General features: G+C 68.2%; 27 protein-coding genes and 3 pseudogenes. 10 read left to right on the top strand and 20 right to left on the bottom strand.

Translation table 11 applies throughout. From position 1 onward, the window contains the following. On the bottom strand, positions 1-192 hold a 192-nt coding region (locus tag GA0070215_RS29920), incomplete at its 3' end, for a transposase family protein (protein ID WP_141708206.1). Between the two features lie 144 nt (positions 193-336). On the opposite strand from GA0070215_RS29920, the pseudogene GA0070215_RS26120 reads away from it, so the two are divergent. Further along, a pseudogene (locus GA0070215_RS26120) lies at positions 337-534 on the top strand (IS5/IS1182 family transposase); the annotation flags it as partial. A 45-nt stretch (positions 535-579) separates the two neighbouring features. Here the strand turns inward: GA0070215_RS26120 and GA0070215_RS26125 are convergent. The 3 genes and pseudogenes from GA0070215_RS26125 to GA0070215_RS26135 all read right to left on the bottom strand — a co-directional run bounded on the left by GA0070215_RS26125 (position 580) and on the right by GA0070215_RS26135 (position 6,759). After that, entirely contained in the window at positions 580-1,800 is a 1,221-nt protein-coding gene (locus tag GA0070215_RS26125) for an ISAzo13 family transposase (protein WP_244167159.1), read from the bottom strand. A 1,367-nt stretch (positions 1,801-3,167) separates the two neighbouring features. Then, a pseudogene (locus tag GA0070215_RS26130) lies at positions 3,168-4,399 on the bottom strand (IS110 family RNA-guided transposase). A 491-nt stretch (positions 4,400-4,890) separates the two neighbouring features. Beyond that, on the bottom strand, positions 4,891-6,759 hold the full coding sequence (locus GA0070215_RS26135; RefSeq protein ID WP_244167156.1) for a fatty acyl-AMP ligase: 1,869 nt from the start codon (positions 6,757-6,759) through the stop codon (positions 4,891-4,893). A gap of 21 nt (positions 6,760-6,780) precedes the next feature. Here GA0070215_RS26135 and GA0070215_RS26140 point away from each other — a divergent pair, with 21 nt between their 5' ends. Both GA0070215_RS26140 and GA0070215_RS26145 read left to right on the top strand, forming a co-directional pair. Beyond that, complete coding sequence (locus tag GA0070215_RS26140) at positions 6,781-7,083, top strand: acyl carrier protein (RefSeq protein WP_018788847.1); 303 nt, start codon at positions 6,781-6,783, stop codon at positions 7,081-7,083. 80 nt (positions 7,084-7,163) lie between these two features. Further along, positions 7,164-8,786 (top strand): acyl-CoA dehydrogenase family protein, encoded by a 1,623-nt coding sequence (locus tag GA0070215_RS26145; protein WP_167361576.1) that lies wholly within the window; start codon positions 7,164-7,166, stop codon positions 8,784-8,786. Between the two features lie 230 nt (positions 8,787-9,016). Here the strand turns inward: GA0070215_RS26145 and GA0070215_RS26150 are convergent, their stop codons facing one another. The 7 genes from GA0070215_RS26150 to sbnA form a co-directional block, all read right to left on the bottom strand. Next, the gene (locus GA0070215_RS26150; RefSeq protein WP_141708251.1) at positions 9,017-9,637 is read right to left on the bottom strand and encodes a hypothetical protein; all 621 of its coding nucleotides are present in this window, start codon (positions 9,635-9,637) and stop codon (positions 9,017-9,019) included. Between the two features lie 179 nt (positions 9,638-9,816). Next, complete coding sequence (locus GA0070215_RS26155; RefSeq protein ID WP_091051054.1) at positions 9,817-11,403, bottom strand: phosphopantetheine-binding protein; 1,587 nt, start codon at positions 11,401-11,403, stop codon at positions 9,817-9,819. After that, complete coding sequence (locus GA0070215_RS26160) at positions 11,400-12,755, bottom strand: preATP grasp domain-containing protein (protein ID WP_091051057.1); 1,356 nt, start codon at positions 12,753-12,755, stop codon at positions 11,400-11,402. Before GA0070215_RS26160 ends, GA0070215_RS26155 begins: the two co-directional genes overlap by 4 nt. Before the next feature lie 4 nt (positions 12,756-12,759). Next, positions 12,760-13,704: a 3-oxoacyl-[acyl-carrier-protein] synthase III C-terminal domain-containing protein gene (locus GA0070215_RS26165; RefSeq protein ID WP_018788852.1), complete on the bottom strand. Its 945-nt coding sequence runs from the start codon at positions 13,702-13,704 to the stop codon at positions 12,760-12,762. A gap of 4 nt (positions 13,705-13,708) precedes the next feature. Beyond that, positions 13,709-14,647, bottom strand: a complete 939-nt coding sequence (locus GA0070215_RS26170; protein WP_091051060.1) for an ornithine carbamoyltransferase — start codon at positions 14,645-14,647, stop codon at positions 13,709-13,711. 1 nt (position 14,648) lies between these two features. Then, the gene (sbnB, locus tag GA0070215_RS26175) at positions 14,649-15,689 is read right to left on the bottom strand and encodes a 2,3-diaminopropionate biosynthesis protein SbnB (RefSeq protein WP_091051064.1); all 1,041 of its coding nucleotides are present in this window, start codon (positions 15,687-15,689) and stop codon (positions 14,649-14,651) included. A 2-nt stretch (positions 15,690-15,691) separates the two neighbouring features. After that, the gene (gene sbnA / locus GA0070215_RS26180; protein ID WP_244167157.1) at positions 15,692-16,651 is read right to left on the bottom strand and encodes a 2,3-diaminopropionate biosynthesis protein SbnA; all 960 of its coding nucleotides are present in this window, start codon (positions 16,649-16,651) and stop codon (positions 15,692-15,694) included. 209 nt (positions 16,652-16,860) lie between these two features. On the opposite strand from sbnA, the gene GA0070215_RS26185 reads away from it, so the two are divergent. Both GA0070215_RS26185 and GA0070215_RS26190 read left to right on the top strand, forming a co-directional pair. Further along, positions 16,861-18,234 carry a condensation domain-containing protein gene (locus tag GA0070215_RS26185; RefSeq protein WP_167361577.1) on the top strand — a complete coding sequence of 458 codons (1,374 nt, stop codon included), beginning with the start codon at positions 16,861-16,863 and terminating at the stop codon, positions 18,232-18,234. Between the two features lie 41 nt (positions 18,235-18,275). Then, a complete protein-coding gene (locus GA0070215_RS26190) occupies positions 18,276-19,103 on the top strand; it encodes a class-II aminoacyl-tRNA synthetase family protein (RefSeq protein WP_091051073.1) in 828 nt (275 codons plus the stop codon). Positions 19,104-19,169: 66 nt separating this feature from the next. Here the strand turns inward: GA0070215_RS26190 and GA0070215_RS26195 are convergent, their stop codons facing one another. From GA0070215_RS26195 to GA0070215_RS26210, 4 genes are read right to left on the bottom strand one after another with little or no spacing between them, the layout of a single operon-like run. Beyond that, on the bottom strand, positions 19,170-22,466 hold the full coding sequence (locus GA0070215_RS26195) for a non-ribosomal peptide synthetase (RefSeq protein WP_091051077.1): 3,297 nt from the start codon (positions 22,464-22,466) through the stop codon (positions 19,170-19,172). Next, positions 22,463-24,292, bottom strand: coding sequence for an amino acid adenylation domain-containing protein (locus GA0070215_RS26200; protein ID WP_091051080.1), 1,830 nt, complete (start codon positions 24,290-24,292; stop codon positions 22,463-22,465). The genes GA0070215_RS26195 and GA0070215_RS26200 overlap by 4 nt, the downstream gene beginning before the upstream one ends. Next, on the bottom strand, positions 24,204-24,971 hold the full coding sequence (locus GA0070215_RS29375) for a thioesterase II family protein (RefSeq protein WP_196806799.1): 768 nt from the start codon (positions 24,969-24,971) through the stop codon (positions 24,204-24,206). Before GA0070215_RS29375 ends, GA0070215_RS26200 begins: the two co-directional genes overlap by 89 nt. Then, the gene (locus GA0070215_RS26210) at positions 24,968-25,993 is read right to left on the bottom strand and encodes a phosphopantetheine-binding protein (protein ID WP_091051084.1); all 1,026 of its coding nucleotides are present in this window, start codon (positions 25,991-25,993) and stop codon (positions 24,968-24,970) included. The genes GA0070215_RS29375 and GA0070215_RS26210 overlap by 4 nt, the downstream gene beginning before the upstream one ends. A gap of 181 nt (positions 25,994-26,174) precedes the next feature. Between GA0070215_RS26210 and GA0070215_RS26215 the strand changes: the two genes are divergently transcribed. The 5 genes from GA0070215_RS26215 (at position 26,175) to GA0070215_RS26235 (ending at position 32,591) form a co-directional block, all read left to right on the top strand. After that, positions 26,175-27,158: a TauD/TfdA family dioxygenase gene (locus GA0070215_RS26215; RefSeq protein WP_081636048.1), complete on the top strand. Its 984-nt coding sequence runs from the start codon at positions 26,175-26,177 to the stop codon at positions 27,156-27,158. Positions 27,159-27,176: 18 nt separating this feature from the next. After that, positions 27,177-28,136, top strand: a complete 960-nt coding sequence (locus tag GA0070215_RS26220; protein ID WP_091051089.1) for a TauD/TfdA family dioxygenase — start codon at positions 27,177-27,179, stop codon at positions 28,134-28,136. Positions 28,137-28,486: 350 nt separating this feature from the next. Then, positions 28,487-29,734: a helix-turn-helix domain-containing protein gene (locus GA0070215_RS26225; protein WP_167361579.1), complete on the top strand. Its 1,248-nt coding sequence runs from the start codon at positions 28,487-28,489 to the stop codon at positions 29,732-29,734. Continuing rightward, positions 29,731-31,008, top strand: a complete 1,278-nt coding sequence (locus GA0070215_RS26230; protein WP_091051099.1) for an MFS transporter — start codon at positions 29,731-29,733, stop codon at positions 31,006-31,008. Before GA0070215_RS26225 ends, GA0070215_RS26230 begins: the two co-directional genes overlap by 4 nt. Beyond that, positions 31,005-32,591 (top strand): AMP-binding protein, encoded by a 1,587-nt coding sequence (locus tag GA0070215_RS26235; RefSeq protein WP_091051104.1) that lies wholly within the window; start codon positions 31,005-31,007, stop codon positions 32,589-32,591. Before GA0070215_RS26230 ends, GA0070215_RS26235 begins: the two co-directional genes overlap by 4 nt. 17 nt (positions 32,592-32,608) lie before the next feature. On the opposite strand, the gene GA0070215_RS26240 is transcribed toward GA0070215_RS26235, so the two are convergent. The 5 genes and pseudogenes from GA0070215_RS26240 to GA0070215_RS26260 all read right to left on the bottom strand — a co-directional run. After that, positions 32,609-33,856 carry a pyridoxal phosphate-dependent aminotransferase gene (locus GA0070215_RS26240; RefSeq protein WP_244167158.1) on the bottom strand — a complete coding sequence of 416 codons (1,248 nt, stop codon included), beginning with the start codon at positions 33,854-33,856 and terminating at the stop codon, positions 32,609-32,611. 11 nt (positions 33,857-33,867) lie between these two features. After that, complete coding sequence (locus GA0070215_RS26245) at positions 33,868-35,196, bottom strand: KamA family radical SAM protein (protein ID WP_091051115.1); 1,329 nt, start codon at positions 35,194-35,196, stop codon at positions 33,868-33,870. Further along, positions 35,193-39,800 carry a condensation domain-containing protein gene (locus tag GA0070215_RS26250; protein ID WP_091051119.1) on the bottom strand — a complete coding sequence of 1,536 codons (4,608 nt, stop codon included), beginning with the start codon at positions 39,798-39,800 and terminating at the stop codon, positions 35,193-35,195. The genes GA0070215_RS26245 and GA0070215_RS26250 overlap by 4 nt, the downstream gene beginning before the upstream one ends. Beyond that, positions 39,728-39,940 (bottom strand): MbtH family protein, encoded by a 213-nt coding sequence (locus GA0070215_RS26255; RefSeq protein ID WP_091051123.1) that lies wholly within the window; start codon positions 39,938-39,940, stop codon positions 39,728-39,730. The genes GA0070215_RS26250 and GA0070215_RS26255 overlap by 73 nt, the downstream gene beginning before the upstream one ends. A 334-nt stretch (positions 39,941-40,274) precedes the next feature. Continuing rightward, positions 40,275-40,492: pseudogene (locus tag GA0070215_RS26260) on the bottom strand (IS701 family transposase); the annotation flags it as partial.

Below are 40,492 nucleotides of genomic sequence, written 5' to 3' on the forward strand. Positions count from 1 at the left end.
CGAGCGGTAGCCGGCAACCACGGCGCAGACCGCCGCGGTCACCACGACCGGCAGCCTGTGCCGCACACCCCGCCGGGCTCGCGGGTCAGGCAGACCGGCGAGTGCTGCGGGCAGCCCACCAGCGGTTTCGGCAACGGTCAGAGCCGGTGCGCAGGACAGAGAAGAGGTCAGCGATGATGGCAGTGCGGGCATGGCTCACTTCGGATAGGTCATCGTGGCGTAGAGAACCTTGATGATCTTCTGAACCGGTCATGCCCGTCTTGCTGCCACCAACACCGGCGCTTCTACTTCGAACCGCCCAAGCCGGACACCCTCACGACTTTGCCGGGGCCCTGGGGAGTACCCGCCCCGGTCCACGTCGGCTAGCGGTGGGTGGTCGAGCGCACGAACTCGTGGATGAACGGCTTCGGCAAGATCCGCCGCTGCCCCGACCGCAACGCGGCGATCATCGACTTCTACCTGTACCTGGCCGCCGCGATCGTCGCGATCCGTCGACTCATCCAACGAGCCCGTACGCTATATCGCTGGGACACCGACCGGCAATCCACCGAATCAGGTAACGCCTATTGCCGGTCGCTCTTATTTGTCGACGACTGCCGCGAGCGGGTCTCCGCTTTTTCTACCACTGATCGTATAGTTCCATTCACCGTGGAAATCGTGCGGGGTGAGGGGAATGTCCGCCAGTTCGGCATCAATGACCTGGACGCCGACCGCGTAGGCACCGTCCAGGTATGATGACGCAGTCAGCCCGGTCTCGGTCGTCGTGTGCGCGATCAATTCGAGGACGGTCTGGAGTTCAGTGAACGGCCGATCCTGCCAGTCGGTGGAGGCGAACGAAACAAACCTGTGCTCAGTCCTTTCCCACCTCGAAGTTCCGGGTGGGAAGTGGCAGACTGTGACGTCCAGGCGTGCCTCGGCGGCGAACGCCGCCAACTCCACCTTGAATGCCCGCCTGCGATACCCGTTCGCGTCTCCGCCGTCGGCAGCAAGCATCAACCGCCGTGCCTGCGGATATCGGGCGCTGCCCTCCTGCCTCCACCACGTCCGCAGCGTATTGACCGCGAACGCCGCGTTCTCATCGTCAATCCCTACCGACGCCCACCCCTCGTCCGCGTCCAAGCCGTGCACCTCGTACGATATGGCCCTGGGCGCCCCCGTCATGAGGTTGTTGTGCCCATTAATCTTCGCCGGACTGCCTAACTGATACTCTCGGCCCCCTTTTGCGTGATCGCCGACCACCTCCTTCTTCTTGCAGGCTAAACTGACAACTGGATCCCGTGCGTCCAGAAACTGTTGCGCCGAAGCGTCGATGTAGCAGAACTGCGCATCCCGGTCTGGAGGCGACACCCATTCCTTGGCCTTGGAAGCCGTATGTAACTGGTACCCCAGTCGCTGCAGCAACCGGGCCACCGTTCGTTGGCTGACCGCATACCCCGCCGCGGCCAAGCCCTTCACCAACGACCGCGACGACTTGGACGTCCACCGCAACAGTGAGATCTGATCTCCCCGCATCGCGGGGGTGATCAGGTCTTCCAACGCCTCCGCCACACCCGGCTGCACCTCACCAACTCGCCGACGACCCGCCCCCGGTGCCCGTATCCGCCCGTGGACCACCATCCCCGTACGCACCTCTCGCAGCCCGATCGACACCGTCGACCGCGCCGCACCCGACGCCCGAGTCACGACCGCAATCCCCCCGTGACCCACCGCCAGCGCCTCCGCGCCCAGCAGCAACCGCCACTGCCGCTCGTTCAGGACCGGACGCAACAGTGCGAGCTTCTCCGCGAGGACGCTCTCCACGAACACCCCGCCACACGACACCCAGATGGGGCAGACGTGACAGACCAACCGCGAATTCGGTCCCAGGAAGGAGGGCCTGTAGTCCGTGGTCGTCTTCCTTGGGAGAGTTCGAGGTCCGCGCGAAAGTGGCGCGTCCGCAGCCATGTGTCCCTCCTACGGTTCTGCGCGGTGAACGGTGAGCTGGATGTGGTCCACGTGGCGCGAAGGGCAGGTCGCTGCCGCTGCCCTCCGATCGCCCGACGCACAAGCAGTTGGCGCCGAAACGCCGGCGACGGTCGCCGGGCGGGGGCGTGACAGAAGAGGAAGTTGTCGAGATCTGCCGTGAACAGCACCTGCCCCAGCGTGGAATACGACGATGTCGTAGACGTCGAGGGTCAGCGGCCGCCTGCGAGCTTTGTCATGACCGGGGCCCCGGGCATGACGGTATGAAACCGTCGTTCGAAGACGCCGGGCCGCCGGGTCCGTGGGGATCATGGGATTCCACCGGGGGCGCAAGCCGTGCGCCTTCGTCCGCGCGGTGTGTCGCTCCCTTGCCTCTTGCGGAGTCCGATCCGGTCCGGCGAGGGCGCTCTTGGCAGTGAGTGGCGGGATCCAGCCAGCCCCATGAGCCTCACGCCGTCTCGCCGGTCGTCGGCGATCGACCTGGTCAGCGTATTGTTGATCTTGCTGTTCGGCGTATGACCAGCCTCGACTCTCAGGTCTCGGCACTGGCCGACGAGCGCGGCGAACCGCCCTCCCGGAGCGGCTTCGCCTTCGATGGGCTCGAAGAGCGGCGTCATGAGCCGCATGGCGCCGCTGGCCCTGCCGTCGTCCTCGCTGGGAGCGCGCCACCGCAGATGCCGGCGGGCAATGCCGCGACGAGCGCCACCGCCACTGCGGGAACTCACCTCCAGGCTCTGCCCATCCTGCCCTCTCCTCTTCCCCGGGGTGGGACGGTGCCGTACCGGAGGTGCCACACCGTCGGATCGCGGAGCTGAGAGGTTACTGCATCGATTTACTGGTGCAACGATGCAGTCAGGCTAGGAAGAGAAGTGCGCCTATGTCAATGGCTGGTTCACGAGCTTGAAACGTCGGGTTGATGAACGAGCCGCGGCGAGGGCCCAGATGAGTAAATCCATACACTCACTACGCGCCCGAATGGCACTTTATTAACTAGTCTGAAGCTATTCAACGCGAGTTGGGGAGGCGATGACGTGAGCGTGGCCTTCGCGGCTTCTCCGGAGGACCGAGCACGGGCGTGTCACGTGACCGGTGGATGCTGTCCGAGGCGGAAGAGGCTTCGGACGTGTGTGGTAGCGGCGTGCCCGTCAGAACGCGGTCAGTCGGGCTCGCGTTCGCCGGTGAAAGACATCCCAGGGGCTTGAATGTCAAGCAGCAGCCTTGTTGAGGTGGTGGGACCAGGCGGTCGCCTCGTCGTAGCGGGTGCCGGTTTTGAGGCATCCGTGCAGGATGCCGACGAGCCGGTTGGCGAGTTGCCGCAGGGCGGCGTTGTAGGTGGCGCCGCGGGCGCGTTGCCGGTCGTAGTAGGCGCGGGCGCCGGGCGAGGCGGTCAGCGCGGTGAACGCCTGGGTCATGAGCGCGTCGATGAGCCGGTCGTTGTGCACGAACCGGGCGGCGACGGTCTTCTTCTTCCCGGATGCGCGGGTGATCGGGCTGGTCGCGGCGTAGTTCTTGCGGGCCTTGGCCGAGGTGTAGCGGTTGTGGTCGTCGCCGAACTCGGCGAGCACCCGGGCGCCGAGGACGGCACCCAGTCCGGGCTGGGACAGGATGATCTCAGCGTCCGGGTGCCGGCCAAAATGGGCCTCCACCTGCCCTTGCAGGGCCTTGACCTGCTCGTTGAGGGTGACGAGCAGCGCGACCAGGGCGCGGACCGACGCGGCGTAGGCGGCGGTGACCACGGTGGACTGGCCGAGGTGCTCGGCACGCAGCACGGCCTGGATCGCCGTGGCCTTGGCCGCGGTGTTACGGCGGCGGGCCCGTTTGAGAGCCGCGCTGATCTGGCTGATGCTCAGCCTGGCGGCGGCGGCCGGGTCCGGGGCCTTCGCGAGCAGTTCCAGGGTGTCGGCGGCGTCGAGGTCCTCGAACGCTGCGAGAGCGGCGGGGAAGTACTCCCGCAGCGCGTGCCGCAGCCGCTGAACGGCGCGGGTGCGTTCCCAGATCAGCGTCTTGTGCATCCGGGTGACGACCTTGACCGCTTCGGCCTCGGCCGAGTCGCCGGCGATCGGCCGCAGCTGGTGCGAGTCGGTTCGCACCATGTCGGCCAGCATGTGCGCGTCCGCGGCGTCGCTCTTGGCCCCGGACAGCGCGAGGCGTTGCCGATAGCGGGCCGCCTGCAACGGGTTGACCGCGTGCACCGTGTACCCGGCGGCGACCAACGCCTGCACCCACGGCCCCCGATCAGTCTCGATGCCGATCTTCACCCGGGCGGCGACATCGTCGACGTCGACGTCGTCACCGAGGCACTGGCCGATCATCGCGTGCAGCCGCGTGATACCCGCGACGCCCTCGGGCAGCCGGGCCTGGCCAGCCGGCGGCCGGAGGCGTCCATCACCTCAACGTCGTGGTGGTCCTCCGCCCAGTCATCTCCCACGAACAGCAACACGTCTCCCGCCTATCGAACCGATCACCTTCGGTAGCCAGGAGGAGAACCATCAGCGACCTAAAGAAGCAGTGCTCACGCCGCAACCGGGCGGGCACGACATCCCATCAGCGATCAACTCTCCACACCGACCAGCCAGGGCACGATCTTTCACCAGGACTCAACGTCCAGGAACGGCCAGTGCTCACCAACTGGCGGCTACCTACCCACCAGGAGTCTGCCGGATGGCTCACTCCCAGAACCCATTAGGCGCGGCGGCCCTGCAGGGTCGCGTGCAGCAGTCGCATTGACCGACTCCGCGGCGATGTCGGCGGAGCTGGCCACCTTCCTCATCGACTGCCGCGCCCCGGCTGGAGGTGCCGGGCAGGTCCAGGGCGGTGGCCAGCCGCCTTCCACAGAATGTTCCGCTCCTCCGGTTCCACTGTTGAGCTACGGGATACTGGCCGAAGGCGTCCCAGCTGTTCGCGGTCTTCCGGGTGAGCTCAGCCGATTCATCCGAGCGCCGAGTCGAACAACGGACGTAGCTCGCCGGCCAGGTAGGCCCGACGCATCTCCGACCGCTCCACCTTTCCGCTCGTCGTACGGCGGACGCCACCGCGGCGCAGAAGGACGACCTGCTGACATCGAACGCCGAACTCGCGGACAACGGTCTCCTGAATAGCCGTCGCGGTCGCCGCCAGCTCATCGGGCAACGGTCGCCCGGCCACCTCGTGCAGCAGAACGAGGTGGTCCTCGGCGTCCCCCGCGCCGTTTTCGGCAGGCACCGCCACCGCCGCCCCGTTGCCGTGCTTCAGCAACTCGTGGTGCAGCCTTACCTCCTGCTCGACGTCGTGCGGATAGAGGTTGCGGCCACGGAAGATGAGCATTTCCTTGATCCGCCCGGTCACGAAGAGTTCGCCGTCGACGACGGCACCGAGGTCACCGGTCCGAAGGAAGCCGTCCTCGTCACCGATGCGGGCATTGAAGGCGTGGGACGTCGCTTCGGCGCGCCCCCAATAGCCAGGCACCACCGACGCTCCGCGCAACCAGATCTCGCCGATCTCGCCGTCACCCCGCAACCTGCCTGCCGGGTCGACGATCCGGAGATCCAGATCCCGCGGCCTGCCGCAGCCGACAAGTTCACGGGCGTCGCCAGCCGACTCGGCCGGACGTAGCAGGTGATCGGCCAGCGCCTCACGATCGAAGCGGGCGATGACCGCCGGCCGGTCGGGCGAGGCGGCCACGAAGACGGTCGCCTCGGCCATGCCGTAGCTGGGCACCAGGGCCTCGGGCCGCAGCCCGACCGCGGAGAACCGGCGGGTGAACTCGCGGACCGTACTGCTTCGTACCGGCTCTGAGCCGTTGATCGCGTGGCGCCACGACGAAAGGTCCAGACCTGTCGAGTCCTCGTCGGACACCCGGCGACAACACAACTCGTATCCGAAGTTTGGCGACGCCGAGAACGTGACCCGGTAGGTGCTGATCAGCGTGAGCCATCCGACCGGTCGCCGGAGGAACACGGCCGGGTCCATCAACACCACGCTGCCCCCGCACAGCAGCAGCGGCATGATCACACCGATCCCCATGTCGTGGTAGTGAGGCAGCCAGCTGCCGGAGCGGGTGGTTTCGTCGAAGCCGAACGTCCTTGCCATCGTTCCCGCGTTCACGACCAGGTTCTGGTGTGTGACCACACTGCCCTTGGGGTCGCCGGTCGAGCCCGAGGTGTACTGCAGCAGGGCCACCGTGCCGGGCCCGGCCGGACGCGGTGCCGCGATCGGATCGTCGTGCGTGGCCACCGAGGCGTGCGGGATGACCGGTTGTTCAAGGCCGGAGGTGGCCGCCCACGACTGGATCTCAGCGTGTATCGGGTCACCGCTGAGCACCATCGCGACGCGGGCGTCTTCGGCGATGTTGAGCACCCGGCGCCGAGCATGCCCGAGCTTCCCGGGCATCGAGACGGGTACCGCGATCATGCCGGCGTAGATGCAGCCGAGGAGCGCAGTGACGAACTCCCCACCGGGTGGGTAGATCAGAAGCACCCGCGAACCGACCTCGAGGCGGGCGGCCAGATGAGTTGCTATGGCCCGGGCCTCCCGGTCCAGTTCGGAGTACGTCCACCAACGGGCGCTCGATGGGACAGCCGGGTCCTGGACGAACGCCAGGGCCGGCCGCTCTCCGGAACTCTCGCTGTGCCGGTGGACCGTCGCGCTGACGTCCGCCAGGTTCTCACTGCTTGTCATGTCTCGATGACAATCGCAAAGAGCGGGTCGGTCCAGGTACCCCGCAGGCAGATTGGCGGCCGACCGGCAATTCCGTTCTGCCGAGGTTCGTGCCGGATTTCGGAACAAGGTGCCGTCGAAGTTGCCGTTGACTTCAGGCATGACGAAATCGAGGATCGGCCCATGAGGGAGGACCGCTTGATTGATTTGTCAAGAAGTGGAGCCGACATGAACGGCGAGGTCGACGCGATCGGAGCCTGGCTTACGGAACGGATTGCCGTCTACCTTGACCTCGAGGCTGCGGACATCGGCGCGGACGCCTCGCTGGCGTCCTTTGGGATCGACTCGGTGTACCTGGCGGCCATTATCGGGGACATTGAGGAGCATTACGGTCTCCGCATCGAGTCGTCTGCCGTTTGGGAGCACCCGACGATCGACGGTCTCGCGGCCCACCTGCACGGCTGCCTGAATGGCGTACAGCTGTGACGGCCGGGGCGCTGCCAGCCACCCGGGCCTACGACCGAGCGGCCGAATTGGAACGCATGCTGGGTGGCGACGGTGACCCGATGTCGGTGCGGACCTTGGTGGACGCGGACGAGAACGACGAGTTTCCCCACCCGGCGCTCGCAGCCGTTCACGACTGGGGTTTCGCCGAAGAGTTGATACCCGTGCACCTCGGAGGCAAGCTCGAGTCGCATGAGCAGCTCTTCGCTGCTTTTCGCGCGCTCGCCCGGCGTGACCCTCGACTGGGTGTCTACTACGGTTCCACGTTGCTGGCCGCTCTTCCCGTCTGGCTTTGGGGAGATCCCGAGCGGCAACAGTGGCTGGCCGGTGAGCTCCGGGCAGGTGCCTGTGGCACGTTCGCAATGTCTGAGACCGATCACGGCAGCGACCTGTTGAACTGCACGGTGTCAGCACGCCGCGTCGACGGGGGATATCTCGTCGACGGCACCAAGTGGCTGGTGGGCAACGGCAACCGCGGCAGCTTCGTCACGTTGTACGCGCGGACCGGTACCAAGTCGTACTCCCTGCTGTTGCTGGACAAGGCCGCGCTCCCGGCCGACCGCTGGGAGCCGGTCGAGCCGGTTCCGACGCTCGGGATCCGCGGACACGATCTGTCCGGTCTTCGGTTCGACTCGTGTCCGGTGCAGCGCGCAGTGGTGCTGGGCCGTGAGGGCTCGGGTGTTGCGATGGCGCTCAAGACGCTGCAACTGACGCGTACGCTGATCGCGGGCTTCGCCCTGGGCTGCCTGGACGCGGCTCTCCGCATCACGTTGCGCCACGCTCACGGCCGTCGGCTGTATGGTGCTTCGATCACGGAGCTGCCGGAGGTCCGGGCCATTCTTGTGGATGCGTACCTTGACCTGCTTATCGGCGAGTGCACGGCGATCGCGGTGACCCGAGCGGTGGCCACTGTGCCGAGCCGGCTGAGTATGTGGTCGTCGATCGCGAAGTATCTGGTGCCGACCATCGCCGAGGACGCCGTCGCCAACCTGGCGACGGTGCTCAGCGCGCGTAGGTACCTGCGTACCGAGCTCACCTATCGGCACTTTCAGAAGGTGGAACGGGATCTCGCCATCGCTGGCATCTTCGAAGGCACGACACACGTCAATCTGGCCTCGATCGCGGCGCAACTGCCGCACGTGCTCAGCCATGGTCGGCGCGACGATCAGGCGGACGACGAGTTGCTGGCCCAGCTTTTCAGCCGCGGCAGCGAGCCCGCGCATTGGCGGCCGTCCGGCTCGGCCCTCCGGTTGACGAACGGGCTGGAGGACGAGGTGACCGCCGGCTGGCCCCGGTACACCCGGCAGGCACTGAGTCTGATCGACCCGGGCCTGCATGCCGAGTTGGCTTCGATCATCGGTCGGCTCGACGTGGTCCGGGAGGGTGTGCTCGGGGGCATCGTGGACGCGGGCGATGGGACACGGCGGTTCACCCTTGCCCGCTCACATGCGCTGTTGCACGGCGCGTCGTCGGTGCTGCTCACCTGGATCCACGGCCGGGACGCGCTGCCCTCCGGTTTCCGGGGCGGCGAATGGGTCGTGCTGGCGCTCGACCGGATCGCCCGTCGGCTGCATACGGACCAGCCTCGCAACGACCGGCTTGCGCCGGCGGTCTTCGAACTGATGTGCGGCCAGGAACGAGCGGGTGAGCTGTTCTCCCTGCAGCCACTGGAGATCGTCGACTGATCCTGGTGAGCGCTCGTCCTCAGGTCGAGTTGCCCCGCCTCGACGTTGCCGGGCGGTCTCGTGTTCGTCTGGCCCGAGACCGCCGGGCCTTCCGACTCATAGACGGGTTCAACCGCCGCGCAGCAGCGTTCGCCGCGGCATGGTGGCTCATCACTCAGCCGCGACTCGGGCCCGGGGCGGGAGGGCCACGATGAGCGGGTCGACGCCGGTCCGGAGCGCGGCGGGCCGGTTCACTCGGACACGGGGCTGAGCAAGGCCTGGTAGAGAATCTGATCGACGCAGTCGTACTCCGCGACGACGATGTGCTGTTCGGGGGACCAGTGTGCTGCCAAAGCCGCCCAGATGGCGGTGCAGCCGGGCGTGACGACCGGCGTCCAGGTGCGGTCGGACGGCGCCGAGCCGAGACGCTCGGTGAGTTCCCGGCCCGCGATGAACCGCGCGCCGGGCGGGCCGGCGAACGGGATGTCGGTCAGGTCGTCGATCTGGATCTCGGGCTGGATCTCGAGCACCAATCGGTCCGGATCCCGGTCGTCGATCGTGAGGAGCACAGCGCAGTCACGCTCGGCGTCAGCCTTCGCGCGGTAGAGGCTGGCCGACTGGTCGAAGGCGAACACCGCGCCGTCGCCGATTTCCCCGGCCGCGCGGGCCGCCTGGAGAATGCGCAGGGCGGTGAACGGGGCGCCCACCCCCGACCCGGACACCGAGAACCCGGTCGGCGTGCCCGGGCAGAGGTCGGCGAGGTAGCAGCCGGCCACCTCGGCCACCGTGATGTCCGGCTCGGCGTAGGCGAGAATGATCAGGTCCAGATGCGGAAGTGGCCGCTCCAGATCGGTCAGCAGCCCTTCCCCCATCGCGGCGAAGGTCCGGCCGGTCGGCGAAGGCGGGGAGATGGACCGTCCGTACGGCTCGAGGAGTCCCTCGATGGTCCGTTGTTCCGCCGCCCGGAGCCTGACACCGGTGCCGTCGGTGAAGTACCGGACGTCCGGCCGACGCACGGGAAGTCCGGCACCGACGTCGAGGGCCGCCACCGTCAGACCGCGTCAGCGGGCGCATTGGCCAGACTGGCCCGGATGTACGTGGTCAGCGAGCCTACGGTCTCGAATATCTCGGGGCTGAGTTCGTCCGGGTCGATGACGAGCCCAAGCGAATCCTCCATTGCCATCAGCACCTCGACCACCTCGATGGAGTCCAGCCCGACTTCGTGGAGCAGATTCATGTCGTCGGTCAGGTCCGGGAGGTCCTTGTCCAGGATGGTGGAAAGCTCGGAGCGCAGGAACTCCCTGATTTCGCGTGCGTCGATGGCGGACGACATGTTCTCTCCTAGCTTAGGAATTCGGTCGGACGGCGGTGCGTCATGGATCAGACCAGGGTGGACGACCTGGCGCTCGAGCACGTCTTCGACAGTGTCCCGGCGGCGCACCAGGAACGAGCGGCCTCGCCACAGCAGGACCTCGGCGGGGTGCCCGTGGCTGAGGAAGTAGACCGGCGACGCGGATGGGCCGTACGCGCCCGAACGGCGGACGCCCAGCAGGTCGCCCGGCTTCAGCGCGGGCAGGGCGACCGCTTTGGCGATGGTGTCGTTCGGCGTGCACAGGGGCCCGGAGATCGTCCAGAGGTCCGTCGGGCCGGGCTCGCCCGCTGACCCGGACAGCACGTCGATCGGGAAGTTGCGCTTGACGAACGATCCGATCCCGATCGCCGCCATGTGCTGGTGGGTGCCTCCGTCGGTGACCGCGAAGCTCACCCCGCGAGACTTCTTCGTATAGCGGACCCTCATCAGGTAGGTTCCGCAGCCGGCCGCCAGGTACCGACCCGACTCGAGCATCAAGCGGGTGTCGGGATGCCCGGTGGCGAACTTGTCGACGAGTGGGTTCAGTTCCGCGGCGAGCCCCTCCAGGTCGAGATCGTTCTCGTTGTCGAAGTAGCCGACTCCGAGGCCACCGCCGATGTCGACGGCGTCAAGCCGTATCCCGGTCGACTCAACGATCCGGTCCGCGAGGTCGAGCACGTACGCCGTATTGGCCAGGATCACCCCGTGGTCCAGGATCCGGGTGCCCAGATAGGCGTGGATCCCGGCCACGTCGGCGTGCCGGTATCCGGTCAGAGTTCCGCCCGAGGCCAGTACAGCCTCTTCGTCGATGCCGAACTGACGTGGCTTTCCGCCCATCGAAAGACGTGAGCCGGCGATAGGAGCGGCCGGGTTGACACGAATCAGCACCCGCTGGCGCACGCCGCGCTCGCCGGCGGCCCGGTCGATGTGGTCCAGCTCATCGAATGATTCGCACACGATCGCGTAGATGCCGGCCTCGACGCAGGCGGCGATCTCGGTCTCGCTCTTGCCCGGTCCGAGAAAGATGATGTTTGCGGGGTCTGCGCCGGCCGCCAGGACGGTCCGCAGCTCGGCCAGTGAACTAACCTCGGCCCGGGCCCCGGCGAACTGCAGTACCTCGAAGAAGCTGCGGTTCGGGTTCGACTTCAGAGAGAAAAAGATCTCCAGGGAATCGTGCACCGCGTCCCGCAGTCGGCGGAACTGCCCGGCGAGCTCCGCACCGTCGTACACATATGTCGGTGTCCCGTACTGGGTCGCCAGTTCGACCCAGTCGATGTCGCTGGTCATGCCGTTTCCACCATTCTCGTCAGTGCGATCTCCGCCCGATCCCGGATGTCCTTGACCTCGGCGGGTGAACCGCCGGCGCAGACCGCGTAGAGCCTGCCTCGGGGGGCCTTGCCGGCCTCGACTGAGGCGTTGAGGGTGGCGAAGTTGTTCACCAGCACGCCCCGACCAGCGTTGAACATCAGGTCCGCCAGCGCCCTACGGACCTCGCCGTACCCGTACGGCCGCCGCGTCCGCAGGTCGAACACGGTGGCCATCGCGTGGCTGCCGGGCGGCAGCAACCGCTCGACGAGCCGGTTCTGATAGGTCGCCATGTTGAAGCGTGCGTTGATCTCAAGGCAGGGATAGAGCACCCCGTCGGTGCCGATCATCGCGTCGACCCCGGCCAGCCCGTAGTACCCTTCGGCGGCCAGCGCACTGCCGATGACCTGGGCGGCGGCGGCGATCTGCTCGATCTGATCCGGGTCGAGATCGGGCGGGAGAATGTGCCCGCGGTGTACGCCGTTGCGGGTCAGCGCCGTACGAACGGTCTCGAAGTGGACGCCTCCGTCGCGGTCCACGATGAACTGGTAGTTGAGGTCGCAGCGCCTGGAGATCCACTCCTCGACCACGAACGACAGATCGGTGGTCGAACCGTGGCGACCCAGCATCCGGACGAGCCGCTCCGCCCGGCTGCTGTTGTCCAGAACGGTCATGCCGCGCCCGGACACCCCGAGTGACTCCTTGACCACGACCTGGTCGGCAAGCTCCAGATGGGTCAGCAAGGCTGACTCGAGCTCGCCCAGCGTCCGGCAGACCTTGCCGGGTACCGGGGTGAGTCCGGTTCGGTCGACGAGCTCGCGGCTGAAGATCTTCCCGTTGACGTGGCGGCAGATCTTGGCGTCCGGTCCGGCCAGCGGCAGCCCGGTACGGGCCGCGAGTTCCTCCTCGTCGGCCGAGATGCCCAGCGGCATCAGGTAGGTGCGCCCATCGGCCAGGCCGGCGAGCTCCGCCAGCAGCCGCGGTGACGCGAGTGCGTCCCGGGTGACCGACCGCTCGACGTCGTTGTCATCGACCAGGAGATGATCCCCGGCGGCGGCGCCGAGCGACCGGAGGTGGTCCAGGTAGTGCGGGTCCACCGGCGCTTTCAGGATGACCAGGTCGTCCTGGTCGGCGAGCAGGACGCAGACTTCCTCCATGCGGTTGACCAGAACAGACGAGAACGAGAGGGCGGCTCCTGGCAGACCACGGTCGTCACGTCCCCAGCTCCGTTCGACCTCGAAGTTGTTGAGGTAGACGAACCGGGCTCGCTCGTCACCGACGGTCCGGGACTTGAGCCTGGCGGTGAACCCGGGATGCTCAGGGGATCCGGTCATCGTCCTACCCTTCGGCCGCGGCGCGTACGACCATCGCGTTGAAAGTGGCACCTTCGCCGGCCGAGGCCAGCAGGAGGTTGTCACCGCGAACGACGGCTCCCGCCGCCCGAGCGGTGCTGAGGTTGATGAACGGGTCGGCCCCGAAGCAGTGGCCGATCTCGGTGACGTTGTCGAGATAGACACGTGATGTCGGCAGGCCCAGGTGCCGCGCGATGGCCACCCAGGAATAGCGGTTCACGTTGTGCGGAAGGACCAGCGCGATGTCGTCGATCGTGAGCCCGGCGTCCCGGACCGCCGAGGACATCACGCCGGCCATCGCCGGGACGTATGCCTCCAGGTACTGCCGCCTCAGTTCCGGGCCCATGTAGCGGGCCTGGTAGTACTTGCCAAGCGTCCGGTGGGCGAAGCCGATCACTGTGTCACCGTCGCCACCGTGCCCGACCAGCACGCCGGCCGCGGCGTCGCCGAGCATCGAAGCGCCGCGCAGGACGCGGGCTTCCGCCGCCGGCACACGGTCCCCGGCGATCACCAGCGCCGTCGAACCGGGCGGTTCCGAGCGCAGCAGCGTGTCGCAGAGCCGTACGGCGTACAGGCCGGCGACGCAGCCGAGATGCGAGAGTGCGAATGCCCGGCTTCGGGACAGCCCCAGCTTGCGGCGCAGGGCGCCGGTAATCGCGACACCCGGCGGTGTGACGTGCTGCAGGGTGTGTGCGTGGATCAGGTAACGCACCGCTGAACGGTCGGCCGCGTGCAGCGCTGCGTCACCGGCGCGGAGTAGCATTTCGGTGCCCGTGAGATGGCTGGCGACCGCGACTCGGCCTAGCCCGAGCACGCGGATCAGTAGGCGCTCCTCGGCAGGCGACAGCCCGGCCGTCGGGGCGAGGTCGGTGATGGTGATGCGGGTGTCCGGTACCACCGGCACGACCCTGCGCAGCGTGAGCAACGTCATTTCCTCAGCCGATGCCGTGGCACCACTCGAGGACCGCCATGGCGCTGAACATCTTGTTCCGTGCCTGTGCGAACGCGATGCTGCGCGGCCCCTCGAGCACCTCTGCGGTGACCTCCTCGCCGCGGTGCGCGGGGAGGTCGTGCATGAAGATCGCCTTGGGGAGGTGGTGCATCAGCTCCGCGTCGACCTGGAACGGCGCGTAAAGTGTCCGCCACGCGGGGTCGGTCTTCTCGGTGCCGGTTGTCTGCCAACGCGTGGTGTAGACGACCTGGAAGTCCGGGGGGATTCCGGCGAGGTCGTGCTGCTGATGGATCGTCGCGCCGTGCCGCCTACCCTGCGCCGCCGCCTCGTCGAGGAGGGCATCCGCCAGCCCGTACCCCGGCGGGGTCCGCAGTTCCAGGTGGACGTCCCGGAACCGGGCCAGCGCCAGGGCCAGGGCACTGGCGGTGTTGTTTCCCTCGCCGACATACAGGACCCGCAGGCCGTCGAGGTCGCCGAAGTGCAGCGACATGGTGGTTAGATCGGCCAGTGCCTGCGTCGGATGTTCGTCCGCGCTCATCGCGTTGATCACCGCCATCCGATCCTGTTGCGCCCAGGCCCGCATCTCCGCCGGGTTGCCTGCGGTGCGCGCCACCAACGCGGTGAGCATCATTGACAGCACCCGGCCGGTGTCCTCGCTGGTCTCGCCGGTACTGGTCTGCAGTACCGCCCCGTCGTAGGGGATCAGCCCCGCGCCGAGCCGGAGCGCGCCCGCCGAGAATGCGGTCCGGGTGCGGGTCGACGTCCTGGTGAAGTAGGTGCCGACCACCGCGTCCGTCAACGTCCTCGACGACCCGCCGGCCGACCCGCGGGCGTGGAGCGCACCGCGATCCACGATGGCACGAAGGTCGTCGTCGCTGACGTCACGAAGCGAGATCAGATGCCGTGCCGTGCCGCCGCTCACGTCAGTCCCCCTGGCTCGTGGTGTGGACCGTGTCGTGGTCCCACCGTGCGGTTTCGGCGAAGAAGTTCGGCACGGCGAGGACCCGACCGCTGGTCCGGCCCGCGTTCAGAACCTCTCGGCCCACCGCCAGGTCGAGCACGCCGAGACCGAACGGTGAGAAGATGCGGGGCTTACGTTCGTCGAGTGGAAGGTCGCCGAGAAGGAGGTCACCGATCGTGCCGTCGATGAAGTGCCGGTGGCCGAACTTCTGCTCGGCCAGATGCGGCGAGGTGCCGGCGGTCAGGCAATGGTCGACGTCGTCGAGAATGTTGTTGGCGGCCAGGATGATCTCCGGCCCGATGTCGCGCAACGACAGGTTGAGGACCGTCTGGCCGGGTTCGAAAGTGTTCTCGTCGTGCAGGTATGGGACTGCGGCGGTGGTGGCCAGCACCACTACGCCGGCACCTTGGACGGCCGCCGCCAGCGACCCGGCGACCCGGCCCGGGAAGTCCAGCGAGGAGGCGAATCCGGCCGCGCGATCCGCCGAGGGCGGGTCCAGGTCGTGTACCGCCACCTCGCCGATCCGCCAGCCGAGGTCGTGCAGGAACTCCAGAACGTTGCGGCTGATCACACCGGCTCCCACCACAGCGATCTTTTCCGCTTGACGGGAACCGTGCAGCCGCTCCGCGGCGAGCACCGCTGAGGCCGCCGTCCGGGCCGCACTGATCTGGGCAGCCTCCAAGCAGGCGTACGGGTAACCGGTCTCCATGTCGTTGAGGATCAACAAGGCCGAGGCGCGCGGGACGTTCCGTCGCACGTTCACCGGGAAGCTGCCGATCCACTTGATCCCCGCCACCGCCGGTGCCGCCGTGAGCGCCGCCGGCAACGCGATGATGCGGGCTGACGGGTGGTCCGGGAACCGCAAGAAGTAGCTGTTCGGGTTGATCGTCTCGCCCGCGTGATGGGCTAGGTAGGTACGGCGGACGGTGTCCACCACGCCGGGCCGCGATTCGGCGATCAACGCGCGGATGTCCGGCCCGCGCATGACATGGAAGTCGAACACGGTCAGCTCCTCGTACGGGCGAGGTCGACGGTGGGCAGGGAGATGTCGGGAAGCCCGAACCGGTCGGCCACCCAGGTGTCCTCGTAGATCGTCTGGGCGTACCTGTCGCCGAAGTCCGGCGCGATGCCGACGACCTGAGAGCCGAGCGGGATGGCGGGCCGGTAGTGCTGCATCGCGGCGACGACCGAGCCGGTCGATCCGCCCGCGAAGAAGCCGCGTTCCCGGGCGAGCCAGCGGCAGGTCCGCACCGCCTCGTGCTCGGCCACGACGACGAGGTCGTCAACCGCCTCGGGGCGCAGGATCTCTGGCTGACGGCTGGCGCCGATCCCCGGGACGAACCGGGTGCCGGCTGGGCGGCCGAAGCTGACTGAGCCGAGGCTGTCAACCGCGACGATCCGGGTGCGGGGCGATGCCAGGCGGAACAGCCGGACGCAGCCCATCAGGGTGCCGGCGCTTCCGGTCCCGACGAAGAGGAAATCCACCTTCGGCAGTTCGGCGAGGATGGCGGCGGCTGTGGTCTCCGCATGTACCCGCCAGTTCGCCGGGTTCGCGTACTGGTTGAGCCAGACCACTTGCGGGTCGGCGGTGATCAGCGTCTTGATGTAGGCGATCCGGCTCTGCAGATAGCCGCCGTTCTCGTCATGCCGGTCGACGCAAACGACCTCGGCGCCGAGCGCCCGCATAACAGCGACGCTCTGCGGTGACGCGTTGGGATCGGTGACACACTGGAACCTGTATCCGCGGGCGGCGCACACCATGGCCAGTGCGATACCGAGGCTGCCCGACGACGATTCGACGACCCGGCCTCCGGGCCGGAGTAGACCGCGTAGCTCCGCGTCGCGGATCATACCTACCGCAGGCTTGAGTTTGATCGAGCCAGCCGGGTTGAGGCCCTCCAGCTTGAGGACGACCTCGACGCCCGGCAGCGCATCCGGCAACCGCAGGAACACGTCATCGGCCACGATGCTGTGGGCCTGATCGTAAATCACTGGTGTCACCCCCCATCGCGAAACCGGTTCGCTGGTCGTCGGTCGTCAGCGTAGGAAGCGTCTGCGACGCCGAACAGGCAAATGATCGGCAGCTGGACCGCACGATCGGGCCGGCGGGAATTGCCCGCGTCACTTCCTCGACCCGCCGTTGACCCAGTGCGCTACTGGTGCGGATGGCTGACATGAGGGGAGAAGACCATCCGGTGGAGCAGACGACGGATGATGCGGGCTTCCCGCTGAGCCCGGGGCAGGAATCGTTGTGGTTCCTCCAGCGGCTCGTGCCGGACTGCTCGGCATACAACATGGCGGTCGGGGTGAACCTGCACTTCGCGGTGGAGACCGACCGGATGGCGGAAGCTGTGGCGCGCACGATCCGCGAGCACGGACTTCTGCGGTCTGTGTACCGGCTGGAGGGCGATGAGATCCGACGAGTGCCGGCCGTCGAGGCGACGCCGGCTCCTTGGGCGGTCGTGGACTGCGTCGGAGTGGACGACGAGGCCCTGCGACGGCTGGCGGTGGAGCTGACCCGACGCCCGTTCCGGCTCGACCGTGAGCTTCCGGTTCGGCTGCACCTGTTGCACCGGGCTGGCCCCGATGTCCTGCTGCTGACCGCACATCACCTGATCGTCGACGACATCGGGCATCTGGCGGTCCTTCGGGCCGTCCTGTCGGCGTACGGCGGGCGCGATGCGGATGGGCCGATCGACGATTACGACGAGTTCGTGGCCAGGCAGCGCGACCAGCTCGCCGCACCGCGGGCACGGGCCGCGGAGAAGTACTGGCGGGCCGAGTTGGCCGGGCTGGAGTCGCCCGCTCCGCTGGGTCATCTCCCGAGGCCTTCGGACTACCGTTATCAGGGCGCGGAGGTGGTGCTCGACCTGCAGCGTGACCTCATGGCGGCGGTCCGGGACGCGGCGGCGCGTGAGAACGTCACCACGTTCGTCTACCTGATGACGGTGTTCCAGCTCCTGCTGTATCGGTTCACCGGACGTACGGATTTCCTGGTCGGGTATCCGGTGACCCAACGGTCCTCCCGACGATTCGCGAACTCGATCGGGTACTTCGTCAATCCGTTGCCGCTGCGGGCGACGATCGATCCGCAAGAGTCGTTCCAGGCGGTGCTCCGGCGGACGAACAAGCGGTTCTGGAGTGGCCTGCTGCACCGCGAATACCCGAGCGCGCTGATTCCGCGGTTGATCGGGACGCGGCTGGACCGCAGGCTGCCCGGCCTCGTGTCGGTGCTCTTCGGGATGAACACGGAGGTGCCGGACGACCTCATGAACCCCGCGGTCCGGCCGGGAAGCCGGCTGCGGCTGGCCGGGTTGGACGTCTCCCGGTTCGACTTCCCGGAACAACTGGGTCAGTTCGACATCAACGTCCTCGTCACCCGTCTGGGCGACACGACCAGGCTCCGCTTCAAGTACAACGACTCCGTGCTCGACGACGACGTCGCCGCCGAACTGGCCGGCGGCTACGGGCAACTGCTGGCCGCCGCCACAGGCTCGGCACTTCCGTTCCCGTTACGCGGTCTCCGCACTGGGTCGCCCACAAGGTAATGCACCCTAATGCACAGGAAGAAGGGAATATGTCACCATCGGTGAGCGCTGTCCCGGAATCCCCGGCCGGGCGTCTGTTCGACGGCGGCTGGTTGGCGCCGGTCGGCGTGACCGGAGCCTTCAGCTGCACTCCGAAGTTCGAGCGGGTGGTGTCCTGGCTGGAGGCTGTGCTCACCGTCGCCGACCCGGCCGGCTCGCCCGGTCCGCAGGTGTTCCCGCCACTGATGTCACGGATGGTCATCGAGCGGGCTGAATACGCGGCGGCGTTCCCACACCTGCTCGGCACCGTCGGAACGTACCCGGGTGGTCCGGGTGACGCCGACACGGTGCTGATGCCGGCCGTGTGTTACGGGGTCTATCAGGAGTTGGCGGACGCCACAGTGGACGGCCCGCGGCAGTTCGACGTCACCGGGTACTGCCACCGGCACGAGGCGACCAGTGAACTCGGCCGGTTCCGCACCTTCCGGATGCGGGAGTTCGTCCTGGTCGCCGATGCTCCTGCCGCCCTGCGCTGGCGCGACGACTGGATCGACCGGGGTCGGCATCTGTTCTCCCGCCTCGGTCTGCCGGTCAAGGTCGAGCCAGCCAGCGACCCCTTCTTCGGGCCGGGCAGCGACCTGCTACGCGACAGCCAGATCGGGCAGAGCCTGAAGTGGGAGTTCGTCGTGCCGTTGACGGGGGAGGGCCCGGGCACCGCGATCGCCTCGGCCAACAGTCACAAGGACCACCTGGGCAAGCGGTTCGGGATCAGATACCGGGACGCGGGGCCGGCGCACACCTCGTGCGTCGCGTTCGGTCTGGAACGTATCGTCCTCGCGATGATTCACGCGCACGGGGACGACCCGGCCGCGTGGCCAGAGCCGGTCTGAGCTCGCCGCGAACCGCAGCAGATCACGAATGAGGGCCGGCCCGGTCGGGCCGGCCCTCATTCGGGGTTACCGCCGGGTGCCCTCGGTCACTGCACGTGCCAGGTCGGCTGCCGTGGGACGGTCGAAGAACGCCCGCATCGGAACCTCGACGTCGAACGTCTCCTGTACGTACCAGAGCAAACGGGAAACTATCAGGGAGGTTCCGCCGGCCTCGATCACGTCGTCGAACGGGCCGATGCCAGGCTGTCCGAGCAGTTCGCGAACGTGGTCGAGGACGGCCTGTTCGGGCATGACCGCCAGGGTTGGCTCGTCGAGCCCGTCTGCGCCGATCGCTGTGGTCGGGTCGGCAGCCAGCCGGGCGGTGAGCGTGGCCAGCCGCCGAGCGAGGTCCGCGCCGGCCTCCGGGTCGAACAGAGCCGATGCGTACTCGAGGAATCCGCCGTAGCTGCCGTCCTGTCCCGGCCACACGGTCAGCGCGACATCGGTGCGCGCGACCGACCACACCCGCGCGAACAGGTCGAGGTCGCGGTCGCTCAGCGGCAGGCCCACGTCGCCCTCGCCGATCACAGTGAAGAACGACTGGAACAGAGGTGTGCGGGAGGCGTCCCGAACCGGCGCGGCCGCCTCGAGGACCTGCTCGAACGGCAGGCGGTGGCGGGAGAAACCATCCCGGCAGACCCGACTGACCTGGGCCAGCGCCTGGGAGAAGGTCATCTCCGGGGCCAGTCGCGAGCGGATCACCAGAGTGTTGATGAACGGTCCGACGATCGTGTGCAGGTCGGGGCGGGACCGTCCGGCGTGCGGCGTGCCGACACCGAAGTCCCATTGACCGCTCAGCCTGGAGAGCAGCACGGTCCAGACGGTCAGAAGGCTCACGTAGGGGGTCGCGCCCGACTGCCGGCCGACCTTCCTGAGGCTCGCGGCCACGTCCGGAGCGATGCCGATCCGGACGATGCCGCCGTCGATGCGCCGGTGGGTGTCGCGCCGGAACGTCGTGGGTAGCAGGTCGAGGGGCGGCAGCCCCGCGAGCTGATGGCGCCAGTAGTCGAGTTCCGCGCTGCGGACCTCGTCGGTGAGCTGAGCCAGTTGCCACGCGACGGCGTCGACATAGCGCGGTGCGCCCGATCCGAGCTGTTCACCCGGAGAGAGCCCGAGGAGGATGCGTAGGTCCCGAGCCAGCAGGGCTGTCGACCAGCCGTCGCCGATGATGTGGTGGCAGACCAGCACCAGCAGCTGCTCGGTGCCGCCGTCCCGGATCAGGGCGGCCCGGAAGAGCGGCGTCGTGCCGAGGTCGAAACCGTCGGACACCAGCGTGGCCAGTGCCGCGGGCAGCTCGTTCGCGTCCACGTCGATCGTGCGCAACGTGACAGGGACATCCGGTTCAATGACCGCGCAGAGGCCGCGGATGTCCATGACGTACCGCGAGCGCAGGACGTCGTGTCTGGCCACCAACTCAGTCAACGCTGCCGACACGGTCTGCGGGGCGATCTCGGCGGGGATCCAGAGGTGGACCGGCAGCAGGTACTCTCGGCTGCGGGCGTCCATCCGGTCGAGCACCCAGAAGCGTTCCTGTGCGGGCGACAGCGGGAGGCGGGCGTCCGGCGCCAGGCGCGGCACCGGATCCGCCGCGACCGCTTCGCGGATCAGCTCGGCCTGCGCACGGGGCGTGGTCGCGAAGTGCAACTCGCGGAAGTCGAGGGCGAGGCGGGTCACCCGCTCGAGGCGGGCGGCCAGCCGAGTGGTCATCAGCGAGTGACCACCGAGCCGGACGAAGTCGTCATCAAGGCCGATCTCTTGGAGGTCGAGCACCTCCCGCCAGGCATCCAGAACGATTCGTTGTTCAACAGTCAGGAACACGTCGTCCCGGGTGCTCGGTGCCGTGGGCGGCGTGGCCCAGTCCGGCTCGGGCAGCGCCGCCCGGTCGGTCTTGCCGCTGGTGGTGCGGGGAAGCACGGCGACCTCCGTGAACACCGCGGGCACCAGGGCGGACGGCAGTTTCTCCCGCAGGTACGCCGGCAGCCCGGAGGCGACGTCCTTCGAGCTGACCACCACCCAGGCGGCCAGCCGCGGAATACCGTATGGATCGGTGACCGCGCGGACCGCGGCCTCGGTGACATCCGGGTGGGTCACCAGGGCCGCCTCGACCTCGCCCGGTTCGATCCGGATCCCATTGATCTTCACCTGGTCGTCGCGCCGTCCGGCGAACTCCAGTGCGCCGTCGTGTCGGCAGCGGACCAGATCACCGGTGCGGTAGAGGCGCGCACCGGGAGGTCCGACCTCGTCGGGGACGAACCGGTCCGCCGTCGCTGCTGGATCGCCCAGGTAGCCCCGGCCCACACCGATCCCGCCGGCGTACAGTTCGAACAGATCCGGCTCGTCGGGTACTGGTTCGAGATGGTACCGGGCGCCGTCGATCGGGTGCCCGATCGGTACCGGGCCGGTCCGCTGCGCCGGGTCGAATCGTGCCGCGAGCACATCGATGGAGCACTCCGTGGGTCCGTACGTGTTCCAGATGTCGACGTCGACAAGCTCGCGCACCCGGGTGCACAGCTCGGCTTGGAGTGGCTCCCCGGCAGAGCATATGATCCGCAACGTTTTGCATGCCGCCAGCTCCGGTTCGGCCGCCAGCTGCCGCAGCATCGTGGGCACGACCTGCAGGATGGTGGCCCCGGACTCGACAGTCGACCGGGCCAGCTCCGCGGCGTCCTGGCCGGCGCCGGTGCTGCCGAACGTGACCGCGCCGCCGTAGGTCAGCGGCGCGAAGATCTCCCAGCCGGCGGCGTCGAAGGTCAGCGGCGTCTTCTGCAGGATCCGATCCTCGGCGGTCAGCTCCAGAGCCTTCACCGCCCACCGGATCCGGTTGGCGATGCCCGCGTGCTCGATGACGACGCCCTTCGGCGTCCCGGTCGAGCCGGAGGTGAACATGACGTACGCCGCCCGGTGGGCGGCGAAGCCGTCGGCCGGGTGCCACAGGACATCCTCTGCGGTCGGACCCGGCAGGTCGACGATCATGTTGGTGGACAGACCGGCACGCGGCCCGTCATCGCACACCACCAGCGTTGCGCCGGCCACGTCGAGGATCCGGCGGAGGCGCTCGGCCGGGGCGTGCCGGTCCAACGGGAGGTAACAGCCACCGGCCAGCCAGATGCCGATCAGCGTGGCGACCAGGTCGGGGCCGGGCGTCACCAGCACACCGACAACGGTCTCCGGCCGCGCACCGCGGTCGGCGAGGGCTCCGGCGATCCGGCGGGCCGCGCGTTCCAGCTCCCGGTACGTCATGATGCTGCCGCCCTGCCGGACCGCCGGGGCGTCAGGGCGGTTGGCGGCGACGGCGAGGAATTGTTCGGGAATCAACAGGCTCATCGAGTGCTCCGGGGTTCGGCGGAAGGTGAACGCGCGTCGACCTGCCACACGGAGGCGATGTGTGCGAGACAGTCGGCGCGGCTGCCGTCCACCCCGGTCGACCTCCACCCGCGGGGCGGCGGTCGACCGGCGTCCCACAGCGAGTACTGATCGTTGTCGTTGCGCACGACCTGGTAGGAGAACTCCACGACATCCGGGTCCGTGTTTCGGGCGGCCGGTGTGGTGTTGTCCTCAAGCGACCGGAGCAGAGCCGCCCGGTCGATCTTGCCGTTGGCGGTCAGCGGTAGCCGGTCGACAACCCGCAACTGCGCCGGGATCATGTAGCCGGGCAGTTCGGCGGCGACCGCCGCGCGCAGTTCCGCCACGTCCACCTCGCGGGCGGGTGCCGCGACCACGAAGCCGGCCAGCTCCGTGTGGGTGTTGCGCAGGCGGTCGACGACGATGGCCTCGCGGATGTCCGGGTGCCGCTGCAAGGCTGTAGCCACTTCGGCAAGCTCGACGCGATGCCCGCGGATCTTGACCTGGTCGTCGGTGCGGCCGAGGAAGTAGAGGTCGTCGCCGACCTGCCGGGCGCGATCGCCGGAGCGGTACAACCGGGCACCCGGCTCGCCGTACGGATTGGGCAGGAAGCGCTGCGCGGTCAGCGCAGGATCACCGAGGTAGCCGCGCGCGACCCCGATACCGCCGATGTACACCTCGCCCGGGACGCCGGACGGTACCGGGTCGAGGTGGTCGTCCAGCACGTACATCATGGTGTGCGGAATCGGCGAGCCGAGCGGTACCAGCCCGTCGGTGTTGCCGAGCGGCACGCGCATCCCGGAGTTGCCGATCGTGATCTCCGTCGGACCGTACTCGGTGGCGACGTCGGTACCGCCCGGTCCGGCCAGCGCCCGCCATCGGGCGGCCAAAGAGTACGGGAAGGCGTCGCCGGCCGCGATCACGACGCCGGCCAGCTTCCGAGCCTCGGCGGCGGACAGGTCAAGACTGATCAGGTTGAGGTGGCCGGGTGTCATCTTGACGAAGGCGTACGGACCACCGGCCACGAGCAGGGCGGCGAGGTCGGCCGGATCGAGGGGGTCCGGCAACAGGTGAACCGCCTGGCCGATGATCAGCGGTGCGAACAGGCTCGGCACGCCGAGATCGAACCCGATGGAGGTGAAGTAGGGCGATCCTCCGGTACCGCTGCCGCCGTACTCCCGGGCCGCCCACAGCAGGTAGTTGGTCAGCCCCCGGTGCTCGACCACCACCCCCTTCGGCTCACCAGTCGAGCCGGAGGTGAACATGATGTAGGCCGCATCTTCCGGTCGGAGCGCCCGCGCGGTGATGACGCCGGTGGAAGGGCCCTGCTCCGCGTCGAGCAACAGAGGGCGTACGCCGTCGAGGGCGGCGAGCAGCTCGCGGTGTTCGCTGTGCGACACGATGACTGTGCAACCCCCACGGGCGGCCATCCCACGGGCTCGTCGGGGTGGTAGATCGGGGTCCAGGGGGAGGTAGGGCCGCCCGGCCTTCCAGATGCCGATCAGTGTCGGCAACAGGTCGGCTGTCCGCCGTAGACACACGCCGACCGGAAGATCACCGGGCGGACCGGCGCTGTCGATCAGGCAGGCGATCTGGTCTGATCTGTAGTCGAGGTCCCGATAGGTAAGCTTTTCCGCTTCGGTCCGGACCGCCACGGCGTCCGGCGTCCTTGCGACCTGGAGGCGGAACAGGTCGAGTGTCGTAGATGGTCTGTCGGCGTCAGTGCTCGTCATTGCCGGCCTCGGATATCTCTCGCACCAGCCGGCCGATCGTGGCCGCGGCCTTGTACAAGACGTAATGCCCGGCATCCAGCAGGTGCAGGGTGAACTCCTTCGACGTCGCTTCGGACCAAGCGGCCATTTCACAGACCGTGACGAACTCGTCGCGTCGTCCCCCCAGTACCGTGATCGGGACGTCAAGCGGTGCTCCGGTCGAGTAGGTGAGCAGCTCGATCACGCGGTAGTCGGCGCGCAGGATCCGCTCGAACATCGTCATCAGGTCGGCGTCGCTCGACACCGCCTCCGGCATTCCGCCGAATTCGGACACCCGAGCGATCAATTCGTCGCGGGGCAGCAGATGTAACGGGTCGTTGATCTGCCGCACCGCTGCGCCGGGCGCCGAGGAGAGGACGATGTGCCGGGGTGGCGGGCCACCAGCCCGCTGGAGCCGTCGGACGTACTCGTACGCCAGTACGCTGCCGGAGCAGTGCCCGATGACGGCGAAGGGCAGGTCGAGCAGCGTTTCGAGGGCCGGGTCGAGCAGTGGGAACAGCGCGTCTGGGCTGTCCAGGAGCGGCTCGGCGAGCCGGTTCTCCCGCCCGGGTAGCCGGACCGCACACAGCTCCACGCCGGGTGGCAGGTGCGGGATCCAGGCGCGGAAGGCGGTGGCACCGGCTCCGACGTGCGGGAAACACAACAGACGTAGCCGGACGTCATCGCTCGTACGACTCCGTGCCACCCAGCGACCCGGCAGCGTTTCCGCGGTCACGACAGGGCTCCCGACGCGGTGGTAGCCACGAGCGGATCGTCGATCAGCCGGCGCGGCGAACAGATCCCGTAGTCTCGGCGGTGCACTACCGCGTCCGGCAGTACCGGGGCCCAGGTCTCCGCCGGGGTCGGGTCGCGCGAGGCGTCGTGGAACAGCACGGCCGGTCCGCGGAACGGCTCCGGGTGGTACTCGTCGAGTGCCTCGGCCAGCCCCGCCGCGGTGCGGTGAAGCTGCGGCAGGCCGTTCGTCGGGGTGCCCCGGAACCAGCCCGCGCGCTCCATCTCCGCATGAACCTCCGGCAGGGTCTCGTCGCCGTCCAGGCCGAAACGGCGCGCCTGCCGGTCGAGAATCCGATCGAGGGCGCTCCCGGGCCCGCCTGTCGGCCGGCCGATTGCGGGCGGATCGATGAGGACGACCGGCTCGGTGTCCTGCGGGTACCGCCGTGCCAGCTCCGTCGCAACGGCTGCCCCGGGCCCGAAGCCGACGAAGCGGAGGGGTCCGCCGGGCAGAAACGAGCGGAGGTGATCGGCTAGTGCCGAGATCGACGTGTGCGGCCCGCCGGGCAACGTGAGACCGTACGCCGGTCGTGCGGTCGCCCATCGCCGGACGGCGTCTCGCTGTGCCTCGACGTGGCTGACCGAGTGCACCACGATCAGCGGCACGCCGGTCCCTGACCTGATCGGGTGCAGCTGGGTCGCCGCGGCGAGATCGCCCGGCCGGCGCAGGGCGGGCACGTCGATCAGCCCAGCCGGACCTGCTCCGACGGTGAGGCTCTCCGCCAGCCGGGCCGGAGTGGGGAACCGGAGTGCCGCTGAGGCTCGTACCTCCAAGCCCAGGGCGCGGAGGGCGACCACGACGTCTACGACGCTGATCGAGTCGCCGCCGAGGTCGTAGAAGTCCTCGTCCGGACCCACCGCCCGACCGAAGTGCTCGGACCAGACTTCACGGATCGTCGCTTCGACGGCGTGGCATGAACGCCGGCCGGGGCGGGTGGCGAGGTCCGAGGGTGCGGCGCTGGTCATGCCACCTCACAGAAGGTCGGCTGGGTAGTCCGCCCGATCCTGTGGCAGCGCTGGCCCGGCCAGCCAGGCAGCGGGCAGGCAACTCGTCGGAATCGAGTTGCCCTAAGGGTTTCCTGGGCGTCATCGGGCACGCGAGGTCACGATTCCGCCCAACACCCGAAGCCGGGGAGGACCAGCAATCGTGACTGTCGTTCGAAAACGTGCCTTCATCGGCCACCAGAGCCTCACACTCTCCTCCGCCGAGCGGGCCTCGGTCGAGGCCCTCGCCGTCGGACTTACTCAAGCTCCGCCGAACCTGGTCGATGACGTCGACTGGCTGGCCGAGGCACGCACGGCGAGTTGCCGGCTTCCGGCCCGCCTGATGGAGGCGGTCCGTCGCTTCCGGCACGACCCCGGCGCGCACGGCGTGTTGACCATCGTGAACTTGCCGGTGGGCGCAGGCGCGTTGCCGCCGACACCGTCGGTGCCGAACTCGGTCGAGCGCCGGGCCACGGTGGCGTCCGGCACCGCCATGGTGCTGGGGCACCTGCTCGGTGAGGTCATTGCGTACCGCAGCGAGAAGCGCGGCGCTCTCGTCCAGGACGTGGTGCCGGTGCAGGAGTTGCAACTCACACAGAGCAACGGTGGCACCGTCCCGCTGGAGTTCCATACCGAGAACGCATTCCACCCCAACCGACCGGACTTCGTGGGGCTTCTCTGCCTTCGCGTGCCAGGCGAGGAGCCGGTCGCGACCCGCGTCGCGTCGATCCGCCGGGGCCTCGCCCTGTTGAACGAGACAGATCGGGCAGTACTGCACGAATCCCGGTTTCGCACCGAGGCGCCGCCGTCGTTCCAGTCAGCCGGGCACAGCGACCCGCACAGCGTGCTGACCGGGGCCGCCGAGGATCCCGACATCCGGGTCGATTTCCACGCGACCACCGCGCTGGACGACCGGGCCGCCACGGCCCTGGCCCGGCTCCGGGAGGCGTTGCTGGAGGTCTGCGTGGACCTCCAGCTCCAGCCTGGCGAGATGGCCGTGCTCGACAATCGGCTGGTGGTGCACGGCCGCAGCGCGTACACCCCACGGTTCGACGGCAACGACCGGTGGTTGCACCGCATCTTCGTCCACCTCGATCCGCGCCGCAGCCGCAGTCGCCGTCTCGGCGGCGGCCCGATCCTGGACTGAGTTTCCGAAGGAAACGCCATGAGCACCCTGCATGAACTGCCGCACACGATAGTGGGCTGCGGTGCGGACATCACCGCCCTGTGCGGGCGACAGGACGAGATCCGGGCCGCGGTCGCTCGCCATGGTGCAGTGCTGCTGCGCGACTTCCGGGTCACCGGCGTCGACGACTTCGAGCGCGTGGTCGAGGGGATATCCGGCCACACGCTGACCTACCACGAGCGGTCGTCGCCCCGAACAGCGATCAAGGGCAATGTCTACACATCGACGGAGTACCCGCCGTCCGAGGAGATCTTCCTGCACAACGAGAACTCGTATCAACAGAAGTGGCCGATGGCTCTGTACTTCTACTGCGTCGATCCGCCGGCCACCGGTGGGGCCACCCCGCTGGCTGGCACCCGCGACGTGCTGACCCGGATTGATCCAGCGGTGCGCGAGGAGTTCACCCGGCGTGGCTGGATGGTCGTCCGCAACTTTCGGGAAGGCTTCGGGGTCAGTTGGCAGGACGCGTTCGGCACCGGTGATCGCGCAGTTGTCGCCGAGTACTGCGCGCAGAGCGGGATCGAGATCACCTGGACGGGCAACGACAGCCTGCGGACGCGCGCGGTCCGTCCGGCCGTGCACCTCCATCCACGGACGGGTGAGCGGGTCTGGTTCAACCATGCGACGTTCTGGCACGTCAGCACGCTCAGTCCGGATGTCCGGGACGGTCTGCGTGCCATGTTCGCCGAGGACGAGCTGCCGAGCCAGACGTTCTTCGGTGACGGCGGGTCGATTCCGGACGCCACCGTCGAGCACCTCCGGGACTGCTACCGGGCCGCGTCGACGCGTTTCGACTACCGCCGCGGGGACATTGTCATGATCGACAATATGCTCGTCGCCCATGGCCGCGAGTCCTTCACCGGGGCGCGGCGGATCGCGGTCGCGATGGCAGAGATCCACGACAGCCGTGCACTCGTCGTCACCCGGCCGGTGCCGTGAACGGGTAGACCGAGGTGACGACCTCGATCTGCCGCCCTGCCGCGCTTCGCGGCAAGCTCCCGCTCACCGTGGGTCGTACTCGTCCTGCATGGACCCGGTCCATCCATGGCCTGAGCCCTCGCACGCTCGAACTGGTTGGCAATGGCCCTGTTCGGTCGTGTCCTACTGTAGGTGAGCTTTCCGAAATTGTGGTTTTTCCCATTATGGCGAACCTGCGCGGCGATCCGATCGGTAGCCCCTCTTCGGTCGCAGAAGATCGTCGATCAACTGACCGAGTAATTTTGCGCACTGCCCTCGATCATGAGGAACCCGTAATCTTGAGGCCCGGAGGACAAGTACGGGGGTGGGGCATGAATCTGTCCGATGAGGTCGCCGTCCGGCGCCGCATTCGGGGATGGACTCAGGAAGACTTGGCGCACCGCACCGGCCTCAGCGTGCGGACAATCCGGAACCTGGAGCTGGGGGTGGTGCAGAAGCCCCGCCGATCTTCGGTCGACCTTCTCGCACGCATTCTGGGCATCGACCATCACTTTGCGAATCCGGCTGATCATGCCCGGAAGATCGACCGGTGGCGCGGCACCAGCCCGTCGAACTCGCACTTTGTCGACAACCAGTCCGGCAACGAGCAACTTGTCGATCTGGTTCGCACGGTGAAGGCGAACCGGCTGACCACCTTCGTAGGGCCGGGCGGCGTCGGGAAGACCTGGCTGGCCTTCGCCGTGGCTGCGGAGCTCGGCGCGTCGTTCCACGACGGGGTCGCAGTGGTCGAACTCGGCGAACTCGTGCCGGAGAGCGTGACCGGTGGCTCGCAAGAGGCTGCGATCGCGCAAAGGGTGCACGAGGCGATCAGCCCGGACGGCGATCGCCATCTACTACTGATCCTCGATACCGGTGAACACCTCCCGGCTGGCACGATCATGGTCGCTCGAGAGCTGCTCAACAGCTCGCCCGGGATGCACATCGTGATCACCGCGAGGCGACGGCTGACCGATCGACTGGGCGTGAACCGGAAGATCCAGCCGTTGTCCGCTCACCCCCCGCATGGCGGATTGGGGCGAGGGCCCGCCATCGACTTCCTGCTGCTGCATTCGGGCGTGGATTCGGCGACCGCCGAGAGCCTGCTGACCGAACTGCCGAATTTGGTCGAGCTTTGTCAGCGACTCGGCGGCATCCCGCGATATCTGGAGTTCGCGGCCGAACGGATGCGTACGGTGCCGGTTCGACACCTTCTCGCTTGCGGCCCCTCGCTGGACATGCTCTCCACCAACGACCATGCGTTGATGCCCCATCAGCGGTCAGCTGCCGCAAGCATCGGATGGGACGTTGACCTGTTGCCGATCGGCCACCGTCGGATCCTGGCCCGGATGGCCGCACGCACAGAAGCGACATTCACCTTCGACGACATCGTCGCCGAGTGTGAACGCCTGCCGGAAGTCGAGACCGGCAACCCGATCGCTCTGGCATCCGAGCTGATCGGCTGCACGCTGGTACAGCCAGGCGTGCCCGGCCGGCACCACTATCGTCTGGGCCCGTACGTTGCGGACTTCGTCCGACAACAGGGCATCGGACTGATTCGGGAAAACTTGGGAGCAGCATGACATCCGTCAGAGCCGGCAAGGACGCCGTATCGCTGTGGCGCAATCGGGATTTCGTCGCCCTGTGGAGCGGGCAGGTGATCTCCTCGCTTGGCACCGGGATCAGCACGACGGCCTTTCCATTGTTGGTCCTGGCGATGGTCGGCGGCCCGGCGGAAGCCGGCATCGTCGGCGCTGCGGGGTCGGCGCCGTACCTCCTGTCGCTGTTCGTCGGTGCCCTGGTCGACCGATGGAATCGTCGAGCGATCATGTTGTCGGGCCAACTTGTCGCCGGGATATCGCTGTTCAGCGTCACGGTGGCCATATGGCTCGGCACCTTGACCGTCATCCATCTTGCGTTGGCGGCATTCGTACAGGGCGTCTGTGCCGTGTTCTACCGCGTAGCCGAGACTGCCGCGCTCCCGCTGATCGTGCCCGCAGCACAGCGTCCGCTCGCAGTCTCGCAGTCCGAGGCGAGGTCTCGAGGTGCCTACCTGGCCGGGCCCCCGCTCGGCGGTGTTCTGTTCGGCCTCGGCGCAGCGATTCCCTTCCTCGTCGACGCGATCAGCTATCTGGCCGGCGCGGTCGGGGTACTGGCCATCCGGCGGCCACTGCAAGGGGAGCGGGTCGTCACCCGACGTTCCATCGTCAGGGATGTGGGGCAGGGACTGCAGTGGTTGTGGCGGGTCGCGTTCGCCCGGACGGCCATTCTGCTGATCGCGGCCAGCAATGTCGTCTTCCAGGCGCTGGTGCTGATCCTCATCGTGCTGGCCAAGGACCATGGCGGGTCGCCCGGGGAGATCGGCCTCATGATGGGCATCTACGGTGGTGGCGGGCTGGTCGGCGCCTTCGCAGCCGGGTGGCTGCATCGCAAGCTACGCCCCAAGTTGGTCCTCGTCGCGATCAACTGGGTGTGGGCGGCCCTGCTACCTCTGCTGCTGCTGACCTCGAATCCGCTGATCCTGGGGCTGATCGCCGCGGCGTGTGCGTTCGCCGGTCCGCTGTGGAACGTCGTCATACTCAACTACCAGATGGCGATCGTGCCGGAGCACATGATGGGCCGGATCACCAGCACCGCGATCTTCGTGACCTCTGGCGTGATGCCTGTCGGCTCCCTCGGGGCGGGATTCATGATCGCGGAGTTCGGCCCCGTTCATGCACTCGTGGTGCTGTGCGTGATCATGCTGGTCATTGCGATCGCGGCTGCGGTCAGCCCGTCCGTCCGCCACGCACCACCGCCAGACGATCTGGAAGCTCTGGCGGCGCTTGCCCCCCTACCTCCCAAGGCGAGAGCATGACCCAGACCGGCACCAGATCGCTTCATGCTCCCGAGTTCCTGCATGAGTTCCTGCTCTGGCACGCAGCCGCCCGACCGGATCAGGCCGCTGTCCTTGAGCGGTCCGCCTCCGGTGTGTTCCGAGCCGTTTCATACGGCGAGCTGCGGACACACGCCGAGGAGTACGCGGACACGCTGGCCGGCCTGGACCTCGATGTCGGCGACCGGGTCGTCGTGGACTCTGACACGTCATCGGCCGCCATCGCCTTGCTGATCGCTTGTTCGATGCTGGGGCTCACCTACGTGCCGGTCAGCCCGGAGGCGCCGGACGCACGGGTACTCGCGGTAGCCGAGGCCGCCGGCGCGGTGCTGCATCTGCAGCCTGACGACGGCCGCCGCGAACCGTTGTGTCCCACTCGGGGCCGGGGCCGCTTCGGCCCTGACGGGCTGCGGATCGAGCAGCTGCCACCGGTCACGCTGTGCCGCCGGGCGGCCCTGACCCAGACGGATCCCGCGTACATCGTCTTCACTTCCGGAACCACGGGGCGGCCCAAAGGTGTGGTGATGAGCCACCGAGCGGTGCTCGCCTTCTTCCGGGGAATGTTGACGTACAGCATCGTCGGCCCGGACGATCGCGTTGCCACCACCTCCCCGCTGCAGTTCGACTTCTCGCTGCTGGACATCGGGCTGGCCCTCGGCAGCGGGGCGACGGTCGTCCCGGTGCCCCGCGCCGTGCTGCGCTGGCCGCGCCGGTTCCTGGGCTTCCTGGGAGACAGTGCCGCTACCCAGGTCAACGGGGCGCCGTCGGTCTGGAGGGCGGCGCTGCGCCACGAACCGGAGAGACTCGGCAGGCTCGGCGAACTGCGCGGCATCCTCTACTCAGGTGAGAGTTTTCCGCTGGCAGAACTGCGCCGGCTGCGTGAACTGCGTCCGGGGATTCGTATCGTCAACTGCTACGGCAGCACCGAGTCGATCGCCTGTACGTTCACCGACGTGCCCGACCCGGTGCCGGACGACGGCCCGGGAATCCCGATCGGCGTCGCTCATCCGGGTGCGGAGCTGCTCCTGATCGACGAGCACGGCCGGCCGGTCCACGGGGCCGGTTCCCGCGGCGAACTCTACCTGCGCAGCCCTGCCCTGTTCACCGGTTACTGGGACGACCCGGAGGCAACCTCGGCGGCCCTGGTGCCCGATCCGGTGGAGCCCCGATCGGGTCAGATCCTCTACCGCACCGGTGATCTGGCTTACCGGGGCGAGGATGGGCTGTTCTACTTCACTGGGCGAAGAGACTCCCAGGTGAAGATCCGGGGGAACCGGGTTGAGCTGACCGAGGTCGAGCGGAGGCTGATGGACTTCCCCGGAGTGACCGCCGCAGTCGCGCTGGTGCTGGGTCAGCCGGTCGAGCAAACGAGACTCTGCGTGTTCGTGGCCACCAGTCTGGACAGCGACACCACGGTGGCCCAGGTCGCGGCGTTCTGTAGGCTTACGCTGCCCGAGTACATGATTCCGGCAGAGTTGCACCTGGTCGAGGAGCTGCCGGTGACAGTGAACGGCAAGGTGGACAGGGCGGCTCTGGCCGCCCGGTATGCCACCGATGTCGCATGACGGAGCCGCTGTGGCGCTCAACGTCGAGGGATGAGCCCGGCGAGGCGTTCCTCCAGAGCGGCGAGCACGCCCTTGATGTGCGGAAGGGCGAGGGGATCCGGGGCGGCCAGAGACTCCGCGCGCTCCTCATCGGTCGAGCCGTAGAGCAGGCTCGTCGCCGCCCGGAACCGCAGCGCGGCCGGGTCGTCACCCTGATGATGCCCGCCCAGGACGGCGACACCGTGTGACTCGAGCAGCTCGTGTTGCAGCGACGCCGAATCGGTCACGCCCCGCAGGGCCAGCTCGGCGCGCACCGGCTCGAAGTCGGGATAGATGTAGAAGCCGCCGGTGGGCGGGCGGCAGGTGGCACCGGCCGCGACCGTCAAGCGATGCACCGCACCGGCTACCGCACCGTGCAGCCGGGCGCCCGCGGCCATGTACTCGCGGATCTCCGGTGGTTCGGCGAACGCGTACGCAGCTACCTCCTGCATCGGTTGCGCCAGCGCCGACCAGGTCTCGCTGGCGACCGCCACCAGGTCGTCCCGCAGCCGGGATCCGTGGTTCCCGCAGGGGAACCGGACGCCGCCGATGCGCCAGCCGCCCAGCGCGAGGTTCTTGCTCAGGCCGGTGGTGACCACGGTACGTTCTGGTAACAGCTCAGCCGGGCTCAGGAACTCGGTCAGCGGCGAGTGCAGCATGTCGCGGTAGATCTCGTCCGAGATGATCCACAGGTTCTCCCGGGACGCGATCTCGCACAGCCGGCGGACGGCCTCCGGTTCGGCGACGGTGCCGGTCGGATTGTCGGGCAGACTCAGCAGCAGGATGCGAGGGTCTCGCCCAGCCCGGCGAGCGGCCCGTAACGCGTCGTCGAGCGATTCCGGGTCAGGCACACCGCCGTACTCAGCCGGTATCGGTACCGGGATCACCGACTTCCCGGCTAGCCTGGCCTGCGGCGGATAGGTGTTCCAGCACGGGGCAGGCAGCACGATGTCACCGGGCAGCACTACCTGCAGTCCGAACAGTAGCGCCTTGCTGCCCGGACCGATGATCACCTGCCCGGGATCGGTGGGCAGCCGCCGACGGGTGAAGTAGCCGGCCAGCGCGCTACGCGCGGCGAGATCACCGGCGACCGAACCGTACCCATTTCGTCCAGCTCCGGCCGCGAGCCGCTGGACCAGCGGCTCGAAGACCGGCAGCCGGGCTTCCCCGAAACCGAGGTGCACGATGAACTCGCCGGCTGCCTGGCGCTCGGCGACACGCTGATCGAGGGCCATGTTCGGGGCCATCTGACGGATCATCAGGCGACCGCCGTCCCACGGACTGCGGCCGCGATGTCCTCCGGGGTGTCGGGGTCGAGCTGTAGCTCATCAAGCCACGCCGCGGTCGGTGACTGGCGGGCCCGGAAGGGCCGACCGACCAGGGCCGGGTCGCGGGCCTGCAGAAAGCGCAGCTGCAGGGCTTGCCCTCCGCGATCCGTGACCACACCGTCCACCACCACCTTGCCGGCTGTCGCCGACATGACCGGGCCTCGAACGGTACGGGCCAGGCCCGGCAGATCCCGGTAGGCATCCTGGAAAATGGCCGCCGCCCGCTCCAGCGGCACCTTGAAGTAGTCGTACGGCCCAGTGTCCCGCTCGACGAACATGTAATAGGGCACGGCGCCGTTCGCGAGTTCCGCGTGCCACATCTGCTGCCACACCACAGCGGAGTCGTTCACGTGCGCGATCAGAGGCGCCTGACAGTAGATGAGTACGCCGGTCGCCCGGAGGCGCGCCATGGCCCGACGGGCCAACTCTGGTTCGAGCTCCCGGGGATGGCTGAAGTGGGCCATCACAGCCACGTTGCGGCCGGTGGCGATGATCTGCTCGAAGAGCCGGAGCAGGTCGTCGGCGTCGGCGTCGGTGACAAAGCGCTGGGGCCAGTACGCGAGCGACTTGGTGCCGAGCCGGATGGTGCGCACCGACTCCACCTCGAGCAGCGGGCCGAGATGACCACGCAGCCGTTCGGTCGACATCACCAGTGGATCGCCACCGGTTACGAGCACATCGGTGATCAGCGGGCGGGTCCGGAGGTAATCGACCAGTTCGTGCGGTCCCGGCGCGGCGAACCGCAGGTCGACGTCCCCGACGAACTGTGCCCAGCGGAAACAGTAGGTGCAGTACGAGTGGCAGGTCTGACCCTGACTTGGGAAGTACAGCACCGTCTGCTCGTACTTGTGCTGAACTCCGGCCAGGGGCTTACCGTCGGCCCGGCGGGGGACGTTGTACTGGCGCTGGCCGGACGGGTGTGGGTTGAGCCGTTCACGGATCGCCCGGACCGTGGCCCTCAGCGCAGCCCCGTCCCCGCTGCGAGCCAGCGCCGCCAGCTGCCGCTCGTCCTCAGCCAAGAGCATGCCGGGTTGGGGAAAGACCAGTTGGAAGATCGGGTCTTCGGGAATCTGCGACCAGTCGATCAGCTCTCCGAGGACGTACTCGTTGACTCGGAAGGGCAGCACCGTCGAGACCAGCCGAATGGTCTCCCGCAGATGCGACGGGATCCGGTAGCGCTCGGCGAGTTCGTCGACGTGCTGGGGGCCCAGCGCGCGGAAACGCTCGGTCCCGGACAGCACGGGTGCCGTGACCGTCATGCGCTTACTCCGGCCACGGCCTGGAGCTGGACGATATGCGCCCACAGCGTCCGGGCGGTGGCGAACGTCTCGAACGCCAGCAGCTCGTCCGGGATCTCGATGTTGTACGCGTCCTCAAGCACACTCAGCAGTTCCACAGTGCCGAGCGAGTCCAGCCCGAGGGCGGACAGTTCGGCATCTGGGCTCAGCTCCTCGCCGGCCGGCAGGGAGGGGAGCAGCGCCCGCAGCATCGATTCGAATCGCTCGTCCCAGGGCGACGCCGAGGGCGAAGTGCCCTGGGCCGGAGCTCTCACCGGTAGGGCTTCCAGGTCCAGCGCACCGGTCGCCGTCCGCGGCCAGCCGTCGACCTGGACGATCGCCTTCGGGACCAGCCGGCGAGGCAGGTGGGCCAGTCGGCGGCGAAGTTCGGCGGTTTCCAGAGGGATACCCTCGGGGGAGTGCAGATAGGCGGTCACCTGCTCGCCGCGGAGCGCCACGACGACTTCCGCCCCACTCGCCAGCCAGCAGAGCTTGGCGCGAACCCGAGCCAGATCGAGGGTGCGACCGTCGGGCGTGGTCGACGCCATCCGGGTGCCAAGGTGCTCAATCGTGCCATCGGCGCGCATCAGGGCCAGTTGCCCGGTTTGGAACATCTGACAGCCGGACGCGCCGCCTGGCTCCGGTCGGAACTTCTCCGCGGTACCAGCGGGGTCGTCCAGGTAGCCGTCGGCCAACGCAGGCCCGCTCAGCCACAGTTCGCCGACGACGCCGACCGGCACTTCCCGCCGCTGACGGTCGAGAACCCGGGCGGCAAGACCCGGCAGCGGGCGGCCGTCGACGATCGCCCACCCAGCCGTCTCGGCCGATCCGAGGGCGGAGGACCGGCCTGCGCCGACCGGTTCCACCGGACTACTCAGATCGGCCGCGGTCGGCCTGCTGGCCGGTGACTGATCGGGTGCAAGCGGGTTGGCCGGCGCCAGTAGGAGCAGGACATCAGCCATGATCCGCCACCAGGGACGTGGGCCGACGGCAGGCCGGATACCACCGGTGGTCGATGATCCGGCCATCGCAAATGCCAGTGCTCGATGCGATATCACCACGCCGGGTCCGTCGGATCGGTCGCCGGTCGGCAGGACGCACGCTGCCGTGCCGATTCGTCGGTCACCACCCCCGGTTGTGGTCACCTGAAGCCCTGCGGCTCCATCGGCCGGGCTGATCACCGCACAGACACCGCGGGCGGAAAGCTCCACCGGCACCCAGCAGGAGCTCGTCTTCCACACCCCGATCATCGCCACCAGCAGTAGGCGGTGGCTGACTGGACCTGCGACAGCGATCAACGAGCCGGGGCTGACGCCCGCGGCGCAGAGCTGTTCCGCAACTCGGTCGGCGGCGGCGTCGAGTTCCCGATACGTCAGCGATCCCTCGGCGTCGCACACGGCCGGAGCATCCGGCTGTTCGGCAACGTGTGCGGCGAGGAGGTCGAGTGCCGGTCGGGGCTCCTCGTCGGAGCCGGCCTGACCAGCGGCGGCGATCCGCGCCACCTCGCCGGGCGGTAGGCAGGGTGCCAGCGCGTCTCCGTCCGGGCCTGCGCACATCTGCTCCAGCACATGGCGATAGATCTCCCCCAGCCGCACGGCGTTGTCCCGACTCAGCAGGTGGGTGGTGGTGTTGATCTTCACGAGTCCGGTGATCGTGAAGACGTGCAGCGCGAATTCGTTGTCCGTCTCGGTGACCGAGGAGTCCCAGCCGAGCTGCTGATGGTCGACGTGGTGGAAGTCGAGGTAGCTGAAGATGATGTCGAACAGGCGGTTCTCGTCGCGGACGTCCTGCTGGATCACCTGTAGTGGCAGGCGACGGTGTGGCCACATCCGGGCGAGTTCCTGGTGCACCGCGGAGATCAGCTCACCCCAGGTACGGGCGCCGTCCGGGATCGCGAACGGGACGGTGTTCACGTACATTCCCGGCACCCGCTCCGCGCCGATCATCTCCGGGCGTGCGTCGCAGACCAGGCCGGTGACGAAGTTGTCGGTGTCGGTGACCGTGCTCAGCACCTTCAGGTGGGCGGCCAGCAGCACCGCCTTCAGGGACGTCCGGGTGCGGACGGCCAGCTGGCGCAGTTCGTCTTCGATGTCGCGGAACGGCACCAGATGCTGGTAGCGCTCGTCGGGCTCGTTGTGGTCACCCTGCCAGGCGTACGGGACCTCGGCCGGAACCCGGCCCTCGAGTACGCCGCGCCAGTACTCGCGATCCGGTGCCGACCGCAAGGCGGCGGACTCAGCCGCGATATGGTCCGCGAATCGGAAGGCGGCCGGCGGTGCCTCGATCGGAAGCCGGCCCTCGCGGAGCGCGCGGTAATCGGCCAGGATCTCCATCAGCAGCAGGTGGAAACTCCAGCCCTCCACGGTCGGGTGACACTCTGTCATCGACAGCCACCAGTCGGTTTCGTCCGGGCTGGTGTGCGCGTGCAGACGGAGCAGCGGTGGCTTCGTCAGATCGAACGGAACCTGTCGCTGAGCGGCGGCATAGTCGAGCAGTGCCGGGCGCCAGTCGTCGGCCGTCATGGTGCCGTGTTCGGTGTGCCCGACAGTGATCACGGCCGTCGGGTGAACCAGTTGTAACGGCATCGAGTAGCCGGTCATGTGGAAGGACGTCCGAAGCACCTCGTGCCGGTCGACCAGGCGTTGCGCGGCGGCCTGCAGCGCGTCGAGGTCGAGCGGCCGGGTGTCCTTGACAAGGAAAGAGGTGGTGTCCTGATAGCGGCACTGGTCGGGCCGGGCCCGCATCTCGATGATCATGCCGAGCTGCCCCATCGCCAACGGGTACGCGTCAACCAGGTCCGGGGGCAGAAGCGCCCGGTCAGCCACCGCCAGCTGAGTGAACGGTGCGACCGGGCGCGTCTCGTCCGGGGGCGAGGTACGACCGGCGACGACACTCGCGAGGTCGTCGATCGTCTGGTGGGCGAGGATGTCCGCCGCCGCGACGTCCAGCCCTTCCGCCCTCAATCCGGCGGCCACCGCCACGGCGAGTAGAGAGTCTCCGCCGACATCGAAGAAGTTCTCCTGGCGGTCGATCCGGTCCAGCTTCAGCGCTGCCCGCCAGGCCGCGTCGATCCGGCCGACCACCTCGGCGACCTGGTGGGGGTCGGCCGGCACCGCAGGGCTGACCGGGCGGGTCACCCGAATTTCCCGCCGTTCGCCGCGTTCGATGCCGACCTGCTGCCAAAGCTCGGCGAGTGTCGTGTCCGACGCGGCTACCGCTGCGGTCAGGAAGCGCTGGTAGGCAGTCGCGATCCGCGCCACGGTCGACTCGTCGAAGATCGCTGCCGCGTATCCGAGCAAGCCCTGGAACTGTTCCGCCAAGTCTTCGACGATGTGGAGGTTGAGGTCGAACTTGGCGACCGGTTCGGCTTCCCACGGGACGTGCTCGACCCGCAATCCGGCCAGCTCGAAGACATCCTCCTCCGTACGGTTCATGTCGAAGGCGGCTCGGAACAGCGGATTCCCGCTGGCACTGCGGGCCGGATGCAGATCGTCGACCACCCGAGTGAACGGGACGTCACGCCGGTCGAACGCGTCGAACGCCTCGTTCCGGACCTCGTCGAGCAGCTCGGTGAAGGTCTGCTCGACGGTGCAGCGGATGCGGATGACCACCGTGTTGACCAGGAAACCGACGACCCCGTCGAGCTCCGGCCTGGTACGAGCACTGACCGGCATTCCGATCGCGACGTCGGTGCTGCCAGCTACTTGGGCCAGCGTCGCGTGGAAGGCGGCCAGCAGTACAACTGATGGGGTCGCTCGCCTGTCGCGGGCCAGATCTCGGACGGCCGTCGCGGTGGCCTTCGGGATGACGACCTCAACCACTCCGCCGCGCGGGTCTGGACGGTCCGGCCGGGGTGCGTCGTACGGCAGCTCCAGTTCGGCGAGGCCGGCGAGCCGCTGGCGCCAGAAGTCGAGCTGGAGCTGCTGGCCACCCGTGGACCAGAGTTCGTTCTCCGTCCGGGCGTAGTCGGCATACTGCGTCACTGGCTCGGGCAACGCGGCCGGTGTGCCGATCGTGTATTCGGTGTACCAGGCGTTCATCTCGGCTGCGACCTGCCGGAGGGAGGCGTCGTCGCAGGCGATGTGGTGAATCACGAGCACGAGGTGGTGAACTTCGGGGGCCAGCCGAAGCAGCGTCACCCGCAGGGGGGGCTCGCGGGTCAGGTCGATCGAGGTCTGCCGCTCCACGGCGGCGATCCGCTCGGCTTGGGCCTGCGCGTTGTGCGGACCGTCCCCACCGAGATCGATCTGCCGCAGATCGAACCGCCCCGGCGGATCGATTATCTGGACCGGGGTGTGGGCCGCGTAGCCGTACCGGGTGCGCAGTACGTCGTGTCGCTCGGTGATCCGCTCCCAGGAACGGCGCAGCGCCTCGGCATCGAGCGGCCCGATCAACCGCAGCACACATGTCATCAGGTACGCCGGGCTGCCCGGGTCAAGCTGGTTGAGCACCCACATCTGTTGTTGGCCGCTGGAGAGCGGCGCGGTCAGCTCGACCTCTGGATGAACCGACATCACCGCACCGAGCCTGTCCCGTTCGCGGGGGCCGCCACCGGTCGGACGCTGAGCGGCCTCATATCGGTCCATATGGCGGCGATGTGTGCCAAGCAGTCCGCCCGATCGCCGACGGTGCCCTCCCGCCGCCAGCCGGTAGGCGGCTCGCGGTCAGCCAGCCAGACCGAGTATTGCTCCTCATGATTGGCCACCACCTGGTAGGTCCTGTTCATGGGCTTCCCCTCCCCGGCTCAGTCGAATCCGTCGACCGGCGGAACACGGCAAGTGGCGCGCGAGCGGCACCGTCACTGCGAGGAAATCGTTACAACGGCCCGGCAACCAGGCCAGGTACGGAACCGGCAAGTTCGGTGCTCAGGTTTGCCGCCCGTTCTCCCGTCCGCCGCCGCCACCGGCCGATCGTCAGCTCATCCGGCGAACACCGCTGCCGGCGCCGCGCTGGCGCTCCTGGTCTGGTCAGAGTCGACTCGCCAGGCGTTTCTACGTCTCGAAGCCGGCCGGTGCTCCGCCGGTGCTCCAGCAAGCTACTAGTACGGCAGCCGCCATTTGCTAGGTGAGCAGGGCGTATTCGCGGTTGAGGCGGGTGCGTTGGTGGTGCCAGCGGGCGCGGGCCTGGTGTCGGCGTCGCCAGGTGAGCCAGTCGATGGCGTGTCCTGGTGGTGGTGGGTGGTGCAGGGCGTCGGCGAGGAGTCGTCCGACCTCGGGCACGGTGAGCGGGATCAGTCCGGGATCGGCCGGTGGTGGCTGGTCGGGTGTGGTCGGTGGGG

This window comes from Micromonospora marina (assembly GCF_900091565.1).
Lineage (GTDB): Bacteria > Actinomycetota > Actinomycetes > Mycobacteriales > Micromonosporaceae > Micromonospora > Micromonospora marina.

What these genes read in the sequence shown, in the direction of transcription:
- GA0070215_RS26135 (WP_244167156.1), bottom strand. Translation starts at nt 6,759, where the DNA reads ATGCCTGAAGTCAACGGCAACTTCGACGGCACCTTGTTCCGAAATCCG.
- GA0070215_RS26140 (WP_018788847.1), top strand. Translation starts at nt 6,781, where the DNA reads ATGAGGGAGGACCGCTTGATTGATTTGTCAAGAAGTGGAGCCGACATG.
- GA0070215_RS26145 (WP_167361576.1), top strand. Translation starts at nt 7,164, where the DNA reads ATGTCGGTGCGGACCTTGGTGGACGCGGACGAGAACGACGAGTTTCCC.
- GA0070215_RS26150 (WP_141708251.1), bottom strand. Translation starts at nt 9,637, where the DNA reads ATGGGGGAAGGGCTGCTGACCGATCTGGAGCGGCCACTTCCGCATCTG.
- GA0070215_RS26155 (WP_091051054.1), bottom strand. Translation starts at nt 11,403, where the DNA reads ATGACCAGCGACATCGACTGGGTCGAACTGGCGACCCAGTACGGGACA.
- GA0070215_RS26160 (WP_091051057.1), bottom strand. Translation starts at nt 12,755, where the DNA reads ATGACCGGATCCCCTGAGCATCCCGGGTTCACCGCCAGGCTCAAGTCC.
- GA0070215_RS26165 (WP_018788852.1), bottom strand. Translation starts at nt 13,704, where the DNA reads ATGACGTTGCTCACGCTGCGCAGGGTCGTGCCGGTGGTACCGGACACC.
- GA0070215_RS26185 (WP_167361577.1), top strand. Translation starts at nt 16,861, where the DNA reads ATGAGGGGAGAAGACCATCCGGTGGAGCAGACGACGGATGATGCGGGC.
- GA0070215_RS26195 (WP_091051077.1), bottom strand. Translation starts at nt 22,466, where the DNA reads ATGAGCCTGTTGATTCCCGAACAATTCCTCGCCGTCGCCGCCAACCGC.
- GA0070215_RS26200 (WP_091051080.1), bottom strand. Translation starts at nt 24,292, where the DNA reads ATGCCGGGCATTACGTCTTGTACAAGGCCGCGGCCACGATCGGCCGGC.
- GA0070215_RS26210 (WP_091051084.1), bottom strand. Translation starts at nt 25,993, where the DNA reads ATGACCAGCGCCGCACCCTCGGACCTCGCCACCCGCCCCGGCCGGCGT.
- GA0070215_RS26220 (WP_091051089.1), top strand. Translation starts at nt 27,177, where the DNA reads ATGAGCACCCTGCATGAACTGCCGCACACGATAGTGGGCTGCGGTGCG.
- GA0070215_RS26225 (WP_167361579.1), top strand. Translation starts at nt 28,487, where the DNA reads ATGAATCTGTCCGATGAGGTCGCCGTCCGGCGCCGCATTCGGGGATGG.
- GA0070215_RS26230 (WP_091051099.1), top strand. Translation starts at nt 29,731, where the DNA reads ATGACATCCGTCAGAGCCGGCAAGGACGCCGTATCGCTGTGGCGCAAT.
- GA0070215_RS26235 (WP_091051104.1), top strand. Translation starts at nt 31,005, where the DNA reads ATGACCCAGACCGGCACCAGATCGCTTCATGCTCCCGAGTTCCTGCAT.
- GA0070215_RS26240 (WP_244167158.1), bottom strand. Translation starts at nt 33,856, where the DNA reads ATGGCCCCGAACATGGCCCTCGATCAGCGTGTCGCCGAGCGCCAGGCA.
- GA0070215_RS26245 (WP_091051115.1), bottom strand. Translation starts at nt 35,196, where the DNA reads ATGACGGTCACGGCACCCGTGCTGTCCGGGACCGAGCGTTTCCGCGCG.
- GA0070215_RS26250 (WP_091051119.1), bottom strand. Translation starts at nt 39,800, where the DNA reads ATGGACCGATATGAGGCCGCTCAGCGTCCGACCGGTGGCGGCCCCCGC.
- GA0070215_RS26255 (WP_091051123.1), bottom strand. Translation starts at nt 39,940, where the DNA reads ATGAACAGGACCTACCAGGTGGTGGCCAATCATGAGGAGCAATACTCG.